Source organism: Amycolatopsis endophytica (assembly GCF_013410405.1).
GTDB classification, from domain to species: domain Bacteria; phylum Actinomycetota; class Actinomycetes; order Mycobacteriales; family Pseudonocardiaceae; genus Amycolatopsis_E; species Amycolatopsis_E endophytica.
On the sequence record NZ_JACCFK010000001.1, the window covers coordinates 170,080 to 226,358 of the forward strand.

At 71.1% G+C, this 56,279-nt stretch carries 60 protein-coding genes (1 of these 60 running past the window's edge); 11 read left to right on the top strand and 49 right to left on the bottom strand.

The window, feature by feature from the left end; genetic code table 11:
• Positions 1-158 precede the first annotated feature (158 nt).
• Complete coding sequence (locus HNR02_RS00800; RefSeq protein WP_376772919.1) at positions 159-842, top strand: M15 family metallopeptidase; 684 nt, start codon at positions 159-161, stop codon at positions 840-842.
• A gap of 69 nt (positions 843-911) precedes the next feature.
• Positions 912-2,303 (top strand): mycothione reductase, encoded by a 1,392-nt coding sequence (locus HNR02_RS00805; RefSeq protein ID WP_179771312.1) that lies wholly within the window; start codon positions 912-914, stop codon positions 2,301-2,303.
• A 53-nt stretch (positions 2,304-2,356) separates the two neighbouring features.
• Here the strand turns inward: HNR02_RS00805 and HNR02_RS00810 are convergent, their stop codons facing one another.
• The gene (locus HNR02_RS00810; protein ID WP_218902563.1) at positions 2,357-3,592 is read right to left on the bottom strand and encodes a CynX/NimT family MFS transporter; all 1,236 of its coding nucleotides are present in this window, start codon (positions 3,590-3,592) and stop codon (positions 2,357-2,359) included.
• 28 nt (positions 3,593-3,620) lie between these two features.
• On the opposite strand from HNR02_RS00810, the gene HNR02_RS00815 reads away from it, so the two are divergent.
• A complete protein-coding gene (locus HNR02_RS00815; RefSeq protein WP_179771313.1) occupies positions 3,621-4,289 on the top strand; it encodes a FadR/GntR family transcriptional regulator in 669 nt (222 codons plus the stop codon).
• Positions 4,290-4,293: 4 nt separating this feature from the next.
• Here the strand turns inward: HNR02_RS00815 and map are convergent, their stop codons facing one another.
• From map to dxr, 7 genes are all read right to left on the bottom strand, one after another.
• On the bottom strand, positions 4,294-5,151 hold the full coding sequence (gene map, locus HNR02_RS00820) for a type I methionyl aminopeptidase (protein WP_179771314.1): 858 nt from the start codon (positions 5,149-5,151) through the stop codon (positions 4,294-4,296).
• A gap of 46 nt (positions 5,152-5,197) precedes the next feature.
• Positions 5,198-6,052, bottom strand: coding sequence for a GNAT family N-acetyltransferase (locus tag HNR02_RS00825; RefSeq protein ID WP_179771315.1), 855 nt, complete (start codon positions 6,050-6,052; stop codon positions 5,198-5,200).
• Positions 6,053-6,100: 48 nt separating this feature from the next.
• Complete coding sequence (locus HNR02_RS00830) at positions 6,101-6,907, bottom strand: helix-turn-helix domain-containing protein (protein WP_179771316.1); 807 nt, start codon at positions 6,905-6,907, stop codon at positions 6,101-6,103.
• Entirely contained in the window at positions 6,908-7,477 is a 570-nt protein-coding gene (locus tag HNR02_RS00835; protein WP_179771317.1) for a Uma2 family endonuclease, read from the bottom strand.
• Between the two features lie 84 nt (positions 7,478-7,561).
• Positions 7,562-8,713 carry a flavodoxin-dependent (E)-4-hydroxy-3-methylbut-2-enyl-diphosphate synthase gene (gene ispG, locus HNR02_RS00840; RefSeq protein ID WP_179771318.1) on the bottom strand — a complete coding sequence of 384 codons (1,152 nt, stop codon included), beginning with the start codon at positions 8,711-8,713 and terminating at the stop codon, positions 7,562-7,564.
• A 126-nt stretch (positions 8,714-8,839) separates the two neighbouring features.
• Positions 8,840-10,060: a M50 family metallopeptidase gene (locus HNR02_RS00845; RefSeq protein ID WP_179771319.1), complete on the bottom strand. Its 1,221-nt coding sequence runs from the start codon at positions 10,058-10,060 to the stop codon at positions 8,840-8,842.
• 3 nt (positions 10,061-10,063) lie between these two features.
• A complete protein-coding gene (dxr, locus tag HNR02_RS00850) occupies positions 10,064-11,269 on the bottom strand; it encodes a 1-deoxy-D-xylulose-5-phosphate reductoisomerase (protein WP_246338472.1) in 1,206 nt (401 codons plus the stop codon).
• Positions 11,270-11,369: 100 nt separating this feature from the next.
• Here dxr and HNR02_RS00855 point away from each other — a divergent pair, with 100 nt between their 5' ends.
• Positions 11,370-11,645, top strand: coding sequence for a DUF2631 domain-containing protein (locus HNR02_RS00855; RefSeq protein WP_179771321.1), 276 nt, complete (start codon positions 11,370-11,372; stop codon positions 11,643-11,645).
• 51 nt (positions 11,646-11,696) lie between these two features.
• Here HNR02_RS00855 and HNR02_RS00860 read toward each other — a convergent pair whose 3' ends face one another.
• The 6 genes from HNR02_RS00860 to rlmN all read right to left on the bottom strand — a co-directional run bounded on the left by HNR02_RS00860 (position 11,697) and on the right by rlmN (position 16,815).
• Positions 11,697-12,320, bottom strand: a complete 624-nt coding sequence (locus HNR02_RS00860; protein WP_179771322.1) for an ABC transporter permease — start codon at positions 12,318-12,320, stop codon at positions 11,697-11,699.
• 1 nt (position 12,321) lies between these two features.
• On the bottom strand, positions 12,322-13,101 hold the full coding sequence (locus tag HNR02_RS00865) for an ABC transporter permease (RefSeq protein ID WP_179771323.1): 780 nt from the start codon (positions 13,099-13,101) through the stop codon (positions 12,322-12,324).
• A complete protein-coding gene (locus tag HNR02_RS00870; protein ID WP_179771324.1) occupies positions 13,098-13,799 on the bottom strand; it encodes an ABC transporter ATP-binding protein in 702 nt (233 codons plus the stop codon). Before HNR02_RS00870 ends, HNR02_RS00865 begins: the two co-directional genes overlap by 4 nt.
• Positions 13,800-13,851: 52 nt before the next feature.
• Positions 13,852-14,505, bottom strand: a complete 654-nt coding sequence (locus HNR02_RS00875; protein ID WP_179771325.1) for a response regulator — start codon at positions 14,503-14,505, stop codon at positions 13,852-13,854.
• A complete protein-coding gene (locus HNR02_RS00880; protein ID WP_179771326.1) occupies positions 14,502-15,569 on the bottom strand; it encodes a sensor histidine kinase in 1,068 nt (355 codons plus the stop codon). Before HNR02_RS00880 ends, HNR02_RS00875 begins: the two co-directional genes overlap by 4 nt.
• 139 nt (positions 15,570-15,708) lie before the next feature.
• Complete coding sequence (gene rlmN / locus HNR02_RS00885; protein WP_179771327.1) at positions 15,709-16,815, bottom strand: dual-specificity RNA methyltransferase RlmN; 1,107 nt, start codon at positions 16,813-16,815, stop codon at positions 15,709-15,711.
• 222 nt (positions 16,816-17,037) lie between these two features.
• On the opposite strand from rlmN, the gene HNR02_RS00890 reads away from it, so the two are divergent.
• On the top strand, positions 17,038-18,267 hold the full coding sequence (locus tag HNR02_RS00890; RefSeq protein ID WP_179771328.1) for a DUF6801 domain-containing protein: 1,230 nt from the start codon (positions 17,038-17,040) through the stop codon (positions 18,265-18,267).
• A 70-nt stretch (positions 18,268-18,337) separates the two neighbouring features.
• A complete protein-coding gene (locus tag HNR02_RS00895) occupies positions 18,338-18,955 on the top strand; it encodes a PadR family transcriptional regulator (RefSeq protein WP_179771329.1) in 618 nt (205 codons plus the stop codon).
• Here HNR02_RS00895 and HNR02_RS00900 read toward each other — a convergent pair.
• On the bottom strand, positions 18,904-19,740 hold the full coding sequence (locus HNR02_RS00900; protein ID WP_179771330.1) for a class I SAM-dependent methyltransferase: 837 nt from the start codon (positions 19,738-19,740) through the stop codon (positions 18,904-18,906). The genes HNR02_RS00895 and HNR02_RS00900 overlap by 52 nt on opposite strands.
• An 83-nt stretch (positions 19,741-19,823) precedes the next feature.
• Here HNR02_RS00900 and HNR02_RS00905 point away from each other — a divergent pair, with 83 nt between their 5' ends.
• On the top strand, positions 19,824-20,666 hold the full coding sequence (locus tag HNR02_RS00905; RefSeq protein WP_179771331.1) for a VOC family protein: 843 nt from the start codon (positions 19,824-19,826) through the stop codon (positions 20,664-20,666).
• A 106-nt stretch (positions 20,667-20,772) separates the two neighbouring features.
• On the opposite strand, the gene HNR02_RS00910 is transcribed toward HNR02_RS00905, so the two are convergent.
• From HNR02_RS00910 to rpsB, 5 genes are all read right to left on the bottom strand, one after another.
• Positions 20,773-21,654, bottom strand: coding sequence for a phosphatidate cytidylyltransferase (locus HNR02_RS00910; protein ID WP_179771332.1), 882 nt, complete (start codon positions 21,652-21,654; stop codon positions 20,773-20,775).
• Positions 21,655-22,212, bottom strand: coding sequence for a ribosome recycling factor (frr, locus tag HNR02_RS00915; protein WP_179771333.1), 558 nt, complete (start codon positions 22,210-22,212; stop codon positions 21,655-21,657).
• Between the two features lie 43 nt (positions 22,213-22,255).
• Positions 22,256-23,005, bottom strand: coding sequence for a UMP kinase (gene pyrH, locus HNR02_RS00920; RefSeq protein ID WP_179771334.1), 750 nt, complete (start codon positions 23,003-23,005; stop codon positions 22,256-22,258).
• Between the two features lie 104 nt (positions 23,006-23,109).
• On the bottom strand, positions 23,110-23,937 hold the full coding sequence (gene tsf / locus HNR02_RS00925) for a translation elongation factor Ts (RefSeq protein WP_179771335.1): 828 nt from the start codon (positions 23,935-23,937) through the stop codon (positions 23,110-23,112).
• Between the two features lie 67 nt (positions 23,938-24,004).
• Complete coding sequence (gene rpsB / locus HNR02_RS00930; RefSeq protein WP_179771336.1) at positions 24,005-24,829, bottom strand: 30S ribosomal protein S2; 825 nt, start codon at positions 24,827-24,829, stop codon at positions 24,005-24,007.
• 402 nt (positions 24,830-25,231) lie between these two features.
• On the opposite strand from rpsB, the gene HNR02_RS00935 reads away from it, so the two are divergent.
• The gene (locus HNR02_RS00935; protein WP_376772812.1) at positions 25,232-25,930 is read left to right on the top strand and encodes a M23 family metallopeptidase; all 699 of its coding nucleotides are present in this window, start codon (positions 25,232-25,234) and stop codon (positions 25,928-25,930) included.
• A 9-nt stretch (positions 25,931-25,939) separates the two neighbouring features.
• On the opposite strand, the gene HNR02_RS35210 is transcribed toward HNR02_RS00935, so the two are convergent.
• From HNR02_RS35210 to HNR02_RS01055, 24 genes are all read right to left on the bottom strand, one after another.
• A complete protein-coding gene (locus HNR02_RS35210) occupies positions 25,940-26,977 on the bottom strand; it encodes a FliA/WhiG family RNA polymerase sigma factor (protein WP_376772920.1) in 1,038 nt (345 codons plus the stop codon).
• 232 nt (positions 26,978-27,209) lie between these two features.
• Positions 27,210-28,202: a tyrosine recombinase XerC gene (locus tag HNR02_RS00945; RefSeq protein WP_179771337.1), complete on the bottom strand. Its 993-nt coding sequence runs from the start codon at positions 28,200-28,202 to the stop codon at positions 27,210-27,212.
• Between the two features lie 70 nt (positions 28,203-28,272).
• Positions 28,273-29,412: a DNA-processing protein DprA gene (gene dprA / locus HNR02_RS00950; RefSeq protein ID WP_179771338.1), complete on the bottom strand. Its 1,140-nt coding sequence runs from the start codon at positions 29,410-29,412 to the stop codon at positions 28,273-28,275.
• A 228-nt stretch (positions 29,413-29,640) separates the two neighbouring features.
• Positions 29,641-31,152 (bottom strand): YifB family Mg chelatase-like AAA ATPase, encoded by a 1,512-nt coding sequence (locus tag HNR02_RS00955; RefSeq protein WP_179771339.1) that lies wholly within the window; start codon positions 31,150-31,152, stop codon positions 29,641-29,643.
• Positions 31,152-31,526, bottom strand: coding sequence for a YraN family protein (locus tag HNR02_RS00960; protein WP_179771340.1), 375 nt, complete (start codon positions 31,524-31,526; stop codon positions 31,152-31,154). Before HNR02_RS00960 ends, HNR02_RS00955 begins: the two co-directional genes overlap by 1 nt.
• A gap of 233 nt (positions 31,527-31,759) precedes the next feature.
• Complete coding sequence (locus HNR02_RS00965; RefSeq protein WP_167098488.1) at positions 31,760-32,083, bottom strand: DUF2469 domain-containing protein; 324 nt, start codon at positions 32,081-32,083, stop codon at positions 31,760-31,762.
• Complete coding sequence (locus HNR02_RS00970) at positions 32,080-32,859, bottom strand: ribonuclease HII (protein ID WP_179775640.1); 780 nt, start codon at positions 32,857-32,859, stop codon at positions 32,080-32,082. The genes HNR02_RS00965 and HNR02_RS00970 overlap by 4 nt, the downstream gene beginning before the upstream one ends.
• A gap of 53 nt (positions 32,860-32,912) precedes the next feature.
• On the bottom strand, positions 32,913-33,845 hold the full coding sequence (lepB, locus tag HNR02_RS00975; protein ID WP_179771341.1) for a signal peptidase I: 933 nt from the start codon (positions 33,843-33,845) through the stop codon (positions 32,913-32,915).
• A gap of 31 nt (positions 33,846-33,876) precedes the next feature.
• The gene (gene rplS, locus HNR02_RS00980; RefSeq protein WP_179771342.1) at positions 33,877-34,236 is read right to left on the bottom strand and encodes a 50S ribosomal protein L19; all 360 of its coding nucleotides are present in this window, start codon (positions 34,234-34,236) and stop codon (positions 33,877-33,879) included.
• Positions 34,237-34,380: 144 nt separating this feature from the next.
• Entirely contained in the window at positions 34,381-35,136 is a 756-nt protein-coding gene (gene trmD, locus HNR02_RS00985) for a tRNA (guanosine(37)-N1)-methyltransferase TrmD (protein ID WP_179771343.1), read from the bottom strand.
• A gap of 21 nt (positions 35,137-35,157) precedes the next feature.
• Positions 35,158-35,676 carry a ribosome maturation factor RimM gene (rimM, locus tag HNR02_RS00990; protein ID WP_179771344.1) on the bottom strand — a complete coding sequence of 173 codons (519 nt, stop codon included), beginning with the start codon at positions 35,674-35,676 and terminating at the stop codon, positions 35,158-35,160.
• A 7-nt stretch (positions 35,677-35,683) separates the two neighbouring features.
• Positions 35,684-35,923 carry an RNA-binding protein gene (locus tag HNR02_RS00995; protein WP_179771345.1) on the bottom strand — a complete coding sequence of 80 codons (240 nt, stop codon included), beginning with the start codon at positions 35,921-35,923 and terminating at the stop codon, positions 35,684-35,686.
• Positions 35,920-36,345, bottom strand: a complete 426-nt coding sequence (rpsP, locus tag HNR02_RS01000) for a 30S ribosomal protein S16 (protein WP_179771346.1) — start codon at positions 36,343-36,345, stop codon at positions 35,920-35,922. The genes HNR02_RS00995 and rpsP overlap by 4 nt, the downstream gene beginning before the upstream one ends.
• Before the next feature lie 175 nt (positions 36,346-36,520).
• Positions 36,521-37,306, bottom strand: a complete 786-nt coding sequence (locus HNR02_RS01005) for a CPBP family intramembrane glutamic endopeptidase (protein WP_179771347.1) — start codon at positions 37,304-37,306, stop codon at positions 36,521-36,523.
• A 62-nt stretch (positions 37,307-37,368) separates the two neighbouring features.
• Positions 37,369-38,121, bottom strand: coding sequence for a CPBP family intramembrane glutamic endopeptidase (locus HNR02_RS01010; protein WP_179771348.1), 753 nt, complete (start codon positions 38,119-38,121; stop codon positions 37,369-37,371).
• A gap of 294 nt (positions 38,122-38,415) precedes the next feature.
• Positions 38,416-39,480 (bottom strand): amidohydrolase family protein, encoded by a 1,065-nt coding sequence (locus tag HNR02_RS01015; RefSeq protein ID WP_179771349.1) that lies wholly within the window; start codon positions 39,478-39,480, stop codon positions 38,416-38,418.
• Positions 39,481-41,010: a signal recognition particle protein gene (gene ffh, locus HNR02_RS01020; RefSeq protein WP_179771350.1), complete on the bottom strand. Its 1,530-nt coding sequence runs from the start codon at positions 41,008-41,010 to the stop codon at positions 39,481-39,483.
• 78 nt (positions 41,011-41,088) lie between these two features.
• Positions 41,089-41,952: a hypothetical protein gene (locus tag HNR02_RS01025; protein WP_179771351.1), complete on the bottom strand. Its 864-nt coding sequence runs from the start codon at positions 41,950-41,952 to the stop codon at positions 41,089-41,091.
• A complete protein-coding gene (locus HNR02_RS01030) occupies positions 41,949-42,248 on the bottom strand; it encodes a YciI family protein (RefSeq protein WP_179771352.1) in 300 nt (99 codons plus the stop codon). The genes HNR02_RS01025 and HNR02_RS01030 overlap by 4 nt, the downstream gene beginning before the upstream one ends.
• A 298-nt stretch (positions 42,249-42,546) precedes the next feature.
• Positions 42,547-43,404, bottom strand: a complete 858-nt coding sequence (gene ku / locus HNR02_RS01035; RefSeq protein WP_312861133.1) for a non-homologous end joining protein Ku — start codon at positions 43,402-43,404, stop codon at positions 42,547-42,549.
• Between the two features lie 62 nt (positions 43,405-43,466).
• Entirely contained in the window at positions 43,467-43,817 is a 351-nt protein-coding gene (locus HNR02_RS01040; RefSeq protein ID WP_312860864.1) for a hypothetical protein, read from the bottom strand.
• A 55-nt stretch (positions 43,818-43,872) separates the two neighbouring features.
• Positions 43,873-46,176 (bottom strand): [protein-PII] uridylyltransferase, encoded by a 2,304-nt coding sequence (locus HNR02_RS01045; protein WP_179771354.1) that lies wholly within the window; start codon positions 46,174-46,176, stop codon positions 43,873-43,875.
• 90 nt (positions 46,177-46,266) lie between these two features.
• The gene (locus HNR02_RS01050; protein WP_179771355.1) at positions 46,267-46,605 is read right to left on the bottom strand and encodes a P-II family nitrogen regulator; all 339 of its coding nucleotides are present in this window, start codon (positions 46,603-46,605) and stop codon (positions 46,267-46,269) included.
• Positions 46,602-47,990, bottom strand: coding sequence for an ammonium transporter (locus HNR02_RS01055; protein WP_179771356.1), 1,389 nt, complete (start codon positions 47,988-47,990; stop codon positions 46,602-46,604). Before HNR02_RS01055 ends, HNR02_RS01050 begins: the two co-directional genes overlap by 4 nt.
• A gap of 219 nt (positions 47,991-48,209) precedes the next feature.
• Between HNR02_RS01055 and HNR02_RS01060 the strand changes: the two genes are divergently transcribed.
• Genes HNR02_RS01060 through HNR02_RS01070 form a run of 3 tightly spaced genes read left to right on the top strand, consistent with a single transcriptional unit; the run spans position 48,210 to position 50,486 of the window.
• A complete protein-coding gene (locus HNR02_RS01060; RefSeq protein WP_179771357.1) occupies positions 48,210-49,049 on the top strand; it encodes a putative RNA methyltransferase in 840 nt (279 codons plus the stop codon).
• Positions 49,046-49,681: a (2Fe-2S)-binding protein gene (locus HNR02_RS01065; RefSeq protein WP_179771358.1), complete on the top strand. Its 636-nt coding sequence runs from the start codon at positions 49,046-49,048 to the stop codon at positions 49,679-49,681. The genes HNR02_RS01060 and HNR02_RS01065 overlap by 4 nt, the downstream gene beginning before the upstream one ends.
• Positions 49,650-50,486 (top strand): TetR/AcrR family transcriptional regulator, encoded by an 837-nt coding sequence (locus HNR02_RS01070; RefSeq protein ID WP_179771359.1) that lies wholly within the window; start codon positions 49,650-49,652, stop codon positions 50,484-50,486. Before HNR02_RS01065 ends, HNR02_RS01070 begins: the two co-directional genes overlap by 32 nt.
• Positions 50,487-50,547: 61 nt before the next feature.
• Here HNR02_RS01070 and HNR02_RS01075 read toward each other — a convergent pair whose 3' ends face one another.
• The 5 genes in view from HNR02_RS01075 to HNR02_RS01095 are tightly spaced (each overlapping or abutting the next) and all read right to left on the bottom strand, a layout consistent with a single transcriptional unit that may run on beyond the window.
• Positions 50,548-52,242 (bottom strand): FAD-binding protein, encoded by a 1,695-nt coding sequence (locus tag HNR02_RS01075; RefSeq protein ID WP_179771360.1) that lies wholly within the window; start codon positions 52,240-52,242, stop codon positions 50,548-50,550.
• Positions 52,235-53,056, bottom strand: a complete 822-nt coding sequence (locus HNR02_RS01080) for a shikimate dehydrogenase (RefSeq protein ID WP_179771361.1) — start codon at positions 53,054-53,056, stop codon at positions 52,235-52,237. The genes HNR02_RS01075 and HNR02_RS01080 overlap by 8 nt, the downstream gene beginning before the upstream one ends.
• Positions 53,049-53,891: a TIM barrel protein gene (locus HNR02_RS01085; protein WP_179771362.1), complete on the bottom strand. Its 843-nt coding sequence runs from the start codon at positions 53,889-53,891 to the stop codon at positions 53,049-53,051. Before HNR02_RS01085 ends, HNR02_RS01080 begins: the two co-directional genes overlap by 8 nt.
• Complete coding sequence (locus HNR02_RS01090) at positions 53,888-54,967, bottom strand: Gfo/Idh/MocA family protein (protein WP_218902569.1); 1,080 nt, start codon at positions 54,965-54,967, stop codon at positions 53,888-53,890. Before HNR02_RS01090 ends, HNR02_RS01085 begins: the two co-directional genes overlap by 4 nt.
• A protein-coding gene (locus HNR02_RS01095) for an MFS transporter (protein WP_179771363.1) crosses the window boundary here: on the bottom strand, positions 54,964-56,279 show its 3' portion. The gene runs 31 nt beyond the window's last position; 1,316 of the gene's 1,347 nt are visible here — the last part of the coding sequence; its start codon lies beyond the right edge, outside the window — the gene reads right to left on this strand; the stop codon is at positions 54,964-54,966. The genes HNR02_RS01090 and HNR02_RS01095 overlap by 4 nt, the downstream gene beginning before the upstream one ends.

The window sequence follows — 56,279 nt, forward strand, 5'->3', positions numbered from 1 at the left end:
AACTGGACTACGTGCGAGGAATCTTGGCGATGCTCCTGGCGCTCGGGCTCGTGGCGTGTGGCGCCCCGCCCGAGCCACCCCCGCCCGCGCCCTCGCCGTCGGCTCCCGCCACCACGACGACCGCGCCGCCCACCACGAGCGCTCCGCCGTCGTGGACCGTGGGCGCGACCCCGCTGCCCCGCCGTTCCGACGGGTTCGGCGAGATACGGCCGACGCCGGAGGTGCTGCGCAACCGCAGCCTGCCGACCACCGATTTCCTGCCCCCGCCCGCGGACGGCCGCTACGTCTCGGCGGTCGGCGCGGTCCCGGCCGACGTGCTCGCGCGCAGCACGTGGCAGTCCGCGTGCCCCGTCGCGGCTTCGGACCTGCGCTACCTGACCATGTCGTTCTGGGGCTTCGACGGGACGGCCCACACCGGCGAAATGCTGGTCAACGCCTCGGTGGCGGCGGAGGTGACGCACGTGTTCGGGCAGCTGTTCGCCGAACGGTTCCCGATCGAGGAAATGCGGATCACCTCACCCGCCGAACTGGACGCGCCCCCGACCGGCGACGGCAACAACACCAGCGCGTTCGTGTGCCGCCCGGTCCGCGGGCAGACGACCTGGTCCGCGCACGCCTACGGGCTGGCGATCGACCTGAACCCGTTCGACAACCCCTACACGAAGGGCGACCTGGTGCTGCCCGAGCTGTCCTCGGCGTACCTGGACCGCTCGTGGGTGCGGCCGGGAATGGTGCTCGCCGGGGACGCGACGGTGCGCGCCTTCGCCGCGGTCGGCTGGGACTGGGGCGGGGCGTGGCAGGAGCCGAAGGACCGGATGCACTTCACCGCCACCGGCGGATAGGAACGGGAATGAATTTCGGGTCCGGACCGGTTGCACCGGGGGAACCCAAGCTGGCTGGAGGTTGCACACGTGCCCCACTACGACCTGGTGATCGTCGGGACCGGCTCGGGGAACTCGATCCTCGACCCCTCCTTCGCCGGATGGAAGACGGCGATCGTCGAAAAGGGCGTGTTCGGTGGCACGTGCCTGAACGTCGGGTGCATCCCGACGAAGATGTTCGTGCACACCGCGGACCTGGCCGCGACGCCGTCGCTGGCCGGCCGGTTCGGTGTCGACGAGACGCTGGACGCGGTGCGCTGGACCGACGTCAGGGACCGCATTTTCGGCCGTATCGATCCGATCGCCCAGGGTGGCCGCGAGTACCGGACCAGCCACGAGGACAACGCCAACGTCACCGTGTATGAGGGCGCGGGGCGCTTCACCGGGCGCAAGGAGCTGACGGTGTCGTTCGCCGACGGCCGTCCCGGCGAGACCATCACCGCCGACAGGTTCGTGCTCGCCGCCGGTGGCCGCGCGGTCGTGCCGGACCTGCCGGGTCTGGACGAGGTCCGCTACCAGACCTCGGACACCGTGATGCGGCTCGACGAGCTGCCCGCCCGCATGGTCATCCTGGGCAGCGGTTTCGTCGCCGCGGAGTTCGCGCACGTCTTCACCTCGTTCGGGGTCGAGGTCACCCTGGTCGCCCGCTCCGGCGCGTTGCTGCGCGGCGAGGACGAGGCGATCAGCGAACGGTTCACCGAGCTGGCGTCGCAGCGCTTCGACGTGCGGCTCAACCGCAAGGCGGTGCGGGTGCGGCCGTCCGGCGCGGGTGTCGCGCTGGAACTGGAGGGGCCGCGGGGCGCCGAGACCGTCGAGGCGGACGAGCTGCTGCTGGCGATCGGGCGCCGCCCGAACAGCGATCTGCTGGACGTGGCCGCGACGGGCGTGACGACCACCGAGGACGGGCACGTGATCGTCGACGACCACCAGGAGACGGCGGTCGAGGGCATCTACGCACTGGGCGACCTCTCCTCGCCGTACGAGCTCAAGCACGTGGCCAACCACGAGGCGCGCGTCGTGCAGCACAACCTGCTGCACCCGGACGAGCGGATGACCGCGGACCACCGGTTCGTGCCGCACGCGGTGTTCACGTCACCGCAGATCGCTTCGGTCGGGCTGACCGAGCAGGAGGCGCGCGGGCGGGGCGTGAAGTACGTGACGTCCACACAGGACTACGCGGGCATCGCCTACGGCTGGGCGATGGAGGACCTGAGCGGTTTCGCCAAGCTGCTGGCCGACCCCGACACGGGGCAGCTGATCGGCGCGCACGTCATCGGCCCGCAGGCGTCGACGGTGATCCAGCCGCTGGTCCAGGCCATGAGCTTCGGCCTCGACGCGAAGTCGATGGCGCGCGGGCAGTACTGGATCCACCCGGCGATGCCGGAGCTGATCGAGAACGCGCTGCTGAACCTGCCGCTCTGAGCCCGCACACCGGACAGGAAGGGTCCCGGCACTACCGCTCCGCCGCACGGCCGTCAGACGTAGCGCGGACGTCCCGCGAAGAAGCCGAACACCATCTGGCCCACGACCACGGCGAGCAGCATCGCGAACGGCACCGTCCACCCGTGGGTCACGTCGTGCAGCAGGCCGAACAGGAACGGGCCCACCGCGGCCAGCAGGTAGCCGATCCCCTGCGCCATCGCGGACAGTTTGGCCGTCTCGGCGCCCGTGCGGGCGCGCAGCGCGATCGTCGTCAGCGCCAGCGAGAACACGGCCATCCCGATGCCGATGAAGATCGACCACAGCAGCGGCGCGGCACCCGGCGCGACCATCAGGCCGATGACGCCCGCGACGCCGAACACGCCGAGCAGCACGATCCAGCCGCTCTGGCTGCCGTGCTTCGCGGCCAGCGGCGGCACGATCAGGCTCACCGGCAGGCCGAGCAGCGACACCAGACCGAGCAGCAGGCCCGCGTCACCGCGGCTGACGCCCGCGTCGATCAGCACCTGCGGCAGCCACCCCATGACGATGTAGGCCAGGCACGCCTGCATCCCGAAGAACACGGTGACGATCCACGCCAGCGGACTCCGGAACAGCGACCGCCCCCCGGTCGCGTTTTCCCCCGACGCCGGCGTGCCGGGGCGGGTGCGCGCGGCCGCCAGCCACAGCACCAGCGCCGCGACGGACAGCAGCGCCCAGCTGCCCAGACCGGGACGCCAGCCGCCGAGACCACTCTCCAGCGGCGGGGTCAGTGCCGAGCCGAGCGCGCCGCCTGCCTGCAGCGCACCGGTGTAGAGCCCGGTCATCAGGCCGATCCGGGTGGCGAAGGACTCCTTCACCACCACCGGGATCAGCACGTTGGCCAGTGCGATCCCGGCCGTTCCGATCAGCGTCCCGCCCAGGACGACCAGCGGGCCGTCGAGCACGCGCAGCACCAGTCCGCAGGACAGCAGCGCGAGCGCGAGCGTCACCGCCGTCCCGATGCCCAGCCGTCGCGCGACGACCGGCGCGGTCAGTCCCGCGAAGGCGAAGCACAGCCCGGGGATGGTGGTCAGCGCCCCGGCCCACGTCGCGGACGCCCCCAGCGTGTCGCGGACCTCGTCGAGCACCGAACCGACACTGGTCACCGCGGGGCGCAGGTTCATCGCCGCCAGCAGCACCGCCACGCCCAGCAAACCGCTCCCGACGAGCACGCGAGGCGCGGGAACACGCGTCTTCTCGGGCACCGAGGTCTCACCATCCACAGTCACGCACGTTAGTATGGCAAACATAGGATGATCGGGTGAAGGGACTTCCGGAGTGCCACTCGCCACTACGCGTCGTACCGGTCTCGTCGACCAGGTGATCGCGCAGCTCAAGGACGCCATCGCGGAGGGCGAATGGCCGATCGGGCAACGGATCCCCACCGAGGCCGAACTCGCCGAAAGCCTCGGGGTCGGCCGCAACACGGTCCGCGAAGCCGTGCGGGCGCTCGCGCACGGCGGGCTGCTCGAAGTGCGTCAGGGCGACGGCACGTACGTGCGCGCGACGAGCGAGGTGTCCGGCGCGATCCGCCGTCTGTGCGGCACGGAGCTGCGTGAGGTGCTCGGCGTGCGGCGCGCGCTGGAGGTGGAGGCCGCACGGCTCGCGGCGGAGGTCCGCACGGACGAAGAACTCGCGACCATCGCCGAACTGCTGGACCAGCGCGACACGGCCTACCGCACCGAAGAGCTCGAAACCTACATCCGGGCGGACACCGAATTCCACCTGGCGGTCGTGCGAGCGGCCCACAACGACCTGCTCACCGAGCTGTACCGCGGGATCCTGGAGGCGGTGATCGCGAGCGTGGCGGCCACGACCGACACCCGCCTTCCCGAGACCGAGGCGATCGGCCACCGCGGTCTGCTGGAGGCGCTCGAAGCCGGGGACAGCGCACGCGCCATGGCCGAGGCGGCCGGCTTCCTGGACGAACTCATCCAGGAAGCCTGAGCCGTCAGGGCAGAGTGAGGATCTCCGCGCCGTCCGCGGTCACCACGAGGGTGTGCTCGAACTGGGCGGTCCAGCTCTTGTCCTTCGTGGTGACCGTCCAGTCGTCGTCCCAGATGTCGTAGTCGATCGCGCCCAGCGTGATCATCGGCTCGATCGTGAAGGTCATGCCCTCCTCGATCACCGTGGTCACCGACGGGTCCTCGTAGTGCAGGACGGTCGGTGCGGTGTGGAAGGCCGGGCCGACACCGTGACCGGTGAAATCACGCACCACGCCGTAACCGAAGCGCTTGGCGTAGGACTCGATGACGCGCCCGATCACGTTGAGCTGGCGGCCCGGCCGCACGGCCTTGATCGCCCGCATGGTCGCCTCGTGGGTGCGCTCCACCAGCAGCCGCACCTCCTCGGACACCTCACCGGCGCAGAACGTGGCGTTGGTGTCGCCGTGCACGCCCCCGATGAAGGCTGTCACGTCGATGTTGCAGATGTCGCCGTCCTCGATCACGGTCGAGTCCGGGATGCCGTGGCAGATGACCTCGTTCAGCGAGGTGCAGCACGACTTCGGGAAGGCCCGGTAGCCCAGCGTCGACGGGTAGGCGTGGTGGTCGAGCAGGTACTCGTGCACCACCTTGTCCACCTCGTCGGTGGTGTTGCCGGGTTTGACGGCCTTGCCGCCCTCCTCCAGCGCCTGCGCCGCGATCCGGCTGGCGACCCGCATGGCTTCGATGACCTCGGACGTGCGCACGCCGTTGCCGTTGTCCCGCTTCGGCGCCGGCTTGTCCACGTATTCGGGACGCGGGATGCTGGCGGGAACGGGGCGGCGCGGCGTCTGCACGCCAGGGGTCAACGGAGCACGCTGGGACATGCCCTCCACCCTACGACTCCCCCGCGGAGCGCGGCCGTGAGCCCGGTCAGAACAACACGGTGGCGTAGCGGCCGACCTGGCTGAACCCGATCCGCCGGTACGCCGCCAGCGCCGGGCTGTTGAAGCTGTTGACGTAGAGGCTGGCCGTGCGGCCGAGGCCGTTGACGAGGTGGCTCACCACCGCGGCCGTCCCGGACGTGCCGAGCCCGTGACCGCGCCGGTCCGGACGCACCCAGACGCCCTGGATCTGCCCGACGCTGCGGGACAACGCGCCGATCTCGGCCTTGAACACGACCTCGCCGTCCTCGAAGCGGGCGAACGCGCGGCCACCGGCGATCAGCTCCGCGACGCGGGCGCGGTAGCTCACGCCACCGTCGCCTGCCCGCGGGTCGACGCCGACCTCCTCGATGAACATGGCGATGGCGGCGGGCAGGTACCGCTCCAGCTCGTGGGGCCGCACCGGGCGCACGAGCGGGTCCGGGTCGACGGCGGGTCTGCCCTCCATCGCCATCAACGGCTGGTCCTCGCGCACCTCTCGGGCCGGGCCCCACTCCCCCGCCAGCTCGTCCCACAGGCCGAGGACCTGCTCGGCGGGCCCGACGAGCGAGGAGCAGACCCGCTGCTTGCGCAGTGCCCGGTCGGCGAAGGACCGCAGTGCGGCGGCGTTGCCGCGCAACGGGATCAGATTGGGGCCGGAGAAGCACAGGCCGGGCAGGCGGCCACCGCGGGTGCCGCGGTAGTCGGCCGCCCACAGTTCACCGCCGAGCCGCCACGGGTCCAGACCCGCCAGCTCGACGCGTGCGCTGACCATGCAACTGGCCACCGGGTCCGCCCCGAGCACGGCGCGGACCACGGGATGATCCCGATCACTGAGCAGCCGTGCACCGGCAAGCCGCAACACATCCACCAGATTGCCAGACGGAGTGGTGGAACGGGAAATCGTGGGGGGTCAAGGGGCCCCGCGGTGAGCCCGGAACGGGAGCTCCTCGGCGATCCACGTGCGTGGCGAGCACCCGGCCAGTGCGCGCCACTCGTTGCTCAGGTGGGCCTGGTCGTAGAAGCCGCAGTCCGCGGCGAGGGTGGCCAGGTCCGTGCGCCGCTGCCGGAGCCTGGTCACGGCACGCTCGAACCGGAGCACGCGGGCGGCCTGTTTGGGCGCGAGGCCGAGTTCGCGGCGGAACCGTTCGGCGAGGTGGCGGCGGCTCCAGCCGACCTCGTTCGCGAGGGCCTCGACGCGGATCAGACCACCGGTGCCGGTGAGGCGGCGCCAGGCCCAGGTGACCTCGGGCGAGGGTGCGCGGTCGGCGAGGGTCGCGCGGAAGGTCCGGTCGAGGACGGCGAACCGGTCCGCCCAGGTGGGTGCTTCGGCAAGCCGCTCGGTCAGGTTCTTCGGCCCCAGCTCGGCGAGATCGACGACGAGGCCGCTCAACTCGGCCGCAGGCACCCCGAACAGGACGGGCACGCCGAGTGGGTCTATTTCGACGTGGACGCCGGACTGCACCACGTCCTGGTCGATCAACGCGGGCGCGGTGTGCAGGCCGCCGAGCGCCGCGGCGTAGCGGCCCGGCGACTGGTCCGGGCGGGGCATGCCGGTGAACCGGATCGGCTCGGCGAGGCTGATGACGAGCGTGACGTGCCGCGACGGCAGCCCGCGGTGGGTGCTGAGGACTCCGTGACGGCGGTACCCGATGTAGCGCGTGATCAGCGGCCGCAACTCCGGATGCGGCTCACGGATCACCCACTCCACATCGGACACTCAGAACCCGTTGGTCTCCAACCGGATTCCGAACGGCTCCCCGATCTCGACAGGCTGTCCGAAGGGGACCCGCACGGTGCGACTGTAGACACCCTCGATCGGCTCGGTGAAGAGCGAGACCGCGGGGCCGTCCTCGTCGTAGGCGTCGATCAGGAGGTACTGCGGGATGTTCCCGTGGGCGTAGGCCCACTTCTTTTTCTTCCGGTCGTGGTCACCGTTGCTCGGTGAGGTGATCTCCGCCGCCAGGAGCACATGCTCGGCCGGGACCGGGTCAGAGTTCCCCGGAACGGCATCGCGAGGCACCACGCACAGATCCGGTACGTAGATACTTCCCGTCGCGCGGATGGCGACACCCACTGTCTGGAAGACACCACACCCGTCAGGACGTGCCCGACGCAGCGCGTCATCCACCAGATCTGCGATCAGGTTGTGCGGTCCCCCAGTCGGCGGCGTCATCTGAATCCCCTCGGCAGTGAGCTCCGGGCGCCAGCCCTCCGGCACCTGGAGTCCACGCCAGGTGTCCAGCAGCCGTTCCCAGGCCATCGCCGAACCCGCGAATGCGGTGCTCATCGACCCACCCCGTTTCTGCCATCCACGCGCCGTCCCCCAAGGATAGCGGCCGGAGGGCTGGGTCTGCGCCCTCTGCCAGAGAGGCTAACCCACGGTGACTACCGGCTCACCGCTTCCTTCCGCGTCACCCGACTCCTCCGCGATGCGCATCGCCTCTTCGATCAGCGTCTCGACGATCTGGTGCTCCGGCACGGTCTTGATGACCTCGCCCTTGACGAAGATCTGGCCCTTGCCGTTGCCGCTCGCCACGCCCAGATCGGCCTCGCGTGCCTCGCCGGGGCCGTTCACCACGCAGCCCATCACCGCGACGCGCAGCGGGACCTCCATGCCCTCCAGGCCCGCGGTGACCTCGTCGGCCAGCTTGTAGACGTCGACCTGCGCCCGGCCGCACGACGGGCACGACACGATCTCCAGTTTGCGCGGCCGCAGGTTCAGCGACTGCAGGATCTGCTGCCCGACCTTGACCTCCTCGACCGGAGGCGCGGACAGCGACACGCGGATGGTGTCGCCGATGCCCTGCCGCAGCAGCGCGCCGAACGCGACCGCCGATTTGATGGTGCCCTGGAAGGCCGGGCCGGCCTCGGTGACGCCCAGGTGCAGCGGGTAGTCGCACTGCTCGGCAAGGAGTTCGTAGGCCCGCACCATCACGACCGGGTCGTTGTGCTTGACCGAGATCTTGATGTCGTGGAAGTCGTGCTCGGCGAACAGCGACGCCTCCCACAGCGCCGACTCCGCCAGCGCCTCCGGGGTGGCCTTGCCGTACTTCTCCAGCAGCCGCTTGTCGAGGGAGCCCGCGTTGACGCCGATGCGGATCGGCGTGCCGTGGTCCTTCGCCGCCTGAGCGATCTCCTTGACCTGGTCGTCGAACTTGCGGATGTTGCCGGGGTTCACGCGGACCGCGGCGCAGCCGGCCTCGATCGCCGCGAACACGTACTTGGGCTGGAAGTGGATGTCGGCGATCACCGGGATCTGCGACTTCTTCGCGATCGCGGGCAGCGCCTCGGCGTCGTCGGCCGACGGGCACGCGACACGCACGATGTCGCACCCGGCCGCGGTCAGCTCGGCGATCTGCTGCAGCGTCGCGTTCACGTCCGCGGTCAGGGTGGTGGTCATGGACTGCACCGAGATCGGGTGCTCACTCCCGACCCCGACCGGGCCCACCATCAGCTGCCGCGTCTTGCGACGCTCGGACAGCACGGGGGGCGGGAGGGCGGGCATACCAAGCTCGACGCTCATCGAATCCTCTGCGGCGTGAGACGGGCTGCTGACAGGTCCAGCTTACTCACAGGCCGGGCCGCGCACGGCGGCGACCGGCCGGAGTGAGTCACCCCGGCCGGGACCGTGACCTGCGAAAACGCTGCGCTACTGCAGCCTGATCGGGTTGACGATGTCCGCCGTGACGGTGAGCAGCGTTACGGCGCCGCCGATCAGCACCAGCACCACGGTGACCGCGGACAGCTTCGAGTAGTCGACCGGGCCGCCCGCGCCCTTGCCACGCAGCTTGCGCACCCAGTCACGCACCCGCTCGTACCAGACGACCGCGATGTGCCCGCCGTCCAGCGGCAGCAGCGGCAGCAGGTTGAACACGCCGACGAAGAAGTTCAGGCTCGCCAGCAGCAGCAGGAACAGCGACCACAGCCCCTGCTCGACGGCCTCGCCGCCGATGCGGCTCGCGCCGACGACGCTGACCGGCGTGTTCGGGTCGCGCTCGCCGCCGAAGATCGACGACACCACGGCCGGGATGCGCTCGGGGAACTCCATCAGACGCTGCCAGGTCTGCACGAACATGTCGCCGGTGAAGCCGGCCGCGCCGCCGAGCGCGGTGGCCGCGTTGTAGGGGATCATGTTGGCGAACGTGAGGCCGAGCGAACCGACCGAGACGATCTTGTCCGGCCCGTTCGGGTCGGCCGGGTCCTGGACCGGGCGCTCGACCTGGACGACGTCCACGGTGAGCGGCACGACCTGCCCGTCGCGCTCGACCTCGACCGCGACCGGCCCGGACAGCGGCTGGACCAGGGTCGTGACGTCGGCGTAGGTCTCGGTGTGCTGACCGTTGATCGAGACGATCTCGTCGCCCGGCTGGATCCCGGCGCTCTTCGCCGGGGCCGGGTCGCCGGGACGGCACACCGGGTTCGCGAACTCCTCGTCGGTCTGCGCGTCACGCACGCAGTCGTAGACCGTCGAGATCGCCGGTTCGGCGGTGAGGTTGGGCAGGCCCATCGTCGCGGCCATCAGGTAGAGCACGACGAAGCCGAGGATGAAGTGCGTGACCGACCCGGCGGCCATCACTACGGTGCGCTTCCAGGTCTTGAACCGCCACATCGCGCGTGGCGCCTCGTCCGGCGTCACCTCGTCGAGCGCCGTCATGCCCGCGATGTCGCAGAACCCGCCCAGCGGGATCCACTTCAAGCCGTACTCGGTCTCGCCTCGGCGGAAGGAGAACACCTTCGGGCCGAAGCCGACGAAGTAGCGGCGCACCTTCATGCCGAACGCCTTGGCCGTCACCATGTGACCCGCCTCGTGCAGCGCGACGGACACGCAGATGCCCAGCGCGAACAGCACGACTCCGAAAACGTAGGCCACCCGCTACTTCCCTCCGGTCACGATCTCGGCGGCCCGGGCTCGCGCCCACCGCTCGGCCGCCAGTACCTCCGCGACGTCGCTCGGCTCGCGACGCCACTCGTCGGCGGCCTCCACCACCTGGGTAACAGTGTCCACAATCGCCGTGAAGCGGGCGTTCTGCGTCAGGAAAGCCTCGACGCAGACCTCGTTCGCGGCGTTGTAGACCGCGGGCAGGCAGCCGCCCGCGGTGCCGACCTGCCTGGCCAGTTCGACCGCCGGGAACGCCTCGTTGTCCAGTGGCTCGAAGGTCCACGAGCTCGCCTGGTCCCACCGGCACGCGGCCGCGGCACCGGGGACGCGGTCCGGCCAGTTGAGGGCCAGCGCGATCGGCAGGCGCATGTCCGGCGGGCTGGCCTGGGCGAGCGTCGAGCCGTCGGTGAACGTGATCATCGAGTGCACGATCGACTGCGGGTGGACGACCACGTCGATGCGGTCGCAGCCGACGCCGAACAGCAGGCTCGCCTCGATCAGCTCCAGGCCCTTGTTGACCAGGGTGGCCGAGTTGATCGTGATGAGGCGGCCCATCGCCCAGGTCGGGTGTGCCAGCGCGTCGTCGACCGTGACATCGGCCAGGTCGGCGCGCCGTCTGCCGCGGAACGGGCCGCCGGAGGCGGTGAGCACGAACCGGTCGACCTCGTCGGCGCGGCCGCCGCGCAGCGCCTGCGCCATCGCGGAGTGCTCGGAGTCGACCGGGACGATCTGGCCGGGCTTGGCCTGCTTGAGCACCAGCGGCCCGCCGGCGATCAGCGACTCCTTGTTCGCCAGCGCGAGGGTCGCCCCGGTTTCGAGGGCCCTGAGCGTCGGTTCGAGGCCCTGCGAGCCGGGCAGCCCGTTGAGGACGACGTCGACGGCGACCGCACCGATCAGTTCGACCACGGCGTCGCGGCCCGCGAAGATGCGGGGCAGCTTGAACTCACCCCGTGAGTAACCACGCTTCTGCGCCTCCGCGTACAGCGCGAGCTGCAGGTCCTCCACCACCGTGGGTTTCGTCACGGCGACGGCGTCGACCTGGTGGGCCAGCGCCTGCGCGGCGAGCAGCGCGGGGTCGGATCCGCCCGCGGCGAGGCCCGCGATGCGGAAAAGGTGCTGGTTGCGGGCGGCGACGTCCAGTGCCTGGGTGCCGATCGAGCCGGTCGAACCGAGCACGAGGACGGTGCGGGGTGCGTTCATCGGGGACATTGTCGCGAACACGTCCGAGCGGGTCATCGGCGCGGGGCGGGTCGGGATGTGGAATCATCCGGTCGGACGTTTGTGCAGGGCCTTTTGAGGAGTGATCGTGGCGAGCAAGGCGGTCGAGAAGCGGCAGGACGCCGCCGTGACGAAGGTGGATCCGCGCGACGAGCCGTCCGCCGCATGGGGCTGGCACGGCGGGTTCCCCAAGGGCGGGCGCATCGCCGGGTGGGTCACGGTCGTCGTGCTGCTGGCGATGATCTACAACAACCACGAGAACAACACCGAGAACGTGTGGCTGGTCGCCATCGCGGCCGGTATCGCGATCGGGCTGCTCTGGGACGTCAAGAAGAAGCGCACCTCCTGGCGCCGCTGAGGCTTCCGCTTGTGACGGCGCCCCGGCCGGTCCGGGGCGCCTTTTTCGTGCTCAGGCGTCCCTTCTCGCGAAGACGGACCCGGTGACGGCGAACGCGGCCGCGAGCCAGGCGGCCAGCACCAGGCCCCCGGTCACGGCGGACAGCGGTCCGGGCCGGTAGAGCACGGCCCCGGCGCGGTCGGGCAGGTACGCGGCGGCGCGCAGGACCTCCCCCAGCAACGGGGACGCCACGAACACGAGCGTCACCACCGTCGCGAGCGCCCCGACGAGGCTTCGCGCGACCATCGCGACGGCGAGGGCGAAAAGCCCGATCAGGACCAGGTAGGCGGCGGCGCCGAGCACCGGAACCCCGGGCGACAGGGCTGCGGCGAGGACCGCTGACGGCGTGGCGACGGCGAGCCAGGCCAGCACCTTCCCGGCCAGCAGCACCAGCCGGTCCGGAACGGCGGTCAGGCTCGTACGGATCTGGCTCCCGGCGTACTCGGTGGCCGCGGTCAGGACCCCGAGCACGAGGAAACCCACCTGGCCGAACTCGACCGCGCGACGGTCCACCGCGAGTGCCAGCACCGGCATGACGACGACGGTGACCACGACCGTGACCGGCACGATCCGCAGCGTGGCCAGCTTGATCAGCTCGGCGACGACGACACGGCGGAATGCGTTGCTTCGCGCCACCTCAGGCGTCCCGCCTCGTGAAGACCACCGCGCCGGCCACGAGCGCGAGCACCGTCCACACGGCGAGCACGAGACCGCCCGCGCCGGGTGACAGCGGCTCCGGCAGCGTGGTGTTCCGCGCGAACAACTGCGTCCCGGCCGCGTCGGGGAGGAACTTCGCCGGCGGGAACACCCTGGCCAGCAGGAACGACACCGACACCGCGGTGGTGTTGACCAGGAGCACGACCAGCGGTACGACGCCGCCGCGGGTGAAGGTGGCGATGGCGAGCGCGATCACCGACACGCAGGCGCAGTAGACGACGACACCGCCCAGGCGCCAGCCGATCCCGTCGAGCGCCTGCGCGGCGGTCACCCCGTAGGGACCGAGCAGCTGCTGCCCCACCACGGTCCCCACGACGACCGCCACGGCGGTGAGCACGGCCGTCACCAGTGCCACCACGACCGCCTTCGCCACGAAGAGACGGCCTCGGCGTGGCGCGCTGGTCAGGGTGACCAGGATCTGTCTGCCACCACCGGCGTCCACCGCTGCGGCGGTGTACTCGCTGCTGACGGCGACGACACCGAGCAGCACACCGGCGGCCGCACCGAGGGCGCTGGTCTCGAACCCCAGCTCGGTCAGGTCGCGGTTGCCGAGCGCACCGCCCTCGGCGAGCCGTGACCGGATCGCGTGCGCGTTGAGCGCGGTGATCGCCGGTGTGACGATCAGGCACAGGCCCGCCGCGACCTGTGCTGCCCGCAACGACAGCACCTTGCGGAACTCGGCGTTGAGGTATCCGGTCATCGTCCCTCCCCGGTGAGCGCGAAGAAGGCGTCCTCCAGCGAGGCGTGCCCGGCGGTGACCTCCGTGACCGTTCCACTGTGGACGATCGCGCCGCGGTTGATCACGACGAGCCGGTCGGCGGTGCTCGCCAGCTCGCTCATCAGGTGGCTCGACAACAGCACCGTTCGCCCCTGTTCCGCGTAGGACCGCAGGAACTCGCGCAGCCAGCGGATCCCGTGCGGGTCGAGGCCGTTGACCGGCTCGTCCAGCACGAGCACGTCCGGTTCGCCGAGCAGCGCGGTGGCGAGCCCGAGCCGCTGGTGCATGCCCAGGGAGAACGCGCCGACCCGCGTGCGGGCCGCGTCGCCGAGCCCGACGACGTCCAGCACCTCCGCGATCCGCCTGCGCGGGATGCCGTTGCTCGCCGCGACCCACGACAGGTGCCCGCGCGCGGTACGGGACCGGTGCGCGCCGCTGCCCTCCAGCAGCGAACCCACGGTCCGCAACGGGTTGCGCAGCGACCGGTACGGCTTGCCGCCGACGAGCGCGGTCCCGGAATCGGCCGCGTCGAGGCCCAGCAGGATGCGCAGGGTGGACGACTTGCCCGCGCCGTTCGGCCCGAGGAACCCGGTGACCTGCCCGGCCTTCGCGGTGAAGCTGACCTCGCGCAGGACGGTCTGCACACCGTGCCGCTTGACCAGACCCGAAATTTCGATCATGGCCCCAGCCTGGGGCGGACCGCGCCGGGTGGCATCGGCCAAAGGTTGACACCTACCGGCGCAGCGAGTCGATGAAGCCGGTTTCGTAGGCGAGGACGACGAGCTGGGTGCGGTCGCGGACGCCCAGCTTGTCGAAGAGGCGGCTCAGGTAGGTCTTCACGGTGGCCCGGCTGAGGAACAGCGCCGCGGCGATCTCCTCGTTCGACATGCCCTCGGCGATCGCCGCCACCACGTCCCGTTCGCGGTCGGTCAGCGTGGCGAAGCGGGCGCGCTCCGGACGGTCGAGGCGCCGGGCGAACTCCGCGATCACGCGTCCGGTCACCTCCGGCGCCAGCATCGCGTGCCCGTCGTGCACGGTCCGGATCGCGCGGAGGATCTCTGCCGGGCCCGCGTTCTTCAGCAGGAAACCGGAAGCCCCGGCGCGCAGGGCCTCGTAGACGTACTCGTCGAGGTCGAACGTGGTCAGGACCAGCACCCGCGAAGACGGAGCGACCTCGCGCGTGGCGACCAGGCCGTCCAGCACCGGCATGCGGATGTCCATCAGCACCACGTCCGGGCGCAGCCGGGCGACGGCCTCGACCGCGGCGGCGCCGTCACCCGCCTCACCGACGAGCACCAGACCTTCGTCCGAGGCGATCAGCTCGCACAGCGAACCACGCAGGAGGTCGTCGTCCTCGGCGACGAGGACCCGGATCCGCCCGCTCATCCCGGCCCCGGCAGGACGGCACGCAGCGCGAAACCGCCGCCGTCACGCGGACAGGCGGTCAGCTCACCGCCGAGCGACTCCACCCGTTCCCGCACCCCGATCAGCCCGAACCCTCCCCCGTCGTGCGTGCCACCCATGGTCCCACCGTCGTCGGTCACCTCGACGACGACTTCCCGGTCCCGCACCGCGACGGTCACCTCGCACCGGCACCCCGGGGCGTGCCTGGCCGCGTTGGTCAGTCCCTCCTGGACGATCCGGTACACCGCCAAACCCGTGCTCGCGGGCAGGCCGTCCGCGTTCCGCACGGCTAGGGTCACCTCGATACCGGCGTCGCGTACCCGTCCGGCCAGGGCTTCGAGGTCGCCGATCCCCGGCTGGGGCGCGCGGTCGGCTGGCCGCTCGCGGACCGCACCGAGCACCGCGCGCAGATCGGTCAGCGCGTCCTTGGCGGTTCGCTCGATGCGGGAGAGCCGGTCGCGCAGCTTCGGCGCGTCATCCGCGGCGACGTGGACCGCGACCCCGGCGGTGACGGCGATCGTGCCCAGCGAGTGCGATACGACATCGTGCACTTCACGCGCCACCCGCAGCCGCTCTTCGAGCACCGCGCGCTGGGCGGCCTCCGTCCGCTCCCGCCGGATCGCCATCCCGAGCCGGACCGTGCCTGCCAGCACCAGCAGGCTCACCATGACGTAACGCAGGACGTCCTCCCACGCCGTCGATCCCGCCACCAGCAGAACGGCCACGGCCGCCGCGAGTGCGACCGAAACGACCCGGGAGAAGCGAAGGCGGTGCGCCCGGATCACCAGCGGGTACAGCGTCCACGCCGCCGCCACGAACGGATCCGCGGTGAGCCCGAGCAGCGCCCCGGCGAGGGTCACCACCGCGACGACACCGAACGCCACGGCCGGCCACCGCGAGCGGAGCAGCACCCCGGCGACCAGTGCCGGGACGAGCACCGCGGCGACGCCAGGCGAGTGGGCGAGCGGCAGCCAGAACACGGCCACGCACAGCACAGCCACACCCGCGTCGGTGAGAACCTGCCGCGGACCAATCGAGGTCGGCATGCACCGACCTTATGGGTACCGCCCGGTCAGCGGCTTTCCCGACGAAAACGCCCACCGTCCGAGGGCGATTCCCTTACGGCTGCCGCCCTGCTGACCGCAACCCCGCGCGGGGGCGGTGGCCGAGGGACCGCCGCCCTCGTCAGCCCTCGGCGGCGAGCTGTCCGCAGGCGGCGGCGATTTCCTGCCCTCGCGTGTCCCGCACCGTGCAGGCCACGCCGCCTTCGTTGACGCGCCGCACGAACTCGCGTTCCACCGGCTTCGGGGAGGCGTCCCACTTCGAGCCGGGCGTCGGGTTCAGCGGGATCACGTTGACGTGCACCAGCTGGTTCAGGTGCTTGCGCAGCCGCTTGGCCAGCAGGTCCGCCCGCCACGGCTGGTCGTTCACGTCCCGGATCAGCGCGTACTCGATCGACACCCGGCGGCCCGTCGAGTCGGCGTAGTAGCGCGCCGCCTCCAGCACCTCGTCGACCGACCAGCGGTTGTTGACCGGGACCAGCGTGTCGCGCAGCTCGTCGTCCGGGGTGTGCAGCGACACCGCCAGCCTGACCTGCATCTTCTCCTCCGCCAGCCGCCGGATCGCCGGGGCGAGGCCGACCGTCGACACCGTCACCGAACGCTGCGAAATGCCCAGCCCGTCGGGCGCCGGGTCGGTGATGCGGCGCACCGCCGCCAGCACGCGCTTGTAGTTCGCCAGCGGCTCACCCATGCCCATGAACACGATGTTCGACAGGCGCCCGGGGCCACCGGGCATCAGACCGTCGCGCATCACCGCGGCCGCCGACCGGACCTGGTCGACGATCTCCGCGGTGGACAGGTTGCGGGTCAGGCCCGCCTGGCCGGTCGCGCAGAACGGGCACGCCATCCCGCAGCCGGCCTGGCTGGAGATGCACAGCGTCGCCCGGTCCGGGTAGCGCATCAGGACGCTCTCCAGCAGCGTGCCGTCGTGCGCGCGCCACAGCGTCTTGCGCGTGGTGCCGTCGTCGCACGCCAGCGCCCGCACTTCGGTCAGCAGCGGCGGCATCAGCTCCGACACCAGCCGCTCACGCGAGGCGGCCGGGATGTCGGTCATCGCCTGCGGATCGGCGGTCAGGCGGGCGAAGTAGTGGTTCGACAGCTGCTTGGCGCGGAACGGCTTCTCGCCGAGGTCACTGACGGCCGCCGCGCGTTCGGCGGCGGTCAGATCAGCGAGGTGGCGGGGCGGCATCCCCCGCCGGGGAGCCTCGAAGAGCAGCGGCAATGTCGACACAACCACACATTCTCCCATGTCCTCGCGTCGCGGCGCGCCCGGGCACCGGCGACGTGACGCGCAACTCCTCTCCGCGATGCGCAATGCCCGCCGGAAACCCCGGAAGTGCGACACAAATTCTCCGCCGTCAATTGCCCGGTTTTCCACTCGCTGCGATTCTGGGCGCGGTCGGCCGACCCACCGGAAATCAATTCCCCACCCGTCCGGAATCGGAGGTAACACATGTCCCAGACCCGCCTGCGCCGCCGGGTCGCCGCGATCCTCACCGGCGTGACAACACTGCTCGCACTGACCCTCACCGGCACCGCAACCGCCTTGCCCGCACGGGATGTTCCCGATATCGGCGTGGACACGGGCCGGTTCAGCCTGCCGATCAACTGCGCCATCACCCTGCCCGACTTCGGCGGCGTGAAAGTGCTCGATCTGGGCACCACGGTCGACGTCCAGGGAGCCGTCGCCGCGCAACTGGGACCGGGTCAGGAATTCTGGCTCACCCAGGGATCGGGCAGCATCACCTTTCCCGAAGCGCTGACCGCGCTCGCCGGAGTGGCCGGCATCGACAAAGCGGACGCGACCATTTCCGCGTTGAACATCGGCGCGGCGAACGCCACCCCGGCGCGGATCAACGTGGCCGATCCGCCCGCGGAGATCAAGGACATTCCGATCCAGGCCGGGCAGCCGCTCAAGGTCGGCCTGCCGCTGGAAGGCACGTTCGACGTCGGCCCGTTCACCGCGCCCGATTCGGGCACGGTCACGCTGCAGTTCGTCGACGCCGTAGCGCACGTCGCCCTCAAGTCGGCGGTCGGGTTCACGCTCAACGTCGAGGCGAACTGCACCCCGACCGCGGGCAACGCGCTGCTGACGATCGCCGTCGGCGGACCGGCGGGCCAGCCGCCGTCGAAGATCACCGGCGCGCCGATGAACTACTCCGTCCCGCCCGCGGAGTCGCTGATCGGCATCATCAACGCGCCCTACCACTGCACCCTCGGCGGGCAACCGCTCGACGTGGGCATCGCGGTCGGCGGCACCATCCCGCTGGCGGTCAAGGCGGGCGGATCCCTGTCGTTCACCGATGCTTCGGGCGCGCTCACGATCCCGCCCGCGACGGTCAACGCCCTGCTCGACGCCGGCGTGCACACCGTGTCCGGACGGGTGACCACGCAGAACCTGGTGGTCGAGGGCGGGACACCCGCCGTGCAGAACGTGGCGGCCGACGGCATCGACATCCCGGAGACCACGCTGGTGCGCGACCAGAAGGTCGTGCTGTCACTGCCGGCGAACGGCACCCTCACCGCGGGCCCGTTCAAGCCGGTCGCGGGCGCGGACAGCGTGCGGATCTCACTCGGCGACGCGGCGGCCGACTTCCGGATCAACGGCAGCACGCAGACGATCCGCGCCACCTGCGCCACCCCGTCCCCGCAGGTCATCCTCGTCGACAACCCGGTGACCTGACCCACATTTGCCTTCCGACTGTTTCCGATATATCGTGAACATGTCGGAACAGTACGGAAGGAGAACCGACATGAGAAAGCACCCATTCCCCCCGCACCACGAGCGCCCGGCCTTCGGCCCGTTCGCCCGCGGTGGATTCGGCGAGTTCCCCCCGGGCTGGGGCCCGGGCGGCCCGCGTGGCGACTTCCGGGGGCGCGGCCCCCGAGGCCCGCACCGCGGACGGCGAGGACGCCGGGGCGACGTGCGCGCCGCGATCCTCGCCCTGCTGGCCGAACAGCCCCGGCACGGTTACGAGATCATCAGCGAGATCGCCGAACGCAGCGGCGGCTTCTGGCGGCCGAGCCCCGGCTCGGTCTACCCGACGCTGCAGCTGATGGCCGACGAAGGCCTGGTGGTGGCCCGCGAGGACGGCGGCAAGCGCCTGTTCGAGCTGACCGACGCCGGCCGTGAGGCGGCCGAGAAGCAGGACTCGACGCCGCCGTGGGAGCACATCGCCCACGACGTCGACCCGGTCGAGGTCGACCTGCGCAAGGCGGGCGCGACGCTGGCCGCCGCGGCGGTCCAGGTGTCCCAGGCCGGGTCACCCGGGCAGAAGCGGCGCGCCGTCGAAATCCTCAACGAAGCCCGCCGCTCGCTCTACGCCGTACTCGGCGAGATCGACACGGACGACGAGGACGACGAGGAGTGACCGGGCAGCACGAGGCCGGAGGGCTTGTCGCGGACCAGAACCCGATAGCCCACCGGCACCGTGAAGCCCGCCGCACCGGGGTGCCGGCCGTGCGATCCGTTGTCCCGTAGGACATCGGCGATCGCGCGGTCGGCCACCTCGGGGCTGAACTCGATGCGCAGGACCGCCGCGAGGCTTTCCGAGTCGGCGAACCACCACCGCGTCATCACGCGGCGACAGCGGAAACCCTGCCGTTCGAAGAAAGCGTCGACCGCCGCCGCGTCGTAGTCGGGCAGATCGGCCCGCATCCACCGGCCGTACGGCTCACTGGACACGTCCAGATCGACGACCACCAGCGCTCCACCGGGCCGCAGCACGCGATCCGCCTCGCGCAGACCGGGTTCGCACCCGGGACCGAAGAAGTACGCGGTACGCGCGTGCACCACGTCGGCGCTCGCGTCCGGCACCGGAATCGACTGCGCGGAGCCGCGCAGCACCCGCACCGACGGCAGCTCCCCGACGCGGCGTTCGGCCCGGCGCGCCAACGGTTCGTGCGGTTCCACACCCGTCACGGACTTCGCGGTCGCGGCGAAGCGCGACAGGTGAAAACCGTCCCCGCAGCCGACGTCCAGCACGTCCTTGCCCGCCCAGTCACACTCGCGGGCGAGCACCCGCCACACGTCGTCACCGACGTCCTGCGCGCGGTTCTCCAGCTCGTAGGTATCGGTGTGGTACCAGATGTTCGGGCTGGGCAGCACATCCGCCCGTGCCGCGGGCCGCTGCCCGCGCCGGGCGATTTTCCACACACGGCAAGGATAACCGAGAGGGCGCCGGGAAAGCGCTCAGTTTCCGGCTTAGACTGCTGCCTTCCCCACCGATCGGAGGCGGAATGTCCGTCGGATCCTCGCTCCCGTCCGCGCTTCCCTCCGGAGTGCCGTGCTGGGTCGAACTGGCCACCGTCGACGAGACCGCGTCACACCGGTTCTACGAAGGGCTCTTCGGCTGGCAGTACCTGCTCAGCCGCGACCCCGCGACCCGCACCGGGCGTTACCTGATCGGCACCCTGGAGGGGGTACCGATCGGCGGCCTGTACCAGGCGGCGCCCGGTCAGGCGAGCGCGTGGATGGTCAACATTTCGGTGCACAACGCGCAGGCGGCGGCGAACTGGGTGCAGCGGCTGGGCGGCTCGGTCACGCTCGAACCGACCGTGCTGCCCCAGCGCGGCTGCATCATGCACGGCATCGAACCGTCCGGCGCGCCGTTCGTGCTGTGGCAGCCGCCGCCGGACTGGGCGTTCGCGGCCGGGTTCCCCAACACCTTCGCCGGCGCCGACCTGAACACGCGCGACGGCGAGGCCGCGGACGGCTTCTTCTGCCGGCTCTTCCAGTACACGAGCCTGCAGGTGGGCGACAACCGCGGCGTCGACTACGCCGAATGGCGGCTGAACCAGGAACCGGTGCTCTACCGGTACGTGATGGGGCCGGAGTATCCGCCGCAGGCGCCGCCGCACTGGATGGTGTACTTCAGCGTCGACCCGGCCCGCGGCACGGACGCGACGGCCGGGCATGCGCTGATGCTCGGCGGTACCGTGCTCGTCGAGCCGTACGACACACCGCGCGGCCGGATCGCGATCCTCGCCGACCCGGCCGGCGCGGTCTTCTCGGTGATCGACCACTCGCGCGTCAGCGAAGGCTGGGGCCGCGCCGAAGTCGACGACCCCTACGACGACTGAGAGAACATTCCAGTGGTGTGGCCCGCGTAGCGGTGCGAGTGGCGGAACCCGAGGCGGTGCAAGCTGCTCAGGCGGTGAGGCGGCTCCGCCGCCGGAAACACGTGCGTCAATGCAAGAACGCCGAGAGCAGCAGGAACGACACGACCGCGGACGGCAGCAGCGAGTCCAGCCGGTCCATCAGCCCGCCGTGCCCCGGCAGCATCGTGCCCATGTCCTTGATTCCCAGGTCCCGCTTCATCAGCGACTCCACGAGATCGCCCAGTGTCGCGGTCAGCACGATCGCGACACCGAACACCACGCCCTGCCATACGTGCCCGTCGAGCAGCAGTGTCAGCGTCAGCGAACCCGCCACGACGCCCGCGATCAGCGAACCGCTGAAACCCTCCCAGGTCTTCTTCGGGCTGATCGACGGCGCCATCGGGTGCTTGCCCTTGAGGACACCGGCGATGTAACCGCCGGTGTCGGACGCGACGACCCCGATGAGGAACGCCAGCACCCGCCCCACCCCGTCGGCGGGCGGCACCAGCATCGCCGCGAACGCGCCGAACAACGGCAGGTACGCGGCCGTGAAGACGGACGCGCTGGTGTCCCGCAGGTAGCCGACCGGTCCACCGGGCAGCCGCCACAGCAGGCACGCCAGCACGGTGACCGCGAACGCGATCAGCGCACCCCGGTACCCGAACGGCCACGCCAGCCAGATCATCGCCTGGCCGCCGAGCAGCAACGGGACCAGCGCGAGCCGGATCTGGGCCGCGCGCCGCAGCGCCTGCGCGAACTCGTACGTGCCGACCGCGATCGCCGCCGCGATGATCCCGATGAACAGGTACCGCACGGTGAGCAGCGACACCAGGATCGCAGCACCCAACAGCAGCCCGACACCGATCGCCGCGGGGAGGTTACGGCCCGCCCGCGACGTTTTCTTGGCCGGTTCGGCCGGTTCCGGAGAAGCCATCGGGGCCTTCTCGCGCTCTTCGCTCACCTGGGGCATTCAGACCTCGAGCAGCTCGGTTTCCTTGTGTTTCACGAGCTCATCGACCTTCGCCACGTAGTTGTCGGTGAGGTGCTGCAGTTCCTTCTCCGCGCGCGCGACCTCGTCCTCGCCCGCCTCGCCGTCCTTGGCGATGCGGTCGAGCTCTTCCTTGGACTTGCGGCGGACCCCGCGGATGTGGACCTTGGCGTCCTCACCCTTGGACTTGACGGTCTTGACCATCTCCTTGCGCCGCTCCTCGGTGAGCTGCGGGATGGTGATCCGGATGATCTGGCCGTCGTTGGACGGGTTGACACCCAGGTCGGACTCGCGGATGGCCTTCTCGATCGCGCCGAGCTGGCTCTGGTCGTAGGGCTTGACGATGACCATGCGGGCTTCGGGGATGTTGACGCCCGCCACCTGGTTCAGGGGCATCGACGACCCGTAGGCCTCGACCATGACGCGGGCGAACATGCTCGGGTTGGCCCGGCCGGTCCGCACCGACGACAGATCCTCCTTGGCGAAGGACACCGCTTTTTCCATCTTCTCCTCGGCGTCGAGGAGGGTCTCGTCGATCACGGCTACTCCCGTTGTGTCTGCTGTTGTTCCGGTCCACCCGCGGTCAGGCGCTGGGCCCCGACCCGGGGGTGCTCACCAACGTGCCGATCCTCTCACCACGCACCGCCCTCGCGATGTTCCCCTCGGTCAGGAGGTTGAACACGATGATCGGCATGTTGTTGTCCATGCAGAGGCTGAAGGCGGTGGCGTCAGCGACCTTGAGCCCGCGCTCGAGCACCTCGCGGTGGCTGATCTCGTCGAACATCTTGGCGCTCGGGTCGCTCTTCGGGTCCGCGGTGAAGACACCGTCCACGGCCTTGGCCATGAGCACGGCCTCGCAGCCGATCTCCAGCGAACGCTGGGCGGCCGCGGTGTCGGTGGAGAAGTAGGGCATCCCGGTGCCCGCGCCGAAGATCACGACGCGGCCCTTTTCGAGGTGCCGTTCGGCGCGCCGCGGGATGTAGGGCTCGGCGACCTGGCCCATGGTGATGGCGGTCTGCACGCGGGTGGGCACGCCCTCCTTCTCCAGGAAGTCCTGGAGGGCGAGGGAGTTCATGACGGTGCCGAGCATGGCCATGTAGTCGGCCCGGTCGCGGTCCATGCCGCGCTGCGACAGCTCGGCGCCGCGGAAGTAGTTGCCGCCGCCGATGACGACGGCCATCTGGACACCGGTGCGGACGACGTCCGCGATCTGGGCGGCCACGGAGTGCACGACGTCGGGGTCGAGGCCGAGTGCTCCCCCGCCGAACATCTCGCCACCGAGTTTCAGCAGCACCCGCCGGTAGCCACCGTCGGCTCGTTTCGCCTCGCCCATGTCCGCCTCCGCCCGCTCGGGTGCCGCTTGTAGACCCTGCCTTCGCGAGTGTGCCCCGTCCCCGTGACCACGGAGACGGGGCACGCTCACGTCATGCCGTCGTGTTACGGCTGGCCGACCTCGAACCGGGCGAACCGGGTGACGGTCACGCCGGCCGCGTCGAGCAGCGCCTTGACGGTCTTCTTGTTGTCCAGCACCGACGGCTGCTCAAGCAGCACGTTGTCCTTGTAGAACGCGTTGACCTTGCCCTCGATGATCTTGGACAGGGCCTGCTCGGGCTTGCCTTCGGCCCGGGCGGTCTCCTCGGCGATGCGGCGCTCGTTCTCGACCGTCTCCGAGGGGACCTCGTCACGGGTCAGGAACTTGGGCCGCAGTGCCGCGATCTGCAGCGCGGCGTTGCGGGCCGCCTCGGCGGCGCCGTCACCCTCGCCGTTGTACTCGACCAGGACGCCGACCGCCGGGGGCAGGTCGGTGCCGCGGCGGTGCAGGTACGTCGCGACCGTGCCGTCGAAGGTCACCACGCGGCGCAGGACCAGCTTCTCGCCGATCTTGGCGGCCAGCTCCTGCACGGTGTCGCCGACGGACTTGCCGCCCTCGAGCTCGGCGGCGGACAGCTTCTCGATGTCGTCGGTCTGCAGGGTCTGCGCGACCTTGACGATCTTGTTCGCCAGCTCCTGGAACTGCTCGTTCTTCGCGACGAAGTCGGTCTCGGAGTTGATCTCGATCAGCACGCCGCCGTCACCGGCGACGAGGCCCTCGGCGGTGGCGCGCTCGGCACGCTTGCCGACGTCCTTCGCGCCCTTGATGCGCAGGAACTCAACGGCCTTGTCGAAGTCGCCGTCGCTCTCTTCGAGCGCCTTCTTGCAGTCCATCATGCCGGAGCCGGTGAGCTCGCGGAGACGCTTGACGTCCGCCGCGGTGTAGTTCGCCATCGTGCGTTGTCCGTTCCCTTCGAAAAGTCTGCGGGCCGCGCTCAGGGACGCGGCGGTGTCAGGAGTTTCAGGAGGCGGTGGTCTGCTCGGCCGGGGCCTCGGAGTTCTTGAGCAGCGCCTGCTCCCACTCCGGCAGCGGCTCGTCCGACACGCCCGGCTCGGGCTTGTCCTGGCCCTCGGCGGCGGGGGCGGAGCCGTTGCGGCCGGAGCGGGCCATCAGGCCTGCCGCGGCGGCCTCGGCGACCACCTTGGTGAGCAGCGCGGCCGACCGGATCGCGTCGTCGTTGCCCGGGATCGGGTAGTCGACCTCGTCCGGGTCGCAGTTGGTGTCCAGCACCGCGACGACCGGGATGTTGAGCTTGCGCGCCTCGCCGACGGCGATGTGCTCCTTCTTGGTGTCCACGATCCAGACGGCGCTGGGCACCTTCTGCATGTCGCGGATACCGCCCAGGGTCTTCTCCAGCTTGTCCTTCTCGCGGGTCAGCGTGAGGATCTCGCGCTTGGTCAGCCCCTGGAAGCCGCCGGTCTGCTCCTGGGCCTCGAGCTCCTTGAGGCGCAGCAGGCGCTTGTGGACGGTCTGGAAGTTGGTCAGCATGCCGCCGAGCCAGCGCTGGTTGACGAAGGGCATGCCCACGCGCTGCGCCTCGCGGGCGATCGCCTCCTGGGCCTGCTTCTTCGTGCCGACGAACATGATGGTGCCGCCGTGCGCGACGGTTTCCTTGATGAACTCGAAGGCACGGTCGATGTAGCTCAGCGTCTGCTGCAGGTCGATGATGTAGATGCCGTTGCGCTCGGTGAGGATGTAGCGCTTCATCTTCGGGTTCCAGCGGCGGGTCTGGTGCCCGAAGTGCACGCCGGAATCGAGCAGCTGCTTCATGGTGACGACGGCCATGGCCGGATTCGCACCTCTTCTGTGTTGCGCGTGCCCTGCCGGGCACGCTGGCCGGTTTTGTCGCCGTCGGCCGGGTGGCCGGCGACCCTGGTGCAGTGCCGGTGCCCGAACCCCGTGCTGTGCGCGGGGACCGCCGGGCGCCGTGTGGTTCCGCTCCCCTCGGCGAACACCTTCGGGAGGGAGACGTGCACGTACACGCGAAGTCGACCTGTCATGACAGGCCGCGCGAACAGTGTACGCCCTGGCGGCGCGGGGTTCACCACGGGCAAGGCATGGGCGGCGCGGGCCCGTGCCTCGTCCTCGTGCCTGTCCGCTGCTTCACACGGAACCCGGCAGGCGAGTTGTCCACAGACGGCGCGAGTTGTCCACAGATTTCGTTCGGCCCCGTTGCGTGGGGTGATCATGCGTCACGCTGAGGTGGTGATCGTGATGATGCGCCGGGTGCTGGTGACCGTGCTGGCTGGTGCCTTCCTGATGGCCATGGCACCCGTGGGCGAGGCGCTGGGGAGGGCCTTGCCTGGCCGGGTGACAGCGGCAGAGCCCAGCGACGCCGCGCCGCCTGGGCCGGTGTGGCCAGAAGGCGCCGCGCGTGCCGTGATGCCCGCGGGCGCGGATGTGACCGCGGCCGCGCTGCCTGTGGGTGCCGATCCCACCGCGACCACGCTGCCGGTGAGGGAGCGGGAGCCGCGGTTCGGGTGGCCGTTGTCGCCACGGCCGACGGTCGTGCGGGCGTTCCAGGCGCCGTCCGGGCCCTACGGTCCGGGTCATCGCGGTGTCGACCTGGCCGCGGCGCCCGGTCAGCAGGTACTCGCCGCCGGGCCGGGCGTGGTGGTGTTCGCGGGCATGGTCGCGGGCCGTGGCGTGATCTCGGTCGACCACGACGGTGGCCTCCGGACGACCTACGAGCCGGTCACGCCGACCGTGCCGGCGGGGACGCAGGTGTGGCAGGGCCAGCCGATCGGGCTCGTGGTGCCCGGGCATCCGGGATGTCCGGCGGACGCGTGCCTGCACTGGGGTGTCCGCCGCGGCGAGGAGTACCTGAACCCGCTCGCCCTGATCCGGACCGAGTCACGGATCCGGTTGAAGCCCTGGACGGGGTGACCCGTCTGGTCAGACGCCGGCCTGCTCGGTGAGCCGCGCACGGAGTCGCAGGACCGCGCGGGTGTGCAGCTGGCTCACCCGCGATTCCGTGACGCCGAGGACCCGGCCGATTTCGGCGAGGGTGAGACGCTCGAAGTAGTAGAGGCTCACCACGATCCGGTCGCGCTCGGTCAGCTGCGCGATGGCGTCGGCGAGCTGGCGGCGGTTGTCGCGGTCGACGAGGACGGCCACGGGGTCGACGGCGTCGTCGTCGGGCAGGGTGTCGACCAGCGAACCGCTCTCCCGCCCGGCGGCCATCAGGTCCTCCAGCGCGACGACGCTGGTCAGCTGGAGCTGGCTGTACAGATCGCGAAGCTCGTCGAGGCTGATGCCCAGCTCCGTCGCGACCTCGGTGTCGGTCGGGGTGCGGCGCAGGCGGCCTCCCAGCCGTTCCAGCGCCCGCTCCACGTCGCGGGCCCGGCTGCGCACGACGCGGGGGACCCAGTCCTGGGACCGCAGATCGTCGAGGATCGCGCCGCGGATGCGCTGCATCGCGTAGGTCTCGAAACGCAGACCGCGCTCGGGTTCGAACTTCTCGATCGCGTCGATCAGCCCGAAGATGCCCGACTGGATCAGGTCGCTGACGTCGACGTGCGTCGGCAGCCCGGTGCCGACCCGGCCGGCCACGTACTTCACCAGCGGCGCGTAGTGCAGGGTGAGCCGCTCGCGCAGCCGCTGCTCGGGGCGCTCCCGGAACTCCCGCCAGACCGCGTGGATGACCGAGTCCACGTCACCGGAGCTGCGCGCCGGGGTTCCGGACGTGCTGCCGGACCCGGCCCGCTCGGCGCCGCCCCGGGGCCGGGCGCCCTCCGGCGTGGATGCGGTGGCTCCGTCGGACACCGCCTGGCCGCCTGCGGCAGCGGTCTCGCCACCGCTGGGCACGGGCTGGTCACGGGCACCCGCGCCGTTCGCCGGAGCGGTCCGCTCCCCATCCGCGAGCGGGGCCGGCTGACCGCCCGCCGACGCGGCCGACTGACCGTCCGCAGGCGTGATCGGCTGCCCGCCCACAGGCCGGGTCGACTGCCCCACCGCGGGCACGGTCGACTGCCCCACCGCGGACGGGGTCGGTTGCCCGTCGGCGGGCAGGGGCGGCTGCCCATCCGCGTCGGGGGCGGAGCGGGCGTCGGTCCCGCGCAGGTCGGCTGTCACACGGGAACCGTTCTCGGCGGCGGGCTCAGATCGTTCTCCGGGCTCGTACGGGGCGGGCGGTGTCAACGATCCTGCCTGCCGTCCTCCGAGGTCATCGGGATCGGGGGTGGGCTTGGTCATGGATCGCCTTCAACCGCTCGACGGTCACGTGGGTGTAAAGCTGTGTCGTGGCAAGCGTAGCGTGACCGAGCAGCTCCTGAACGCTGCGAAGGTCGGCACCGCCCTCCAGCAGGTGCGTTGCCGCGGTGTGCCGCAGTCCGTGCGGCCCCATGTCGGTCGCCGAAGGCATCGTTTCGAGAGCCTCGTGCACCGTCCGCCGCACGGTGCGCGGGTCCAGCCGCCCACCCCGCACGCCCAGGAACAACGCGCTCGAATGCGGCTCCGCCACCGCTCCGGCCATCGCCGGGCGGCCGCCGTCCAGCCAGCTCCGCACAGCCCGGTCCGCGGGCGTCCCGAACGGCACCATCCGCTCCTTGCCGCCCTTGCCGAGCACACGGACCAGCCGGCGCCCGAAGTCCACGTCGTCGACGTCGAGACCACACAGCTCGGACACCCGCACCCCGGTCGCGTAGAGCAGTTCGAGAACGGCGTGGTCCCTCAGCGCGACCGGCTCGTGCTGGGCGGCGCCACTGCTCGCGGCACCCAGCACGTCCTCCGCCTCGTCCGGCCGGAGCACCGGCGGCAGGGTCCGGTGCACCCGCGGCGCCACGAGCTTCGCTCCCGGATCGTGGTCGAGCGCGCCGTGGCGGCGGGCCCACGCGGTGAAGGTGCGCGCCGAGGCCGCGCGGCGCGCCAACGTGGTCCGTCCCGCGCCCGCGTTGCGCTGGTCCGCGAGCCACGACCGGAGCGCGCCGATGTCCAGCCCCTGGAGCGCGGGGGTCTCCGGCGCCGCCTCCGCGCTGTGCAGGAACCCGAGCAGGGACACGACATCGCCCACGTACGCCCGGACCGTGTGGGGGGACAGTCCCCGTTCGAGCCCGAGGTGCCGTTCGTACTCGTCGACCAGGCTCCCGGCGGCGCGCGGCAGGGCGTCCCGGAGGGCGTGCAGGTCGGCCCTGCGACCTCGAGATTCCCGTGCGGACATGGTTGTTCACGCTGCGCGAAGGGGCCCGTGTGGTCAAGCATCGCCACACCGGCAGCAGATGACGATCGCATCACCTCCCGGCCTTGCCGCGCCAGCCGCTGTCGCAGCGGACGGCGAGGTCGTCGAGTTCGAGGGCGGGCAGCAGCCCCCGCACCCGGGTGACCGGCACCCCGGATTCGGCGGCGATCTGCTCGGCCGACTTGCCCTCGCGTCTGTGGAGCGCGTCGTGGACACGCAGGGCGTCCGGGCCCAGCACGTCGGTCGGCCGCTGGGAGCGGACCCTCTCCGGGCGGGGCGTGCCGAGCCTGCCCACGGTCTCGATCACGTCCTCGACCGAGGCGACCAGCGTGGCTCCGGCGTCGCGGAGCAGCTCGTGACAGCCGATCGACATCGCGGAGGTGACCGGGCCGGGGACGGCCATGACGACCTTGCCGAGCGCGCCTGCCGTGGTCGCGGTGTTGCGAGCGCCGCTGCGCCTGCCGGCTTCCACTACTACGGTGCCCTCGCTCAGGGCCGCGATGAGGCGGTTGCGGACCAGGAAGCGGTGGCGGGCGGGAGGCGTGCCCGGCGGGTACTCGCTCACGACGAGGCCGCCGGTCTCCGCGATCTTGTCGAGCAGCACGACGTGACCCGCGGGATAGCCGGCGTCGAGACCGCACCCCAGCAGCGCCACGGTCGTGCCCCGCGCGGCGAGAGCTCCGCGGTGGGCGGCGCCGTCGATGCCGTAGGCGGCTCCGGAGAAGACCGGCACGCCCTGACGGGCCAGCGAGTTGGCGAAGTCGCCGGCGACGTGCTCGCCGTAACCGGTGGCCGCCCGCGATCCGACGATCGCCACGGCCTGCGCGGTGGCGTCGTCGAACCGGGCCGAGCCACGCACCCACAACGCGAGCGGCGGGGCCACGCCTTGGACGCCACGACTGGCGGCGAGTTCGAGGGACAGGAGCGGCCAGCCGGGCCAGTCGTCGTCCTCCGGGATGAGCAGCCGCATGCCGAGGCGTTCGCCTTCGTCGAGGTCACGCTGGGCCAGGTCCAGGTCGCGGCGGGCTTCTGTCTCGTCACGGACCCGACCGGAACACTCACCGGCGCGGATCGCTTTCGCGGCCTCGAGGGGGCCGCGCCGCGTCACGAAGTCGGCGACCGCGGGAGCGGGCGGCTCGGCGACGCGGAGCAGGTAGGCGCGGGCCAGGCGCACGGCGGTGAGATCAGGCATCGCCATCTCCGGGTGCGGTCGCTGGGGCGCTCGACGACCACCGAAGCGGTCGGTTCGGCGACCGCCGGGCCGGGGGCGGCACGACGACCATGGGGGCGGGTCGCTCGGCCATGGGGTGGGGGTCCGTACGAGTGACGTGCTCGGCGGCGTCGATTGGTATCGCGTTCTTCCTCGCGAGCCGTGGCTTCGTCGGTGGGAGTGCGCCCGGTAGCGAGCGTTGTGGGGTGGTCATGCCGCTCTCCGGTCACGGAATTCGAGGGCCGCGGCCACGTGGTCGGGAGCCGGCTCGTCGGCTTCGGCGAGGTCGGCAAGTGTCCAGGCGATGCGCAGACAACGGTCGGCTCCGCGGGCTGTCAGCGCGCCGCGTTCGAGGCTGCGGTCCAGCAGGGCGGTCGTCGCGTGGGGGAGGGCGAACTCGCGGCGCAGGGTGGGGCCGGGGACTTCCGCGTTGGTCTTCCAGCCCTGTTCGCTCCACCGGGCGGCGGCGCGGTCGCGGGCGGCCAGGACGCGTTTGCGCACCACCTCCGTCGGTTCGGGTTCGCCGGCTTCATGGGCACTCATCGCGGTCATCGGGCGCAGGCGGACCCGCAGGTCGACGCGATCGAGCAGCGGACCGGACAGGCGGCTGAGGTACCGGCGGCGCTCGGTCGGGGAACACGAGCAGTCCGACTCCCGTGGTGGGGCGCACGGACACGGGTTGGTGGCCATGACGAGCTGGAACCGCGCCGGGTAATTGACCGAGCCGCGGGCACGGGCGATGCGGACCTCACCCTCCTCCAGCGCGGTGCGCAGGGAGTCCAGGCGCTGCGCACCGAACTCGGCCGCCTCGTCCAGGAACAACACCCCGCGGTGGGCCTGACTGATCAGCCCGGGCGCGGCGATGCCGGCACCGCCACCGACCAGAGCGGCTTCGGAGACCGAATGGTGTGGCGCGACGAACGGCGGCACCTTGATGAGCGGATCGGTCGACGAGAGCGCGCCATGCACGGAGTGCACCGCGGTGACCTCGAGCGACTCCTCCGGACCGAGCAACGGCAGGAGACCGGGCAGCCGCTTGGCCAGCATCGTCTTGCCGACGCCGGGCGGTCCGGACATCAGCAGGTGGTGACCGCCGGCCGCCGCCACCTCGAGAGCCCAGCGGGCCTCCGGTTGCCCCACGACGTCGGCGAGGTCCAGCGACTCCGGCGGCTCGCCCTCGACCGGCGGGCCCGGCCGGGCGAGCGCGTTCTCACCCTCCAGCCACGCCACGACATCCCGCAGGCGGGCCGCGCCGAAGACCTCCAGGCCGTCCACCAGTGCTGCCTCGACGAGCGAATGCGACGGGACGACCGCCCGCTTCACCCCGGCGTTGCGTGCCGCGAGCAGGCCGGGCAGAACGCCGCGGATCTCCCGCACCCGGCCGTCGAGGGCCAGTTCGCCCAGCAGCACCGTGCCGAGCAGGCGGGTGGCCGGGACCTTGCCCGCGGAGGCGAGGATGGCGACCGCGATGCCCAGGTCGTAGCCCGAGCCGAGTTTGGGCAGGTTCGCCGGGAACAGTCCGAGCGTGAGCTTGTCCTCGGGCCACTGCTGACCGGAGTTGCGGATGGCCGACCGGACCCTGTCCTTCGCCTCGCGCAGGCCCGCGTCGGGCAGCCCGACCATCTTGACCCCCGGCAGGCCCCCGCCCAGATCGGCCTCGATCTCGACCAGTTTGCCCTCCAGGCCCACGAGCGCGACCGACCAGGCACGTCCGATGGGCATCAGAACGCTCCCGGAATGTGCCGGACCCGGGCCTCGCCACCCGGCTCGGAGTACACCGCGACGACGTCGAAGCGGAGGCGGCACCAGCCGACGCGGTGCACGCTGAGCCACTGGCCCGCGAGGCGGCGGATGCGGGCGATCTTGTCCTCGGTGACCGCCTCCGCCGGATCGCCGAAGCTGTCGCGGGTGCGGGTCTTGACCTCGCAGATGACCAGGGTGCGGCCGTCGGTGAGGACGAGGTCGAGTTCGCCCTGGCGGCAGCGCCAGTTCCGGGACAGCACGACGAAGCCGAGCTTGCGCATGTGCCGTGCTGCGATCTCCTCGCCCTTGCGGCCGAGTGTCAGGTGGCGGGCAGGTCTTGCCGCGGTGGTCATGGCTGGTCCCCCAGGTCTGTCGGTCGTTCACTCCTTCGACCGTGCCAGGACCTGCGGTTTCCCCGACAGACCGAGTTCCCGCACCTGTGGACAAGTGGGGTCATGTGGACAACCACGGGCGATCGCGGCCCGGTGCGCCGAAACTGTCGGACCCCTCTGGTACGGGGCCGCGGGCACGAAAAACGGGACGCCCCGCGTGGGGACGTCCCGTTCGTTGCCCTGGTTCGACGGGGTCAGCCGGAGAAGGGACCCTCCTCGGGCAGTCTCAGCTCCGGCTTCTCCAGCTCCTCGACGTTGACGTCCTTGAAGGTGATGACCCGGACGTTCTTCACGAACCGGGCGGGCCGGTACATGTCCCACACCCACGCGTCGGACATGCGGACCTCGAAGTAGACGTCTCCCCCACTGTCCCTGACCTGCACGTCCACGGCGTTGGCCAGGTAGAACCGCCGCTCGGTCTCCACCACGTACGAGAACTGGCTGACGATGTCGCGGTACTCGCGGTACAGCGACAGCTCCATCTCCGTCTCGTACTTTTCGAGATCCTCTGCGCTCATGAAATCCGCGCCCCTCCTCGCGAGTTCGACCGGTCTCCGGCGGCGGAACTCCCATTCTGAACCACGGTGCCCTCCAGAGCACGTACCGGAGCATCGGACTGCCCCAGCGCAGCAGCGGTCAGCATGACCTTCCGCGGGGGCCGCAGCCCGTGCACGGCCGCCGCCGCTGCCACGTTGGTGTACGACCAACGGTGTACCTCACAGGGCCCGTGTTCGACGAGCGCCGCGCCGTGGTCCACCGTGGTGTACCCCTTGTGCACATCGAATCCGTAGACCGGGTACTTCTCGTGTGTCTCCGCCATGATGCGGTCGCGCGTCACCTTCGCCAGCACCGAGGCCGCCGCCACGCACGCGACAGCCCGGTCCCCTTTGATCACGGGCACGCTCGGCGCGGGCAGGCCGGGCACCTTGAAACCGTCCGTCAGCACGTAACCAGGGCACTCCCGCAACCCGGCGACCGCCCGGCGCATGCCCTCGATGTTGGTCACGTGGATACCGAGCTGATCCACCTCTTCGGGTGAGATGACGACGATCTTGTAGTCCACCGCCCGCGCCAGGACGCGGTCGTACACCCGCTCCCTGGCCAGTGCGGTGAGCAGCTTCGAGTCGTTCAGCTCGGCCAGCCGGGCCGCGTCACCGGGCTTGAGCACACACGAAGCCACGACCAGCGGGCCCGCGCAGGCCCCGCGTCCGGCCTCGTCGACCCCGGCCACCGGGCCGAGACCCCGCCGGTCCAGCGCCGACTGCAGACTCCACGCCGTCTCACCCCGGACGATCGCCCTGGGCGGGCGGAACGAGGCCAAGACCGCCGAAGATCTACCCAACCTGGTTACCGCTTTCGCTCGACCGCCTCGCGCACCTTCGAGCCCAGCCGCCGCCCGCCCCACACGACGGGCCACGCGGCGGCGAAACCGAACCCGAGCGGGACGCCTTCCTGCCACGACGGGGCGCTCATCGAGAGCGCGACCGGCTGGGCGTCGGCCTGCGGGTTGTGGTCACTGACCCCGCCCCAGCGGCCCGGCGGCAGCACGATGATCCTGGCCTTTCCGATGATGTTGTCCACCGGAACCGCCCCGCGGACACCCCCGCCGCCCTGGCAGCGTGAATCACACGAGTCGTTGCGGTTGTCGCCCATCACCCAGACATACCCATCCGGCACTGTCACCGGATCGAAGGACATCTGCCGGTCATCCTCCGGATTTTCCCAGTGGATGTAGGGCTCGTCCAGCGCCTTGCCGTCCACGACCACCCGGTTCTGGGCGTCGCAGCACTGCACGGTCTGGCCACTGGTGGCCACGATCCGCTTGACGAAGTCGCGCTCGTCCGGCGGCGCCAGTCCGAACACCGAGCCGATGTTCTGGAAGAAGCGCACCACCGCGTTGTCCGAGCGCTGGGTCGCGACCTCGTTCTCGACCCAGGGCTCGGGTCCCTTGAACACCACGACGTCACCCGGTTCCGGATCGGTGAAGTCGTAGGTGATCTTGTCGACCAGCACCTTGTCGCCGTAGCACCCGGTGCAGCCGTGCAGCGTCGTTTCCATCGATCCCGAAGGAATCGTGTAGACCCGCGCCAGGAACTGCTGGAACACAAAGGCCAGAACCAGCGCCACCACGATCAGAATCGGCAGCTCGACCCAGAACGACCGCTGTTTCCTGGGTTTCCGGCGACGCCGTTTCCCCTTTGCGCCGTCTTCGGCGCTCTCGTCCGGATCGGGGCGTTCGGGCTCGTCCTCAGCGGCGCTGGAGGGCACAGGTTCGACCACTTCGCCAGGCTATCGGAGAATGTCCGGCAGCTCAGGACGCGGTGGGGGCCTCGCGGCGCTCCTTGATCTTGGCGGCCTTGCCGCGCAGCTCACGCAGGTAGTAGAGCTTGGCGCGCCGCACGTCACCGCGCTTGTGCACCTCGATCTTCGCGATGTTCGGCGTGTGCAGCGGGAAAGTGCGCTCGACGCCGACACCGAACGAAACCTTGCGCACGGTGAAGGTCTCGCGGATGCCGCCACCCTGGCGGCGGATCACGACGCCCTGGAAAACCTGAACACGCTCACGGTTTCCCTCGATGACGCGAACGTGCACCTTCAGCGTGTCACCTGGGCGGAAGTGCGGGATGTCGGAACGCAGCGACTGAGCGTCCAGGGCGTCCAGGGTGTTCATCGGGAGTCCGTCCTCGTCCTTCGTCTGTGGCAGTCATCCGAGCACGCGCACGCTCACTTCGGCAGGCGACCCGGGGGCTTGTGGCAGGCACGCACCAGTGGCACGGCCAACCTGTCAAGTATTGCAGACGCGTCCCCGGCCGGATCACCCGGCCTGCCGCTGCTCCGACCGGACACGGTCGAGCACGGCGAGATCGCGCTCGTCCAGCGTACCTTCCGGCAGCAGGCCGAGGAGATCCGGGCGGCGCAGCACGGTGCGCTCCAGTGCCTGGTCGCGCCGCCAGCGGTCGATCAGCGCGTGGTTGCCGGACCGCAGGACCTCGGGCACGGACAACTCACGCCACACCTCGGGGCGCGTGTAGCTGGGGCCTTCGAGCAGGCCGTCGGAGAACGAGTCCTGCTCGGCCGACACGGGGTTGCCCAGCACGCCGGGCAGCAGCCGGACGGCGGCCTCGACCATCACCAGCACCGCGGCCTCACCGCCGACCAGGACGTAGTCACCGATGGACACCTCGTCGACCGGCATGCGGCGCGCGGCATCGTCGATCACCCGCTGGTCGATGCCCTCGTAGCGGCCACAGGCGAACACCAGGTGCTGCTCGCGGGCGTACGACTGTGCCACTTCCTGCGTGAACGGACGGCCCGCCGGTGTGGGCACGACCAGGCGGGTGTCCGGTCCGCAGACCGCGTCCAGCGCGTCGCCCCACACCTGGGGCTTCATGACCATGCCGGGACCGCCGCCGTACGGCGCGTCGTCGACGGCGCGGTGCACGTCGTGGGTCCAGTCCCGCAGATCGTGCACCCCGACCTCGATCAGCCCGCGCTCGATGGCGCGGCCCAGCAGCGCGGCCCGCAGCGGGTCCAGGTACTCGGGGAAGATGGTGACGACGTCGATCCGCACGGCGCGAGCGTAACCAGCCCGTCAGCCGGCGTCGTCGAGCAGGCCCTCGGGCGGATCGAGCACGACCCGGCCGCCCTGCACGTCCACCACCGGGACGATGGCCTGCACGAACGGCACGAGAACGGTGCGGCCGCCGCGGTCGAGCGCGAGCAGCTCGCCACCCGGAGCGTGCACGACCTCCTGCACGGTGCCGACGACCTCGCCGTCGCCCAGTTCGGCGCGCAGACCTTCGAGCTCGTGGTCGTAGAACTCGTCCGGATCGTCGGAGGGTGGCAGATCGGCGGTGTCGGCGAGCAGCAGGGCGCCGCGCAGGGCCTCGGCGGCCTCGCGCGTGACGACCTGCTCGAAAGTGACCAGCAGCCGCCCGCTGTGGGGGCGGGCGGCTGCGATGGTCAACGGGCGTGTGGTGCCGTCGCGGAACCGCGCGGTCACCGTCACGCCGTCGCGGAAGCGCTCCCCGGGCGAGTCGGTCCGGATGTCCACGGCGAGTTCACCGCGCACACCGTGGGCCTTGGCGACCCGCCCGACGACGACGTCCACGAAAGGGTCAGCGGTCGGTGTCGACGACGTCCACACGGACGCCGCGGCCACCGATGCCGCCCATGACGGTGCGCAGCGCGGTCGCGGTCCGGCCGCCACGGCCGATGACCTTCCCGAGGTCGTCCGGATGGACGTGGACCTCGAGGGTGCGGCCGCGGCGGGTGGTGATCAGGTCGACACGGACCTCGTCCGGGTTGTCGACGATCCCGCGCACCAGGTGCTCCAGGGAGTCGGCGAGGAAGCTCACGCCTCGTCCTTGGCCGCCTCGTCGTCGGCCTTTTTGGCCGGCTTCTTCTTCGGCGTGGTGGCCTCGTTGGCGGGCTCGTCACCGGCCGCCGCGAGGGCTGCGTTGAACAGCTCCTCCTTGCTCGGCTTCGGCGCGGCGGTCTTCAGCGTGCCCTCGGCACCCGGCAGGTTCTTGAACTTCTGCCAGTCACCGGTGATCTCCAGGATGCGCTGCACCGGCTCGGTCGGCAGCGCGCCCACACCCAGCCAGTACTGGGCGCGGTCGGAGTCGACCTCGATGAAGCTCGGCTCCGACTTCGGGTGGTACTTGCCGATCGTCTCGATGGCCTTGCCGTCCCGGCGGGTGCGCGCGTCGGCGACGATGATGCGGTAGTACGGCGCACGGATCTTGCCGAGGCGCTGGAGCTTGATCTTGACGGCCACGGTGTGTGGGTACTCCTTGGTTCTCTGCGGTGCTCGCGGGTGTCGGGTCACGATCCGTGTGGGGACACCGGACGAGAACCCGAAGCTTTCGGTCGCCACGGCATGGTGAGAGGGCCCTTGCCGCAGCAGGCAAGCGTCTATTCTGCCAGACCGCGTGAAGCGCCCTGCATCCGGCTCAGATGGCCATCACGCCGAGCGCGGTCAGCAGCATCGCCACGGCGGGGAGGAAGTTGTTCATCTGGTGGGCGACGATGCTGCCCAGCAGCCGCCCGGTGAACAGGCGCGCCAGACCGATCGGGATGGCGATCACCAGCAGCAGCGTCGTGCGCAGCGGTTCCAGGTGGCTGGCCGCGAACACCGCCGTGGACAGCAGGAACGCCGCGAGCCTCGCCCACTTCTCCTGGCCCCAGTGCAGGCGCTCGACCGCGCTCCACAGCAGGCCGCGGTAGATGATCTCCTCGCAGATCGGCCCCAGCAGCCACAGATAGGCGAACATGACGACGGCCGCGCTCACCGACATGGGTTGTTCTTCGACCAGCGCGCTGATCGCCGATCCGGCGTTGGCCTCGCCGACCGCCTGCGTCCAGACGAACGCGCTGACCGTGGTCAGCACCAGCCCGAACGTGCCGAGCTTGAGCCCGAGCTTCACGTCGTCCCAGTTCCACGACAGCCGCAGGTCCGTGAACGGCCCGTTGCCGCGGACCTGGGTGATGAGGATCGCGACCAGCGCGGCCAGTACGGTCGGCGCGATCGTGCCGATCAGCACGTCCCGCGCGGGCAGCGGCTGTCCGGGCGGCGCCGGGCCGAGGAGGACGCTGACGAACGCCGCCGACGCGAGCAGCACGGCCTCGACGACGAGGAACGCGCCGAAACCCCAGCGGTGCGTCGGGAAGGACGAAGCCGCCACGGGCAGTTCGGGTGGGTCGAGGTCGGAGACGGGCTCACCCGGAGTTGCCGTCACGCCGTTCCTCCCTGTCATCCTCGCCCAGTACCTACCGAGCCTAGTCGCCATGGTCGTTCGTCTCAGGACCCGGTGAACAGCAGCAACGCCGGGGCCAGGTTGTTCGCGGCGTGCGCAACGAAACTCGCCCCCACCCGGCCGGTGCGCCAGCGCGCGACGCCGATCACCAGTCCCTGCGCCAGCAGCGCCAGCGTGCGGGTCGGTTCGCCGTGCAGGTAGGCGAAGACCACGGCGGTGAGCACGAGGATCACCCACTGCGGGATCCGGTGGTGTTCGAGCGCACCCCACAGCGCGCCGCGCATCAGCAGTTCCTCCGCCATCGGGGTGGCGACCACGACGACGAGCGCGGCGAGGGCGAGCCACACGACGTCGTCGGAACCGCCGTCCTCGGCGAAGTCGGTGAGCGGGCTGCCGGAGACCCGGTCGGTGCCGTAGATGCCCAGCAGCACGAGGTTGACCAGATACCCGGCGAGCAGGGCGAGTACCCCGCAGGCCAGGCCGACCTTCACGTCACGCAGATCGGGCAACCAGCCGAAGTCGCCGCGCGGCCCGCTCCCCCAGCGCCGCGAGGCGAACAGCGGCGCGAGACCGAGCAGCAGGCCGGGCACGAACGCCAGCAGCAGCACCGGCCCGACGTCGAGCAGTTCGAGCGGGTCGACGCTCGCGCGCCCGGACCGCAGTGCCGTCATCACGACGGTGACGAGGTGGTACACGCCGAGACCGGCGAAGAACGCGACGAACCCCCAGTGGGCGCCGAGCACGAGCCGGGCGCGCGACGCTTCGCCGATGCCCCGGCCCACGCGCGACGATCCCATGTCGTTCAGGCTATGTGGCTGGACGCGATCGATCGACCCCGGGGCGTGAGCGGCCTCACCGCGGGCCGGTCCCGACCTCCACCTCCGAGCCGTCGCCGCGGGCAGTCGGCATGCGGCCGAAGACCGCCGGGTCGAGTGTGGTGACGTCGACCGTGGGTTCGCGGGTGGGCAGCCGTCCGCTGAACCAGTCGAAGTCGTGGCCTGCTCCCGCTGCGCGACCGGAACGGCGTACGGCAGACCCGGCGATCTGACGATCTTCACGAGACCATCTTGGTCTTCGAAGCGCCCTGGCCCTCAGCGGACGAGCGCGCCACGCAGGACGATGTGCCGTGGCGAACGCAGGGCGGACAGGTCCTCCCGCGGATCGGCGTCCAGGACGAGGAAATCGGCCGGGGCGCCCTCGCTCAGACCGGGGTGCCCGAGCCAGTCCCGCGCCGCCCACGAACCCGCCGCCAGCGCCTGCTCCGCCGTCATTCCCGCGCGGCGCAACGCCTCCAGCTCGTCCACGAGACGACCGTGCGCGATCATGCCGCCCGCGTCGCTGCCGGCGTAGACCGCGACACCGGCGTCGAGCGCGTTGCCGACCAGATCGCCCACGCGGGCGTGGAGCGCGCGCATGTGGTCGGCGTAGACCGGGTACTTGCCCGCCGCGTCGGCGATGCCGGGGAAATTCTCGATGTTGATCAGCGTCGGCACCAGGGCCGTGCCACGGCGGGCCATCTCGGCGAGCAGCGAGGTGTCCAGACCGGTTCCGTGCTCCAGGCAGTCGATACCGGCGTCGATCAGGCCGGGCAGGGCGTCCTCGCCGAACACGTGCGCGGTGACGCGGGCGCCTGCCTCGTGGGCGACCTTGATCGCCTCCGCGAGGACGTCGTCCGGCCACAGTGGAGCGAGATCACCCACCGAACGGTCGATCCAGTCACCGACCAGTTTCACCCATCCGTCGCCGTCGGCCGCCTGCTCGGCGACCGCGGCGGGCAACTGGTCCGGGTCCTCCAGGTCGAGGCCCAGCTTCGGGATGTACCGCTTGGGGCGCGCGAGGTGCTGCCCGGACCGGATGATCCGCGGCAGGTCGGCGCGCGCCTGCAACGGCCGGGTGTCGATGGGCTGACCGCAGTCGCGGATCAGCAGCGTGCCCGCGTCGCGGTCGGCCAGTGCGTTCGCCGCCGCGCCGTCGAGGTCGGTGGGACCGCCGGGCCCGATCGCCGGATGGCAGTGGGCGTCCACCAGCCCCGGCACGAGGAAACCCTCCGACACCAGGGTCGGCGCGCCCTCGACCGGCGAGAACGTGACCCTGCCGTCGGAGATCCAGACATCGCGCTGCCCGCCGTCGGGCAGCACCACCCCACGCAGGTGCATCTACTTGTTCTTCGGCAGCTTGAACTTCGACGGGTCGAAGCCGGGCACGTCGTTCATGCCGCCACCCAGCTGGGACAGGTCGGGCATGCCGCCACCGGCACCGCCGGGCGGGAGCATCGGCATGCCGCCGGGGAAGCCGCCACGCACCTTCGGCTGCGTCGGGCCCTTGCCCTTCTTCCCCTTCTTGCCCTTCTTGCGCTTGGTCGCGCTGCCACCGCCGCCGAACCCGAAGCGGCCCGCCATCTGCTGCATCATCTTGCGGGCTTCGAAGAACCGGTTGACCAGGTCATTGACCTCGCGTACCGAAACACCCGAGCCCTGCGCGATGCGGGAGCGGCGCGAGCCGTTGATCATCTTCGGATCGGCCCGCTCGGCGGGGGTCATGCCGCGGATGATCGCCTGGAGGCGGTCCAGGTGCTTGTCGTCGACGTTCGCGAGCTGGTCCTTCATCTGCCCGGCGCCGGGCAGCATGCCGAGCAGGTTGCCGATCGGGCCCATCTTGCGGACCGCGAGCATCTGCTCCAGGAAGTCTTCGAGCGTGAGCTGACCGGTGCCCAGCTTCGCCGCGGCCTTCTCGGCCTGGTCCTGGTCGAAAGCCTGCTCGGCCTGCTCGATCAGGGTGAGCATGTCGCCCATGCCGAGGATCCGGCTGGCCATCCGGTCCGGGTGGAAGGTGTCGAAGTCTTCGAGCTTCTCACCGTTGGACGCGAACAGGATCGGCTGACCGGTGACCTCGCGGACGGACAGCGCCGCGCCACCGCGGGCGTCGCCGTCGAGCTTGGTCAGCACCACACCGGTGAAGCCGACTCCGTCGCGGAATGCCTCCGCGGTGCTGACCGCGTCCTGACCGATCATCGCGTCGACGACGAACAGCGTCTCGTCCGGCTGCACGGCGTCGCGGATGTCGGCCGCCTGCTTCATCAGCTCCTCGTCGACACCCAGCCGTCCGGCGGTGTCGACGATGACGATGTCGTGCTGCGCGTGCTTGGCCTCGTCGATGCCGCGACGGGCGACGTCGACCGGGTCGCCGACGCCGTTGCCCGGCTCGGGCGCGAAGGTCTGCACGCCGGCCCGCTCGCCGACGACCTGCAGCTGCGTGACCGCGTTGGGGCGCTGGAGGTCACAGGCGACGAGTAGCGGCGCGTGTCCCTGCTTCTTGAGGAACATCGCGAGTTTGCCGGCCAGTGTCGTCTTACCGGAACCCTGCAGACCGGCGAGCATGATGACGGTCGGCGGGGTCTTGGCCAGGCTCAGGCGCCGGGTCTCGCCACCGAGGATGCCGATGAGCTCCTCGTTGACGATCTTGATGACCTGCTGCGCCGGGTTGAGGGCCTCGGAGACCTCGGCGCCCTTCGCGCGTTCCTTGACGTGCGCGATGAACTCCCGGACGACGGGCAGCGCGACGTCGGCCTCCAGCAGCGCGATACGGATCTCGCGCGCGGTGGCGTCGATGTCGGCGTCGGTCAGCTTCCCCTTGCCCCGCAGGTTCTGCAGGACCGAAGTGAGCCGGTCGGAGAGGGTGTCGAACACGGGTGTGCACGCTCCAGCTGGTCGTGGTTGTCCGCCTGCGGCGTCTCTCCAGGGTAGCCGCTGCTCACGGCCGGGCTGTCAGGCCTGCCGTTCCGCCAGCAGGCGCATGCCGCGTGGCTCCACGAGCACGACGCACGGCACCAGTTCGGTGGTGTCGTACTCCGAGGCCAGGGTCTGCTCGTGGATCGTCTCGGCCCAGCCCGAGTTCGCGCCGGCCACGAAGAGTTCGTCCGGGCAGGGCAGGCCGACCACCAGGCGCTCCTCGCCCAGGTTGCGGGCCATCTGCGCACCGAAGTCGTCCAGTGCCAGCGCGGATGCGGCCAGCCAGTCCTCGCGGGTCAGGTGCAGCAGGTCGCCGTGGTCGCCGCGGTGGCCGGTCACCCGCAGGCCGCGTTTGAGGTTCGCCGCGGCCTCGGCCATCAACCGCCCGAACGGCGGTGAGCCCATCTCCTGGTAGGCGTGCGTCGTGACGTGCCGCATACCGAGCGTGCCTCGCGGGGTGAGACCGACGTGCGCCAGTGCGACGGACAGCCGCCCCGGTACCAGCGGGTGGTGCGGGATCGAGCCCAGCACCTCGGCCTGCGGGGACGACGCGCTCCACAGCACCGGCATCAGTTCCGGTGCCGGCGCGGCCTTTTCCGCCAGCACGCGCTCGGCTTCGGCGAACGCCTCGTCCCAGCCGCCGGGGGCGGGACGCGGGAAGCTGTAGGTGTGCTCGGCGGTGGGGAAGGCGGTGGCCAGGAACCGGAGGTCGTCCCCGGACGGCTCCCATTCGCTGTAGACCGCGACGATGTCACCGGGCCGGACCTGCCGCTCCTGCCGGATCTGGAACCAGGCCTGACGCAGGGCGTCCTCCGCGCGGGTCGGGGCGCTCGCGATGACCGGATCGTCCTCGCCGCGCACCCGGAAGGCGACGAGGTTCTGCGTCACGTCCGTGTTCACGCGGCTCTCACCAGCCCGGCGAGCCCGGGGTGCACCCGGCCGACGTCGATCGTGGTGATCGAGTACTCGGCGACGCCCGCGCGAACGAACGGGTCCTCCGCCGTGATGCTCAGGACCGCGGCCCGGTCGACACCGCGGGCGAGGATCGCCCCGCCCTGGCCGGAGGGCACGGTCTGCCCGGATGCGATGAACGTGCCTGCGGCGTGGTGCCGTTCGAGGTACTCGACGTGACCGGCCACGTGCGGCTCCACGTCGGCCTCGGTCCCCAGGTACCGCAGGATCAGCAGATGCAGCATGCGCGACATCCAACCGCGCGAGGGGAAGTGCGGGTGGCCCGCCCCCTCGCCGGGCCACCCGCACGCCTCACGCCGCGGGCGCCGGTTCCCCGGCGCTCGCCGTACCCCCAGTCCCAGCGAGTTCCCCGGGACCCACGACGTGATGTCCCAAGACTGCCGGTTCCGGGAGCGGCTGGGCAGCGTGAAGACACCCAAGTAGCCCTAGGTAGATCTACTCGGATTTCCCGGCGGCCCGCCGCGGCGCGCACCGGTGTGACCCCGGTCTCCCGGGGTCATGACGCGGTTTTCCGCAAACTTTTCAGCGGGCGGATCTGGGCGCCGATCTGGCCTTCGATGACGCCTTGCGGGCACGGCCCTTCGCCTGGGACGCCTTCTTCGCGGCGGCTTTCGCCTTGGCCACGCCCTGGTCGGCGTCGGTCCGGTCCTGCGCGCTGTACTGCAGGGCCGCCAACAGCTCGGAGACGCCCTCGTCCTGGATGGCGGCCGTCGGGCGGACCACCTCGCGGCCCTCGACCTTCGCCTCGACCAGGTCCTCCAGCGCGGTCGCGTAGCCGTCCGTCAACGCGCCCGGTTCGAAATCGCCGGAGAGGTTTTCGATCAGGTTCGCCGCCGCCCGCAGCTCGGGCATGCGCACCTCGATGTCCTCGTGCAGGAACGGGAAGTCGGCGCGGCGGACCTCGCTGGGCCAGTGCATGGTGTCGAGCACGATCAGCTGGTCGCGGACCCGCAGCGCCCCCAGTGTCTCGCGCTGCCGGATCGCCACCTTCACCAGCGCGACCCGGCCCGCGGTCAGCAGCGCCTCGGCGAGCAGCACGTACGGTTTCGTCGCGGGCACCTCGGGTTCGAGGTAGTAGCTCTTGATGAAGTAGACCGGGTCGATCTGCGCGGGCGGGACGAACCCGACGACCTGGATCGAGTGAGCGCTTTCCGGCGCCAGCGAGGCCAGTTCCTCTTCGGACAGGATCACGACGTCACCGCCGGGCAGCGCGAAACCACGGCCCAGCTCCTCGGCCGGGATCTCGGCGCCGTCGACCTCGCAGACGCGCTGGAACCGCAGCCGTCCGCCGTCGGTGAGGTGGAGCTGGTGCAGGCCACTGCCGGGTTCCTCGGTGGCGCTGTAGGCCTTCACCGGGATGGCGAAACTGCCGACGCCGATCGTGCCCTTCTAGACCGTCCGCATCCCACCCACGCTAGTCAGGCGGAAACGTCGTTCAACTACTACAAACGGGTGTTCTCACCGGCGTTCGCGGCGACGTAGGCGGCCAGCGGTTCGCTCTCGCCGAGCGCGTCCGCCGAATAGCCGAACGCGGCGCCCGCCGCCTGGAGTATTTCCACCAGTGCGGCCATCTCCGCCGACGGCAGCGCCGCCAGCGCGCCGTAGCGGGCTTCGCCCATCCGCTCGGCGAGACCGGTCAACGTGCCGGACAGGTGCCGTTGCGCTCCGACGAGGTGTTTGAGCACGGTGACGATCTCGCCGAGGTCGGTTTCCGGTGCCCGGTCCAGCTCGGCGGCGCACGCCTCCAGGTGGGCCGCGGCGACCGTGAGCGGCAGGATCGTCGACTCGGGCACGAGCGACATCCTGCCAGCCCCGATCAAGAAATCCGCGGCGACACCCCGTAACGAGTCATGACGCCGCCGCGAGCACCGCCTGCTCGATCCGCTGCCGCCACGCCGCGTCGACCCGCCCGTCACGCGGCGAGACGGCGAAGGAGTCGACGACGGCCGCGCCGAGCGTGGCGACCTTGGCCCACTTCACCTCGGCGCCGCACGACTGCAGCGCGCCCGCCACCCGGTACAGCAGCCCGATCCGGTCGGTGGCCCGCAGCTCCAGCACGACCGTGTTCGGCCCGCTGGTCTCGTCGTCGAACCACAGCACCTTCGGTTCGGCCGCGACCCGGGTCGGCTGGTAGTCCCGTTCCTTCGCCGCGAGCTTCGCCTCCAGCGCGAGCCCGCCGGCGACCGCCCGCGCGAACTGTTCGCGCAGCAGCGCGGGATCGGGCAGCGATCCGAACTTCGGCGAGGCGGTGAAGATCCCCGCGCGTCCGCCGTCGTGACCGCGCAGCACGGCCGTGTGCACTTCGAGCAGGTGCAGGGCGAGCACCCCGGCGGCGGGGGCGAGCAGGTCCGCGCGGGCCGGTGCGGCCACCACGACCGTCGCGACCTTCCCGTCGGAGGTGATCAGCACTTCGCTGCGGCCGGCCGCCACCGCGGCCGTCACCAGTTCGCGGCGGCGCGCGTCGAGCGGTTCGGGCGGGCTGAACCCGTTGCCCTGCACGACCTGGCGGCACCGGCCGACCAGGTTGGCGACCAGCCCGGCCTTCCAGTCGGTCCACACGCCGGGTCCGGTGGCCAGCGAGTCGGCCTCGGTCAGGGCGTGCAGGAGTTCCAGCAGGACCACGTCGTTGTCGATGGTCTTGGCGACGCGCGCGATCGTGCCGGGCTCTTCGATGTCGCGCCGGGTCGCGGTGTGCGCGAGCAGCAGGTGGTGCCGCACCGCCGCCGACACGAGCGCGGTGTCGGCGGCCGGCAGCCCGATCCGCTGGGCGACCTGCAGCGAGATCGCCGCGCCCAGCTCGGAGTGGTCGGCTTCGCGGCCCTTCCCGATGTCGTGCAGCAACGCGGCCAGCAACAGCAGATCCGGCCGGGACACCGTGGTGGTGAGCTTCGCGGCCTCGACCGCGGTCTGCACGAGGTGCCGGTCGACGGTCCACGAGTGCACCGGCTCGCGCGGCGGCAGATCCCGCACCGCGCCCCATTCCGGGAACAGCCGCGCCCACAGGCCGGTGCGGTCCAGGGCCTCGACGGCGTCGATCAGGCCTTCGCCGGCGCCCAGCAGCTCGGTGAGCGAGTCACGCGCGTCGGCGGGCCACGGCGTGCGCAGCTCCGGCGCGGAATCGGCCAGCGCGCGCAGGGTGCCGTGCGAGATCGGCGCGCGGGTTCGCGCGGACGCCGCGGCGACGCGCAGCAGCAACGCGGGATCCTTGGCCGGGACGGCGTCACGGGCGAGCGCCACTTCGTTGCCGTGCAACACCACGCCGTCGTCCAGCGGGGTCCGGCTGGGGCGCCGTCCGAACCGCCCGCGTGGGGACTCCTCGGTGGCGCGCAACGCGACGTCCACCGCGTAGCCGACCGCCCGGCCCGCACCGGCGAGCTTGCGCGCCAACGTGAACCGGTCACCGAAACCCAGTTCGGCCGCGACCAGCTCACCGTCCACAGGGGACATCACGTCGCGGTCGCGACGCAGCTCGCGGCGCATCTCGGTGCGGACATCGAGCAGCAGCTCCCGTGCGGCCCGCAGCTCCTCACCGGGACGGTCGGTCAGCTGCGCGGCGGCGAGCGCCCCCAGCACGCCGAGGTCGCGCAGCCCGCCCCGGCCGTACTTGAGGTCGGGCTCGGCCGACTGGGCGATCTCGCCGCTGCGCTGCCAGCGTCGGCGGGTGGACTCGGCGAGCTCCGGCAGGCGCTTGCGGGCCGTACGGCGCCACTGGTCGCGCGCCGCCGTGGCGAGCCTGCCGGTCAGCTCGGCGTCACCGGCGATGTGGCGGGCGTCGAGCAGTCCCATCGCGGTCCGCAGGTCCTCCGAGGCGACCTGAAGCGCCTCCCCCGGCGTGCGGACCGAATGGTCGAGGCCGATGCGCGCGTCCCACAGCGGGTACCACAGCGCGTCGGCGATTCCGGCGACTTCCGGGTGCTGGTTGTGGACCAGGACCAGGTCCAGGTCCGAGAACGGCACGAGCTCACGGCGGCCGAGACCGCCGACGGCGACCAGCGCGACACCGGGTTGCGCGGTGTCCACGCCGGCCGCCGCGGCGGCCTTGCCGATCCAGAACTCGTACAGGTCCACCAGCGCGGCGCGCAGTGCGGACGCACTGTGCCGTCCGTCCAGCAACCGGTTCGCCGCCTTGGCGAGTTCCCCCCCGACGACCATCCGCTTCCCTACGTTGTGTTTCGAAGTGGCGGCGCCGCTTGCGGTGTGGGACTCAGCCCGCACCGCAACGCAAACCACTTCGAGCAGGAGCTACAGCGCGTCCGTACCGCGTTCGCCGGTGCGGACGCGGACGACGGTCTCGACGGGGGTCACCCAGACCTTGCCGTCGCCGATCTTGCCGGTGTGCGCGGCGTTGACGATGGCCTCGATGACCTTCTCGACGTTCGAATCGTCCGTCAGGACCTCGACCCGCAGCTTGGCCACGAAGTCGACGGCGTACTCGGCGCCGCGGTAGACCTCGGTGTGGCCCTTCTGGCGGCCGTAGCCCTGGACCTCGCTGACGGTCATACCGAGCGTGCCCAGCTGCTCCAGGGCGGCACGGATGTCGTCCAGCGTGAACGGCTTGACGATCGCGGTGATCAGCTTCATGCCTTGCTTCCTTCCAGTGCCGCCCCGTCCTTCGACGGGACTCCAGCGGGGGCCGAACCGCTGTGGCCGCCGATGCTGCCACCCACGAAGTCGTACGCGCTCTCCGCGTGCTGCGCCTCGTCGATGCCGGTGACCTCGTCCTCCTTGCTGACCCGGAACCCGCCCGCGACCTTGATGATGCCGCCGATGACGAAGGTCAGGACGAACGAGTACACCATCACGACCGCGGCCGCCGCGGCCTGCTTGCCCAGCTGCTCGAAACCGCCGCCGTAGAACAGACCGTCGGCACCGGCGGAGTTGACGCTGGTGGTGCCGAAGAAACCGATCAGCAGCGTGCCGACCAGACCACCCACGAGGTGGACGCCGACCACGTCGAGCGAGTCGTCGTAACCGAGCTTGTACTTGAGGCTCACCGCGAGGGCGCACACGGCGCCGGCGATGACACCGATCGCGATCGAGCCGAGCGGCGTCACGAAACCCGCCGCCGGGGTGATGGCGACCAGACCGGCGATGGCGCCGGAGGCCGCCCCCAGAGTGGTCGGCTTGCCGAAACGCAGCTGCTCGACGATCAGCCAGCCCAGTACGGCGGCCGCGGTGGCGACGGTGGTGTTGGTGAAGGCGACACCGGCGAGGTCACCGGCGCTCAGCGCGGAACCGGCGTTGAAGCCGTACCAGCCGAACCACAGCAGGCCGGCACCCAGCAGGACGAACGGCACGTTGTGCGGGCGGCCCGCGTCGCGCGGCCAGCCACGGCGCTTGCCGAGGACGAGGGCGAGCGCCAGGCCCGCCGCACCGGCGTTGATGTGCACGGCGGTACCGCCCGCGAAGTCGAGCGCCTTGAGCTGGTTGGCGATCCAGCCGCCGACCGAATCCGGGCCCATGAAGCCGTCGAAGGCGAACACCCAGTGCGCGACGGGGAAGTACACGATCGTCACCCAGATGACGACGAAGGCAGCCCAGCCCCAGAACTTCGCGCGGTCGGCGATCGCACCCGAGATCAGCGCCGGGGTGATGATGGCGAACATGAGCTGGAACATGGCGAACACGAGCATCGGGATGCCGTCGCCGCCCGGCCATGGGATCTCCGGCGTCGTGTCGGTGGCCGCGGTGGCGAAACCGACCAGCTGGCCCCAGGTGTCAGCCATGCCCGCGTGGCTGAAGCTGCCGAGCAGGCCGCTGAACGCGTCGTCGCCGAAGGCCATCGTGAACCCGTAGAGGGTCCACAGCACGGCGACGATCGCCAGGCAGATGAAGTTCATCATGAGCATGTTCAGGACGCTCTTCACGCGGACCATGCCGCCGTAGAAGAACGCCAACCCTGGTGTCATGAGCATGACCAGCGCGGCGCTGGCCAACACCCATGCGGTGTCTCCTGCGTTCAGCACATCGTCCTCCCGTACCGAGATATTGACCGGGAGTTTTCGATTCCCGTGTTTCACCGGGACGCTTCCGACGTTTCCCCGTCGTGAACTGTTCCGCGGCTCTTGTTACGAGCACGTTTCGCGAGATCAGGGAAGTGATGTCCGACTGCGAAACGTCGTCGTCGGATACTCCCCGTCGCCGGTCACCGTCGGTCACCCCGGTGGTGTGATGAGATGGGGGGCATGACCAGGCCCGCCACGCTGCCCGACGCCGTCGTCGCGGCGTTGCGGTGCCCGCTCTGCTCGGCTCCGTTCGGCTTGGACGGCCGCTCGCTGCGCTGCCCGTCACGACATTCGTTCGACCTGGCGAAGCAGGGGTACGTGAACCTCCTACACGCCGGGGTCGCGGCGGGGACGGCGGACACCGCGGAAATGGTCGCGGCGCGTGTGGCGTTCCTGGCGGCCGGGCACTACGCGGGCCTGCGGGACGCGATCGCGCAGGTCACTGCCCATGCGGACGGACTGGTGGTGGACGCGGGCGCGGGCACCGGCTACTACCTCGCGGGGGTGCTGGACCGGCTTCCCGGCGCGGCCGGGCTGGCGCTGGACGTGTCCGCTCTGGCACTGCGCCGCGCGGCGAAGGCGCACCCGCGGCTGGGCGCGGTCGTGTGGAACCTGTGGGAGCACTGGCCGGTCGCCTCCGAGGCGGCTTCGGTGGTGCTGAACGTGTTCGCGCCGCGTAACGGCGCGGAGTTCCGGCGGGTGCTGCGGCCGGGTGGGACGTTGCTCGTCGTATCGCCCGAACGGGGGCATCTGGCGGAACTGGCGTCGGTGGCGCCGGTTCTGGAAGTGGATTCGCGCAAGGAAGAACGTCTCGATGCCGCGTTGTCGGATCATTTCGAACTGGTCTCACGGAACGCGTTGCGGGAACGGGTGACGTTGAAACCGGACGACGTCCGCAACGCCGTCCTGATGGGACCCACCGGGCACCACCCGGCGCGCCTGGCCGCGCTGCCGGAGGTCACCGAGCCCGCCGAGGTGACGTTCGCGTTCTCGTTGTCGGAGTACCGGAGGACCGTATGACGGCCGTGCCCGCGACCGCGATCACCGACCGGCAATGGCTGCGTGGGCAGCTGCAGCGCGCCGCGGTGCTGTACGGCGGCGGTGGTCCGGTCGTGATCGGGACCATCTGGTGGTACTCGGTGTCCGCGGTGCTGGTGACGCCCGCGCTCGACTCGCTGGTCGGCACCGGGCGGGCGATGGACCCGTCGCTGGAGGCGGTGACGCTGGACGTGCTCGGCGACGGACGGGTCATCGACGGCCGGTCGTCACGGCCGCTCGGCTCCGACGTCGACGCGATCGGCAAGGCGCTGGCCGGTTCGCTGGACGCCGGGATCGCCGCGGTGGCGGAGGTCAGCGGAGCCGGAACGCGTTCGTTGTGCGCCATCGCGACGGATTCGATCGCGAACGTCCTGCTGTGGGCGGGAAAAGCCGCGGGAGACCCGGCGCGGGGCGTGGCGCTGGCCGGGCCGGTCGTCGAGGCCGTCGGCGATCACCTGCCCCGGCCGCGGTTCGTGGAAACGGCGTCGGCGCCCGTGGTGCGGCGGGCTTCGTGCTGCCTGATATACCGGACCGGCGGTGCGGAAAAATGCGTCAGCTGTCCACGCCAGACTCCCGCCGACCGTGCCCACCGCCTGCGCATGGCGTTCGGCTGACTGGGCTGAATGGCAGGATGAGCGCATCACGACGAAGCGGCGGGCCCCTGCCCCGGAGGAACGGCAGCGCGACGCCGAACGCACCAAGGGCCGCATCGTCGACGCCGCCGTGGCCGAGTTCTCCGCGAAGGGCTTCGCGGGCGCGCGGGTCTCCGAAATCGCGCGGCGGGCCGGGGTGAACCAGCAGCTCATCGCCTACTGTTTTGACAGTAAGGAGGGGCTCTACCGCGAGATCGGGCGACGGTGGCGGGCCCGCGAGGCCGCGGAGTTCCCGGAGAACATGGACTTCGCGGAGCTGATCCGTGGTTACGTGAAGGCCAGCGTGGACCCCGCGCTCGGCGGGCGGCTGCTCGCCTGGGACGGCCTCGCGGACACCGGAGAGGACGACCCCGAGCGCGACGCCCGCCTGCGCCAGGAGGTGGAGCTGGCGCGGCGCCGCCAGGAGGCGGGCGAACTGGACGAGCGCCTGGACCCGGCGGCCCTGGTCCTGATGAGCATGGGCTCGCGCTGCTGTCCAGCAAAAAGTGATCCGAGCGCAGACTTCGCGCACGGGAACGTGGAACTCGCGGCCGGGAACGCAGAACTCGCACGCCACGCACACGCGAAACCGCCACCCGGCAACGAAACGCGCCCCACCACCCGAACCACACCTCTCCCGCAGCCCGATCCCCAGCCCCCTCGGCAACCGAACACTGAAAGAACGGGTTCGGGAGGGCGGACGCCGGGGCGCGCCAGCGCCCACGGCCCGGGCGTAGCGAAGCGAAGCCCGGCGCCCCCAGCCGCGCCCAGCGCAAAACCCGCGTAGCGCCCCGAACGCAGAACTCACCCGCCGGAACGTGGGACTCGCGTGGGCGTGTCCCACGGGCTCAGGAGTGGGCGGCGTGGCGGGCGGCGAGGTAGCCGAACGTCAGGCCCGCTCCGACCTGGCATCCGGCGCCGGGATACTCCGAGGCCATGATCGAGTTGGCGTCGTTGCCGCACGCGTACAACCCACCGACCGGCTCGCCCGATGCGCGCAGCACCTGCGCGGACACGTCCGTGCGCAGGCCGAGCGCGGTCGCCAGCGGGGTGGGCACCACGGCGATCGCGTAGAACGGGGCCTTCGAGATCGGTCCCAGGTTGACGTTCGGCGTGTGCGCGGGGTCGCCGTACTGATGCCCGAACGGGCTCGTCCCTTTCCCGAACTCGGAATCAACCCCGGTGCGAGCAAAGCGGTTGGCGTCGGCGACCGTCTGCTCCAGCCCGGCGGGATCAACGCCGATCGACGAAGCCAGCTCCCGCACCGAAGAACCCGTGTGCAGGTATCCCGAAGCGAGGTGCCGCTTCAGCAGCACCCGCGGCAGGTGCGGGTAGATCATCCCGAGCCCGTACTCGGCCAGGGTTCGCGAGTCGACCACGAGCCACGCCGGGATCGTCGGCACCGACTTGTGCGAGTCGTACATCGCGCGCGTGAACCGGTGGTACGACACGGATTCGTCGACGAACCGGCGGCCGTCCGCGTTGACCGCGACGATGCCGGGCTTGGCGCGGTCCCAGATGTGCGGGAACACCGCGGTCGACCCGTCCCGGCGGCGGCCGATGGAGCTGGGGAACCACAATGCGTTGTCGTCACGCGGTTCGCCCAGAGCGCCGCCGACCGCCGACGCCAGCGCGATGCTGTCCCCCGTGGCGCCTTCGCCCGCGCGCGTGAACTGCGCGGTCGGCCGCGGCAGGTGCTCGGCGCGCAGCTCGGGGCTGGCGGAGAACCCTCCAGCGGCCAGCACGACACCGCGCCGGGCCTCGATCCGCACCGTCCGGCCACGAGCCGACACCACCGCGCCGGTGACCCGCCCGTCGGCATCGGTGACCAGCTCCGTGGTGCGCGCCGTGAACCAGACGTCGCCGGATCGCCGCAGCAGCTGGTGGTAGAGGTTCGCGACCAGTGCGTTGCCCATCGCCAGCCGGGTACCGCGCGGGTACCGCAACCGGTCGAAAGCCCAGCGCACGCCGAGCCGCAGCGCGAGGGCCATCCCGCGCACCGAACCGTCGAAGATCGTGAGCAGCTGGTTGACCTCCGGGCGCCGCACCATCAACGTGCCGCGGAACAACGCGAACTCCGGCACCGGCCGCCGCACCCGTCCGAACCGGGCCCTGCCGAGCTTGCGCCCGTCGAAGGTGCGCGGCTCCAGCGCCCGCCCGACTCCGGAACCGGGGATCTCCGGGTGGTAGTCGACGACGGTCTTGGAGTGCCAGAACCCGACGCCGATCCGGTCGAGGTAGTCGAGCATCACCGGGCCCGCCGCCAGGTACGCCTGACGCAGCTCGCGCGGCGCGCGCTCGCCCACCAGCGCGTCCAGGTACCCGCTCGCGGCGGCCGCGTCCGCCGCCGGATCGGCCTGGTAGCGGTGGCCGGGGATCCAGCAGGTGCCCGCGGAGTACGCCGTGGTGCCGCCGAGCCATTCGGTCTTCTCCAGCGCCAGCACCGACAACCCTTCCTGGGCGCCGACCACCGCCGCGCCCAGGCCGGCCGCGCCGGTGCCGAGTACCAGCAGATCGACCGAGTGGTCCCAGTCGTCACGCATCGGTTGTCCTTCCCGCGAGGACGTCCAGGTGCCCTCGCATGCGGTCGAGATCGGGGGTGGCGCCGGTGAGCACGGCGAGCGTCCTGGCGGCCTGGGCGACGAGCATCGCGCCGCCGTCGAGGACCCGGCAGCCCTTCGCGCGCGCCGCGGTCAGCAGGGCCGTTTCCAGCGGCCGGTACACCACGTCGGCCACCCAGTGCCGGGCCTGCAGCAGATCCGGGTCGAACGGCACTCCGCGATGCCCGGTCATGCCGATCGGCGACGCGTTCACCACGCCGTCGGCGTCCGCCACATCGACGGCGGCAGCACCGGAAACACCAAGCCGGGACACCAGCGCCGCCACGCGCGAGGCGTCGGGATCGACGACTGTCACCGCCGCTCCGGCGTTGGCCAGCGCGTAGGCGACGGCCGACCCCGCTCCCCCGGCGCCGACCACCACGATCCGGCCGAGCGGAACGTCCGGAAGGCCGTGCCGCAGTCCGTCGAGGAATCCACTGTGGTCGGTGTTGTGCCCGACCAGCCGTCCGCCTTCGACGGTGACGGTGTTGACCGCGCCGAGCGCCCGCGCGTCCGGGGACAGGTCGTCGAGCTGCGGGATCACCGCCTGTTTCACCGGATGCGTCACGTTGAAGCCGGTCAGGCCGTCCGCGTCCCGCAGCGTCCATCCCGGCGGGAGCCGGTCCAGGTCGAGCAGCCGGTAGGTGTAGTCGAGGCCCAGCGCGGCGGCCTCCCGCTCGTGCAACGCGGGCGAGAGCGAGCCGCCGATGGCCGCGCCGACCAGGGCGACCCGGTGCCGGACGAGGACCTCAGACATGCGCGTTCACCAGCGCCCGAACGCACTCCAGGTTGCGTCGCGCGAACTCCAGCGGCCCGAGGCTCGCCAGCAGCGACGCGTGCGGCACCTCGACGCTCAGCGGCGTCCCGGCGGGAGCGGCTGCGATCAGCCCGGCCAGCGGGAACTCGCCCTCGCCGGGCAGCTGCCGCTGCACGCGGGCCTCGACCTGCAGCACCGAACCGTCGGCGGTCATGCCCAGCGGCAGCTCGCCGGGCAGGTCCAGCCGCGCGGGTGCGGCCAGCGGTCCGTCGCACAGTTGCAGCACCGGCACGAGGTCCGGATCCAGTGCCCGCACGTCGTCGAGCGTGCTGCCGCCGCGCTGGACGTGCAGGGCGTCGAGCAGCACGGCGGCACTCGCGGCGGACGCGATCGCACCGGCTTCGGCCACCGTGCACACCGGCTGGTAGCTGATCGGTTCGAGCGTCGGGCGGATCCCGACGGCCAGCGCGTCCGCCGTCAACGCGGCCAGCGTGTCGGTCAGGCGGCTGGAGTCCGGGTCGGCGCCGGTGACGCTGATCGTCGACGCACCGAGCGCGGCCCCGGCGTCGAGTGCGGGCTGCCAGTCGCCGGGACCGGTGTCCGGGCCGAGCGCCAGGAACTCGATGTCACGCACCCGCACACCGGTGTCGTCGAGGCGGCGCCGGGTCTCGCACGACATCGGCGATCCGGCCGTCATCGGGTACTGCCGCTCCCCCGCCGTCGCCGCCCGCACGCGGACGCCGACGAAGTCGTACCCGGCCGCGGCCGCGGTGCTGACGAGTTCGGGCGGGCTGAGCTGGAGCAACGTCAGGTGGGCGAGCCCGATGGGCGTCATACGGTGATCTCCTCGTTCAGGGCCGGGACCGGTTCCGGGCGGCCGGAGCGGGCCGAGGTGTACAGCGCGGTGAGGATCGCGAGCGACTTCGCGGCTTCCCGTCCGGTGACGGCGGGGTCGCGGCCGTTGCGCACCGCGTCGATGAATTCGGCGATCTGCAGTGCGTGGAAGGGCGCGAGACTGCCGTTGATCTCCGTCAGCGGGAGGTCCGCGGACAGGCCGGGCCCGAACGGCGACGCGACGGCTTCCGCGCCGGGAACGGCCCAGACGTCGATGCGCGCCTCGCTGCCCTCCGGGTACTCGGCCAGGCCCGCGGTCGCGCCGGTCCGACCGGTGACCTGCACGCGCGTGCCGAGGCCGGGCGTCAACGCGGTCGACGCGGTGAGTGTGGCCAGTGCGCCCGAGGCGAACCGCAAGGTCGCGACCGCGGTGTCCTCGACCTCGATCGCGGCGCCGTGCTTGACCGTCGCGTGCGCGGCGCCCACCTCGACGGCGTCGCTGACGAACCACTGCAGCAGGTCGATGTTGTGCACGGCCTGGGTCATCAGGACGCCGCCGCCGTCGGTCGCCCACGTGCCGCGCCAGGCGTCGGCCGTGTAGTAGGACGTGTCGCGGTGCAGCAGCACCGAGGCGTGGCCGAGGATCGGTTCGCCCAGGGTGCCGTCGTCGATCGCGGCGCGGATCCGTTGCGCGGCGGGCCAGAACCGGCGCTGGAACAGCACTCCGAGCGTCACGCCCGCCGTCTCGCAGGCGGCCACCATCCGGGCGGCGGCGCCGAGGTCGATCGCGATCGGCTTCTCGCACAGCACGTGCACGCCGTGTGCCGCGGCCTGGGTGACGACGGCTTCGTGCGTGGGGTGCGGCGTGCAGACGCTGACCACGTCCAGGCCCAGGTCGAACAGCTCGTCCGGTGCGGAAGCGGCCGCGGCGTACCGCCCGGCGAACCGGGCCGCGCGGTCAGGGGCGACGTCGCTGCACGCCACCAGTTCGACGCCCGGCAGGTCGCGGTAGGCCGCGGCGTGGTTGCCCGCGACGTTGCCGCAGCCGACCACGCCCGCCCGCAGCACCTCGGTCACCGGTGCACCGCCTCGGCCGCCGGGGTTTCCACTGTGGACTCACGCTCGCCCAGCCGGGCGGTCGGGACGCGGAAGGTTTCCGGTCCGGTCAGCGCGGCGAGCGCGGAGGCCACCACGAACGCGGCGCACATCCACGCCACCGGAGTCCAGTTCGCGGTGTCGCCCGAGGTCAGCGCCGTGGCGAAGGTCGGGGTGAACCCGGCGGCGAGCAGGCCGACCATCAGGCCGATCGCCATCCCGCTGTAGCGGACGCGGGCCGGGAACTGCTCCGGGAAGTAGGCCGGGTAGACCCCGTTGGGCGCGGCGTAGCAGAAACCGATCAACAGCACGGCGGAGCCGAAGATCCACGGGACGTTGCCGGTGCTGATGGCGTGGAAGAACACGAACACCATCACCCCGACCCCGATCAGCCCGGCGACGAACACCGGTTTGCGGCCGATGCGGTCGGCGATGATCCCGTACACGGGCTGGGTGAGGACGGCGACGGCGTTCGCGACCGAGATCACGGCGAGCATGGTCGGTTTCGAGACGCCCTCGACCTCGGTGGCGTAGGCGAGCGCGAAGACGTTGACGATCGTGTTGACCATGGCGAAGCTCGCGCAGACGGCGATGCGCACCACGGTCAGCCAGTGGTCGCGGAACAGCTCGACGACCGGCGCCTTCGCGGTTTCGGCGCTGTCCCGCAGCTCGGCGAACACCTCCGGTTCCTGCAGCGAACGGCGCAGGAAGTAGGCGATCGCGGTGACGGCGATGCTCAGCCAGAACGGGATCCGCCAGCCCCACGAGAACAACTGGTCGTCGGGCAGTGCCGTGATCGGGATGAAGACGATGCTGGACACGACGATCCCGAACATGATGCCGCTCATGGTGAAGCTGGTGAAGAACGCGCGACGCCGGTCGGGGGCGTGCTCGACGGTCAGCGAGCTGGCGCCGGGCGATTCACCGCCCGCGGAGAGACCCTGCAGCAGCCGCAGCGCGACCAGCAGGATCGGCGCGGCGATACCGATCGAGTCGTACGAGGGCAGACAGCCGATCAGGAACGTCGAGGTGCCCATCATCAGCAGCGTCGCCATCAGCGCGTTGCGGCGGCCCAGCCGGTCACCGAAGTGCCCGAAGAGGATCGCGCCGAGCGGCCGGGCGACGTAGGCGACGCCGAGCGTGGCGATCGACAGCAGGGCACCGGTGGCGCCCGCGTCGGGGAAGAAGACCTTGCCGAACACGAGCGCGGCGGCCGAACCGTAGATGAAGAAGTCGTAGTACTCGAGGGTGCTCCCGAGGAACCCGGAAAGCGCGGCTTTCCGGGGATCGTTGC

Bases quoted from the DNA above. Each gene is read 5' to 3' on its own strand.
- HNR02_RS00810 (WP_218902563.1), bottom strand. From the start codon at position 3,592: ATGTTTGCCATACTAACGTGCGTGACTGTGGATGGTGAGACCTCGGTG.
- HNR02_RS01075 (WP_179771360.1), bottom strand. From the start codon at position 52,242: ATGCGTGACGACTGGGACCACTCGGTCGATCTGCTGGTACTCGGCACC.
- HNR02_RS01080 (WP_179771361.1), bottom strand. From the start codon at position 53,056: ATGTCTGAGGTCCTCGTCCGGCACCGGGTCGCCCTGGTCGGCGCGGCC.
- HNR02_RS01065 (WP_179771358.1), top strand. From the start codon at position 49,046: ATGACGGCCGTGCCCGCGACCGCGATCACCGACCGGCAATGGCTGCGT.
- HNR02_RS00880 (WP_179771326.1), bottom strand. From the start codon at position 15,569: ATGCCGACCTCGATTGGTCCGCGGCAGGTTCTCACCGACGCGGGTGTG.
- HNR02_RS00945 (WP_179771337.1), bottom strand. From the start codon at position 28,202: ATGTCCGCACGGGAATCTCGAGGTCGCAGGGCCGACCTGCACGCCCTC.
- HNR02_RS00865 (WP_179771323.1), bottom strand. From the start codon at position 13,101: ATGACCGGATACCTCAACGCCGAGTTCCGCAAGGTGCTGTCGTTGCGG.
- HNR02_RS01045 (WP_179771354.1), bottom strand. From the start codon at position 46,176: ATGGTCGTCGGGGGGGAACTCGCCAAGGCGGCGAACCGGTTGCTGGAC.
- HNR02_RS00870 (WP_179771324.1), bottom strand. From the start codon at position 13,799: ATGATCGAAATTTCGGGTCTGGTCAAGCGGCACGGTGTGCAGACCGTC.
- dprA (WP_179771338.1), bottom strand. From the start codon at position 29,412: ATGCCTGATCTCACCGCCGTGCGCCTGGCCCGCGCCTACCTGCTCCGC.
- HNR02_RS00910 (WP_179771332.1), bottom strand. From the start codon at position 21,654: ATGCCCCAGGTGAGCGAAGAGCGCGAGAAGGCCCCGATGGCTTCTCCG.
- HNR02_RS00955 (WP_179771339.1), bottom strand. From the start codon at position 31,152: ATGCCCATCGGACGTGCCTGGTCGGTCGCGCTCGTGGGCCTGGAGGGC.
- HNR02_RS01050 (WP_179771355.1), bottom strand. From the start codon at position 46,605: ATGAAGCTGATCACCGCGATCGTCAAGCCGTTCACGCTGGACGACATC.
- HNR02_RS00960 (WP_179771340.1), bottom strand. From the start codon at position 31,526: ATGACCACCGCGGCAAGACCTGCCCGCCACCTGACACTCGGCCGCAAG.
- map (WP_179771314.1), bottom strand. From the start codon at position 5,151: ATGTCCCAGCGTGCTCCGTTGACCCCTGGCGTGCAGACGCCGCGCCGC.
- ispG (WP_179771318.1), bottom strand. From the start codon at position 8,713: ATGAGCGTCGAGCTTGGTATGCCCGCCCTCCCGCCCCCCGTGCTGTCC.
- HNR02_RS00905 (WP_179771331.1), top strand. From the start codon at position 19,824: ATGTCCGTCGGATCCTCGCTCCCGTCCGCGCTTCCCTCCGGAGTGCCG.
- HNR02_RS01030 (WP_179771352.1), bottom strand. From the start codon at position 42,248: ATGCTGCATCTGCTGATCCTGCGGTACCTGGGGACCGAGGCCGACGTG.
- HNR02_RS01015 (WP_179771349.1), bottom strand. From the start codon at position 39,480: ATGCACCTGCGTGGGGTGGTGCTGCCCGACGGCGGGCAGCGCGATGTC.
- tsf (WP_179771335.1), bottom strand. From the start codon at position 23,937: ATGGCGAACTACACCGCGGCGGACGTCAAGCGTCTCCGCGAGCTCACC.
- HNR02_RS00890 (WP_179771328.1), top strand. From the start codon at position 17,038: ATGTCCCAGACCCGCCTGCGCCGCCGGGTCGCCGCGATCCTCACCGGC.
- HNR02_RS01010 (WP_179771348.1), bottom strand. From the start codon at position 38,121: ATGGGATCGTCGCGCGTGGGCCGGGGCATCGGCGAAGCGTCGCGCGCC.
- dxr (WP_246338472.1), bottom strand. From the start codon at position 11,269: ATGAACGCACCCCGCACCGTCCTCGTGCTCGGTTCGACCGGCTCGATC.
- HNR02_RS00875 (WP_179771325.1), bottom strand. From the start codon at position 14,505: ATGAGCGGGCGGATCCGGGTCCTCGTCGCCGAGGACGACGACCTCCTG.
- HNR02_RS01085 (WP_179771362.1), bottom strand. From the start codon at position 53,891: ATGACGCCCATCGGGCTCGCCCACCTGACGTTGCTCCAGCTCAGCCCG.
- HNR02_RS01060 (WP_179771357.1), top strand. From the start codon at position 48,210: ATGACCAGGCCCGCCACGCTGCCCGACGCCGTCGTCGCGGCGTTGCGG.
- pyrH (WP_179771334.1), bottom strand. From the start codon at position 23,005: ATGGGCGAGGCGAAACGAGCCGACGGTGGCTACCGGCGGGTGCTGCTG.
- HNR02_RS00935 (WP_376772812.1), top strand. From the start codon at position 25,232: ATGCGTCACGCTGAGGTGGTGATCGTGATGATGCGCCGGGTGCTGGTG.
- rpsB (WP_179771336.1), bottom strand. From the start codon at position 24,829: ATGGCCGTCGTCACCATGAAGCAGCTGCTCGATTCCGGCGTGCACTTC.
- rplS (WP_179771342.1), bottom strand. From the start codon at position 34,236: ATGAACACCCTGGACGCCCTGGACGCTCAGTCGCTGCGTTCCGACATC.
- HNR02_RS00895 (WP_179771329.1), top strand. From the start codon at position 18,338: ATGAGAAAGCACCCATTCCCCCCGCACCACGAGCGCCCGGCCTTCGGC.
- HNR02_RS00965 (WP_167098488.1), bottom strand. From the start codon at position 32,083: ATGAGCGCAGAGGATCTCGAAAAGTACGAGACGGAGATGGAGCTGTCG.
- HNR02_RS00835 (WP_179771317.1), bottom strand. From the start codon at position 7,477: ATGAGCACCGCATTCGCGGGTTCGGCGATGGCCTGGGAACGGCTGCTG.